Consider the following 57671-nt stretch of genomic DNA (forward strand, 5'->3'; position numbering starts at 1 on the left):
CTACCCCCCCACCTCCACACCCCCATACCCTCACATCCCCCTTCCAGCGGGCCGAGGAGATTATTCAAACCGCCCGCAAGGCCGGTCGAACCCTCCTCACCGAACCCGAATCCAAGCAACTCCTCGCCGCCTACGGCATCCCGACGGTGGAGACCCGGATCGCCACCCATGAAACCGAGGCGGTCAGACTTGCAGAAGAAATCGGCTACCCGGTGGTCCTCAAGCTCTTTTCTGAAACCATTACCCACAAAACCGATGTAGGAGGTGTTCAGTTAAACCTGACCAACGCCGAAGCCGTCATACAGGCTTATCGTACCATCGAATCTTCTGTGCGTGAACGGCAGGAAGCCAAACATTTCTTAGGAGTGACCGTCCAGCCCATGATCAAATGGGAAGGCTACGAAATCATCCTCGGCAGTAGTCTTGATCCTCAGTTCGGTCCGGTATTGCTTTTCGGCGCTGGAGGTCAATGGGTGGAAGTATTTAAAGACCGCGCCCTGGCACTCCCACCCCTTAATACCGTCCTGGCACGACGAATGATGGAGCAGACCCGTATCTATACTGCCCTCAAAGGTATCCGCGGACGCAAATCGGTGGATCTGGCCGCCCTTGAACAACTCCTGGTCCGATTTAGCCAGTTGGTTGTTGAACAACGCTGGATCAAGGAGATTGACGTTAACCCTTTACTGGTCTCCCCTGAGCGATTAATTGCGCTGGATGCGCGGGTGATTTTGCACGAACCCGATACCCCGGAAGATAAACTACCCCGGCTGGCCATTCGCCCCTATCCCACTCAATACGTGTCATCCTGGACCCTGAAGGATGGTACCCCCATTGTTATCCGCCCAATCCGCCCCGAGGATGAACCCTTGATGATCAACTTCCATAAAACCCTCTCCGAACGTAGCGTGTATTTCCGCTACTTCTATCCCATGCAACTGAGTCAGCGTATTGCCCATGAACGGTTGACACATATGTGCTTCATCGACTATGACCGCGAAATGGCCCTCGTCGCAGACTATACGGATCCTAACACCGGTACCCACGAGATTATAGCCGTTGGCCGTTTAAGAAAATTGCATGGTACCCCAGAAGCCGAGTTTGCCCTCCTCGTCAGCGATCGATACCAACGTCAGGGATTGGGTACCGAGTTGTTGCGCAGACTCCTGCAGATCGGTCGTGACGAAAAACTGCAGCGCATCGTCGCCGATATTCTCCCCGAAAATCGAGATATGCAACGGGTCTGTGAGAAACTGGGTTTCCGCCTCCGCTGGGTAGCCACTGAAGGGATAGTAAAGGCAGAAATCGATCTCTGAAACAGAAGGGGATGGGGGTATACTGTTTACTTAAGTTTGGCCTCATAGGGCTGCTTTCACTCCCTAACTTCTCTTTCCGCCCCAACCCCTTCCCTCCCTGTGGACGGGGTGGGAGAAGAGGGAGAGGGGCCGGGGGTGAGGGCCACTGAAAAGTCAAGCAAAACTAAAGTAACAAGGTAGTAGGAGTATAAGATAAAAAGATCTTGACTACCAACATCATAATCTGAGTATACTTTGACAAAGCTAAAAAAGAGAGTAAATTCTTTTGGAAGAACCTTTGTAAATGAAATCGTCGAATTTAAAGGTTGCACGAAGTACTTCATTTAATCTTCAACCAGGAAATCAAACATGGCTATTTTAAGCTTTGCCTGGACCAAAGATGAATTTCTCAGGGGCAAAAAAACCATTAGTCGAGTAACCGTTTAATTCCTATGTACCTGTTGGAACTCATATTTTATTTCTGGATGTTATCATCTGCCAACATCAGTTCTATCGAGCCAGATCTTTATAACCCCACCACTTTGGAACTGTGGGAATTTCAGACGCCTCAATCCTGGGTCCTGGAAAATGGAGTACTCGCATTGAAGCGCGCAGGGATTCCGAGTGGACCCATCCGAAAACCCGCCGAATGGGCAATTCTCAAAACAGAACCGTTTACCGACGTCCAGTTATGGCTTGAAGCTCGCTGCGATGCTCCCTTAGAACAAAAGGGCCGGGACATCATTCTTATTTTTGGTTATCAGTCCCCAACACGTTTCTATTATGCCCATTTATCCAATCAAACCGACCGGGTTCATAACGGAATTTTCCTTGTCAATGATGCAGATCGGCAACGAATTGATGATGGTAAGGGGATCGCCCGGCTGATGGATAATAGCTGGTACACTATTCATCTCCTACGAAAGGTTCAGACAGGTGCTATTCAGGTTTATGTCTCCGATATGCAAACGCCCGCGCTTTCCGCCAACGACACAACCTTACGATGGGGTCGTGTGGGTATTGGATCCTTTGACGATACAGGAGCATTTAAAAACCTTCGCATAGTCGGTGAGTTGATGTCTTCAGAATAAAGACAGGAGATGAGAGGAGCCCCCCTTCCCCCGGCGAGCGGGGGGGGGGGTAGGAGTAGGTTTTTTCTCACTTACTAACCTTCTTCCCGCATCGGGAAGGAGGAACTCGGGGATTGCCTGGATTCCAACTCCCCCATGAAGGAAGGAGAGCTGGAAGGATTATAAGATCCAAAAAACTTACCCTTAAAAGCCCTCTTACTCTCCCTGTGGACGGGGAGGGTGGAGAGGTACATCTATCGAACCGATACAGACTCAAATTCCAATAATAGGGTTGACACTTTAGATTTCCGGATATAAAGTCAGATCATATTTTAAAAATCCCAAAGTAGGATCTGTTTGGGAAAAATCGGAATTCTGAGCAGGTTTATACCGATAATTACGTTCAGGCAATTTAAATCCTCATAATCATAAGGAGGTGAAGAAATCATGGGACAGAGCCAGATACGGGAGTACACAGTACAAGCTCGCTCCACCGATACGTTCGGGAGAGTGTTATGCAGTTGTCGTCAGCACCATTTTATAGTTGATGGACCGATTCAAAATGGCTGCCCAGGTGAGGCCATAACCCCGGCTGAACTATTCTTGTCCGGAGTTGCTTCGTGCGGGGTTGAGCTGCTCCAGGTGGTTGCCAGGGAGCAGAATGTACCCCTGGAAGGGGTTAAGGTCAATATTTGGGGAATCATCGATCGGGACCATCCCGTTCGTTCCGATGTTACTTTGTTCAATAAGGTCCGATTGAGTTTTCAACTTAAAGGGGTTAACGAAGGAGAAGGGGCCAAACTCATTGAGACCTTCAAAGGCAGATGACCGCTCTATGGAACGGTCGCAGTTGCGACTCCCGAGGTCCAGGTAGAGTTTCGTATAGAGCACTAGCGGATAAATTTCTTGTTTCAGAGGTGGTTTTCAAAGATTTATAACATACAATTTTAACGGCTCATTCAGCCAGCAAACCTATTTTCTTCAACAACGCTGTGTATCTGAGGTTTGTATTCAGATTATCTTGGTATCCTGGAGCAGGGAGGTAGATCAGGTAGCCAGAGAGCTCCTTATAAGCCTTTTGTAGCCTCGAAGAGGGCAAACCTGCTTAACGACATCGCTCAACTGCCTGGCCTGCACTGAGGAGCTATGGACTCCAGGAAACGAGCATCGTGGGCCGGGTCAGCTGCAGAGGGTGGCCAGGCGGGATGAATAGTGTTGTTTGCTGATCTAATCCTTATCCCCTGTTCTCTTGGGCCTTTGCCGTCGCTCAAGCGCGATGTATATAACCGCGTCCCACGCGTTATGGATTCCTACGAATAATAGGAAAACTGCGGTTGCACCGATCACAAACAGAGCCTGCACAGGATATCGCCAGAGTATGTTCGCAGCAGTCAGAAGTACCGCATAAGCAATGAACGGAAGCGCACAATGCCAGAGCCAGTCCTCGAGTACCGGTACGTAGTCAGTCTGCCGTCGCACACGCCTGGCAACTAACACCGTGTATGTTAGTCCCGCTAGCCCGCACGCATCGAGGCAGAGCCCAGCACTCGAGATAGTCGGCCATGGTGCACTGATAATCACCGAGATGAAGAGTACGGCGCAGAAGTGCACGATCGTCGGAGTACCGAATGCGCGGATCGTCGGGGTACTAAGCACGTCCACTTCGGCACCCAGGGTAATCACTACGAATTGCAGACCGGTCAAGGCACTGGCTGAAGAGCCGAGGATGACGTAAAAGTTTCCCCAGGAAATGAGCAATGACAGTATGGCTTGTTCCATGATTGATCTCCAGCGCGAAGTTGTTAGGAACATGGTTACCTTTATTAAATATATATTAAATATAAATATTAAATATAAAACTGTATTCTCTAAATTAAGACAAGTTTTTCATCCACAAAGGGTGGCTTCCCATCTATTAAGTTTATTAGATTCTTTTCAGGAGTTGTAGAAAATAACTGCACTATGATGCATTTTAAGACCATAAGTGAGTTGCATCGGGTAGAGGGTCTTCCGCCTCCGAAAAATCCATTGTTCTGCCTGAAACAGCTTGAAGAAGTGCCCTATGCTTTAAAAAACAAGGAGATCACCTGCGATTTCTATTTGATTTGTTTCAAAAAACTGAAAACAGGTGGGATATGGTATGGCAAACCTAAGTATGACCATGATAGGGGTTTCATGTATTTTATGAAACCAAGACAAAGACTTACTGTTCATGATGTTCAATTGAAAGAAAAAGGATTCTCTATTCTATTTCACGAAGACTATCTGATGGGACATCCTTTTTACAATCAATCTCATCTTGGTACTCCGAAAACCTGGAGCAAATGACTGTTCGCTGAGCGACTGTTAGGGCAAGCAAGAGTTAAGATTATGAGCAACAACATTGAAGGAAAAGTCGTCGTTATTACGGGGGCCAGTAGTGGCTTGGGCGAGGTGGCGGTCCGGTTTCTCTCCACGCAAGGTACAATCCTCATGACGGTGATTTCACCCGGCGCAGTTGCTATGGAACTGCCCAAGGGCATGACTGAGCCCGATGTAGCCAAGAAAGTCCGTAAAGCCTATGAGATCGCGATTCCTGCCGAGTCGTTCACGCGGGCAGTCGCCTTCGCGATCAGCCAGCCGGAGGACATGGGCGTGAACGAGATCCTGTTCTGGTCCACGCAGCAGGAGCTATAAGCTTCCCTGTTTGCTGTGGGAAGGCTCCGATTATTATTTACTGAATCGAAAGGATGAGAAGGAAAAGGATGCAAATGAAACTGCTTGCCATGATGGTCATGTTGTTTTTTCTTCTGGAGAAGCGCTTCAGCGTAACCCGAATTCACACCCTTGTGAAAGGAGGCAGAAAATGAAAATTTTTACTGAGGCAGTTGTGTGGCTTTCCTTAGTGGTCTCCGCCTGCACCCAGGCGGACAAGACAGCAGCTACACCAAGATCGAATACTGTTCTACCAGGGCTGACACCTGAGGATATTCGGATGGTCTCACCGGCACTCGAGCGATACATGCAAGGCACTCTTCTGGGTGATCTATGGAAGCGTCCGGATCTATCCCCGCGAGACCGCAGCATTGTTACCATAGCGGTCCTGATTGCGCGTAATCAGGCGATCGAGATGCCATACCATTTCAACCTGGCGCTGGATAACGGCGTCAAACCAGGTGAGATTTCTGAGATTATCACGCATCTTGCGTTCTACTCTGGCTGGGTAAATGCTATGTCGGCGGTCGCAGTCGCGAAAGATGTTTTCAGTAAGCGTGGAATCGGATCGGATCAGCTTCCACCGGCCTCGGGTGAACTTCTTCCCCTCGACGAGACTGCCGAGGCGCAACGCGCGGCTCGTGTTGAGCAGGATGTCGGTCCAGTAGCACCGGGCCTTGTGCAGTATACCAGTGACGTGCTTTTCCGTGACCTCTGGCTACGTCCGGCCTTGGTACCTCGGGACCGGAGCCTGGTGACTGTCAGCGCCCTCATCGCCTCAGGTCAGGTCGCGCAAATCCCGTATCACCTCAATAGGGCAATGGATAATGGCCTAACGAAGGCCCAAGTCTCTGAGGTGCTCACACACCTGGCCTTTTATGCGGGGTGGCCTAACGTTTTTTCCGCAATACCGGTTGTCAAGGGCGTCTTTGAGAAACGTCCCAACTAGTAGGATTGTCCAGATGGAATCATGTAGGGTTTTCAGTATGGGGTAGTAAACGTCCCTTTCTTCCACTCAGAGCCGAATAGTCTGTAAGCCACCCCGGGTGGCTTTGCTCTGATCGTGTGTTTCATCATCTAAGAGTTAACCATGTCCGATAACGCTTCCCGACAACCTACGGCGACGGATATTCCCATCATGGCGGTACTGCTGGCGATCATGGCTGCGGTCTTTGTAATGTACCTTGTCATCGGTTTTGCGCTGCCGGTAATTCCGCTTTATGTGCATCAGGGCCTTGGTCTCGGTACCTTCGTGGTCGGTCTCGTCGCCGGCGCGCAGTACGCCGCGACCTTGGTCTCACGGCTGTGGTCAGGCCACTATGCCGACAACCGGGGCGCGAAGTACTCAGTCGTCGCCAGTTTGCTGGTTGCCGCGGCGGCGGGTCTCCTCTACCTTCTATCGCTCCGTTTCGTCGGCACTCCGGTAACATCAGTCTCAATCTTGCTGGTGGGTCGGGCCGTGCTCGGCGTGGCGGAGAGCCTTATCACGGTGGGGGCATTCGTCTGGGGACTGGCGCTCGTAGGACCACAGAACACGGGCAAGGTCATGGCCTGGGTGGGAGTGGCAATGTACGTTGCCTATGCGGTCGGCGCGCCGACCGGCACTGCTTTGTACGCTGGCTACGGCTTTGCAGCCATTGCACTTGTGACGACACTGATCCCCCTCGTCACCCTGCTACTCGTCGCACCGCTCCGCCCCATTGCGCCAATGTCCCAGACCCGCCCTGGATTCACGAGAGTCGTCGGTGCCGTTTGGGTACCAGGTCTCGGCCTGGCGCTCGGCAGCATCGGCTTCGGCGCTACCACAACGTTTATCGTTCTACTCTTTGCCCAACAGGGGTGGGGCCTGGCCTGGCTTGCTCTTACCGCTTTCAGCATTGTCTTCGTCATCGGGCGCGTTGTATTTGGCCATCTACCGGATAGGATCGGCGGCGCCAGGGTTGCGCTGGTCTGCGTGCTGATCGAAGCGGCTGGCCAGGCGCTGATCTGGCTTGCACCTCGGCCCACGCTGGCGTTGTTCGGGGCGGTGCTCACCGGCCTCGGCTACTCGCTCGTTTACCCCGGCTTTGGCGTGGAAGCGGTACGCCGCGCGCCGCCGGAAAATCATGGCCTCGCCACAGGGGCTTACACGGCTTTTCTCGACCTGGCGTTGGGACTCGCTAACCCTGCACTGGGGCTGGTTGCGAGCGGAGCCGGCTTAAGGGCGGTGTTCCTCGTCAGCACGCTGATCGTGATGTGTTCCGCGGTTATCGCCGTGCGGCTCATCAATGCACCGATGACCACCCCATGACATCATGGGTACACTCTTTGCCCGTGTCGGGCATGAGGTGGTACCCGGTTATGCACACAGACGAAAGAAACTGGAGCGACCGGTACAGAATGTTAATGGGAACGCACGGGCGGACACACTGCAGAGGAAGTGGATGCCCTTCTGCTGACCATGCAGTAATCATGCGTTGATGATGTGTTGAATCAGACAGGCGATTTGTCCAACAGGATTATCGTGAGCTGCTCCTTACCCATGAATGCTGACAATACTAAGCTCGTGATCGTTCACACCTCCTGGAGTGCACAGGAACCCACAAGGAACTTACCGTAAGGTAACCTTAGGTTAGAAAGACGATTGTTTTTCTAACTGATCGATCCCTTGATCGACCCCTTGTCAACACGCCTCAAAATTCCCTTGATTTTTAGTAAAGAAACCCATTTAATAAAACTAAATTTAAAAACTCGTTTTATAGTTGACTTCCTTTACCTTAAAAGTCAAGATCTTGTTACACGAAAAGATGTTAATTGGTTATGTATGAGTTTTTACTAAAACCTTTAACAGCCGGTTAGAGGAATGCATAAAATTCACTAAACATCTCGTAAGACAAGGTAGCAGGCAGTTCATATACACACCCAGAACTTGAAAGGAGCAGCGATATGCAAAGAATCCTTCTGATCATTTTAATACTGGACCTGGCTTTATTTAAGGGGGTCATAGGTGTGCAGGCAGCCGAGCTACCCATCTTCGATGCGCATATTCATTATAGCCAGGATGCCTGGGAGGTGGTATCACCAAAAGAGGCGATTGCGCTCTTACGAAAGGCCGGCGTGATACGGGCGCTTGTGTCAAGTTCTAACGATGAGGGGACCCAGAAGCTCTATGCAGAAGCCCCTGATTTGATTATCCCGGAGCTAAGGCCTTACCGTAAGCGTGGAGAAATCTCCAGTTGGATCCACGATGAGTCGGTCCTTGCCTATCTGGAGGAACGGTTGAAAAAATATTCGTACGTTGCCATTGGAGAGTTCCATGTAAGTGGGGCAGATGCAGATCTGCCGGTGGTACGTCGCACGGTTCAGCTTGCGAAGCAACACGGTCTCCTATTACACGCACATTCCGATGCAGATGCGGTGGAGCGAATGTTCCGTCAGGATCCGGAGGCACGGATCTTATGGGCACATGCCGGATTTGAGCGACCTTCTCGCGTAGGTGAGATGATGCGCCGCTACAAGAATTTGTGGGCCGATCTGGCAGTTCGCCGTGATGTGGCTCCAAACGACCAGGTAACACCTGAGTGGCGGGAGATCTTTCTTGAATTTCCCGACCGTTTCATGATCGGTACGGATACCTACGTGCCCGATCGTTGGAATGTGGTTGTTTCAAATGCCAACTGGGCTCGCAGGTGGCTGGCCGGACTACCTTCGGAAGTTGCCGAGCGTATTGCTTACAAAAATGGTGAAACGTTGCTTACAGCCGCATTCTTGAAGCGGCGTTAAGGTTTTGAGGATTCCAGGTATTGCACACCCTGTAATTACTGCAAGCAACCTGCGAAGAGAAAAACTCCTGTTTATCAGGGAGCCGGGAGTATAAAAAAATATACCAGGAAAAGTGATGACTTTATGTACCCTGAAATTTCCCTTACTCAACGCTTAGAATTGCTTAAACCACCTCAACATAGAGTCTCCATGGTCCTCGATACCGATCCCTACAATGAAATGGATGATCAATTTGCCATCGTCTACTCACTGCTGGCGCCAGAACGCCTGAATGTAAAGGCCATTTATGCAGCTCCATTTGCCAATGCCCGATCGGGAAACGATGAAAAACGTGGCATGGAGAAAAGTTACGAAGTGGCAAAAGAAATATTGGGTAAGCTGCAAGGACCCCAATTACCTCATATCCCTCCGGTATTTCGAGGATCTGACCGATGGGTTTCCGAGGATAATGCAGGATTTAAGGGCACAGCCATTAGGAGTGAAGCAGCAGAGCATCTGATCCATCTGGTCGAAACCCAACCAGAAGGCGAACTCCTCTATGTGGTCGGTATTGCGGCCATCACGAATATTGCCTCGGCCATTCTGCTCAAGCCGGAAATTATCCGAAAAATGGTAGTAGTCTGGCTTGCCGGCCATCCCTATAACTATTACAACACCGACGAGTTCAATCTACGACAGGATATTTATGCTTCGCGGGTAGTTCTGGATTGCGGGGTCCCACTTGTACGGATACCCTGTCGTAATGTGGCTGAACATTTGCTTCTAACCGTGGAGGAGGTGGAGAATCGCCTTAAAGGACGAGGTGAAATCGGGAACTATCTTTATAAAGCGTACCATGAATATCTCGAAGAGAAGAAGTTCATTTCCAGGCCTATCTGGGACATGGCTCCTATTGCCTGGCTTGTTAATCCTACGTGGGTCGAGACGATAATTATTCCCAGTCCGCTCCTCACGGTCAGCCCGCTGCAAACCGAAGGCTACTTCACCCCCTTCCTGACCCAAAAACTAACGTTTGAGAAAAACAGAAAAGCTTATTGTACCTGGAACAACGATCCACGTCGTCATTTGATCCGAGAAGCTTACAGGTTGAATCGGGACGCTATCTTCCAGGACTTCTACCATCGATTGGATAAATACAGGGGGGTTGGAAAAGTTGAAAATTAAACCAGCAAAATGAAATGGTAAAACCTGTAATAGTTCTAGATACCAATGTCTTTGTCGCGGCAGGTTTTAACCCGGAAAGTTCATCGGCGCAGATCCTCGAACAGATAAGGGGTGGACAGATCCGAATGGTTTGGAATGAACAGATCCGGCAGGAAATTCAGCATATTCTTCGGAAGATCCCCCATCTCTCCTGGGAACAGGTATCCACTTTATTCAAAGAAGAAGATTACTACACGGGCGAAACCCATTTTGATAAATTTAACTTTATCACCGATCCGGACGATCGAAAGTTTGTAGCCCTTTCGGAAGCTACCGGAGCGGTCCTGATTACCATGGATCACGATCTTTTGAGTATTCGTAATGAGGTATCGATACCCATTCTGACACCTGGTGAGTTCTTGAGTCATTCAACTCAATTCATCAGGTAGAAATAAGTATGAACCCATTCAGTCATATCGATCTTCGTGTTAAAAGCCTTGAGAGAGCTTTACCGTTTTATTCGGTTGTTTTACCTGCCCTGGGATTCAAGCGAACATTTCACAGTGGAGAATGGAATGTGTTTGCCGGTGACGGGGACTTACCGAGTGCACCTTACTTCGCAATAACCGAAGATCCTGAGCATCATCCAAACAAGAATCGCATTGCGTTTTGGCTGCCCAGTCGTGAAGAAGTCGATCGACTCAGTATTCTAATCCGTGGGGCTGGTGGAAATATCACCGGTGGACCCAAGCTGTTTCCGGAAATCAGTTCCAGTTACTATGCACTTTATTTCGAAGACCCCAGTGGTAACCGGCTCGAGTTAGTTCATAGAATCGATTAGGACTATCTTGTCAGAACCACCTGGGGAAAGGAGCGAATCCTATGAAAATAGGTATTCTTGGAACAGGGGATGTAGGTCAGGTATTGGGATCTGGATTTGTGAAACTAGGCCACTGGATTAAAATGGGATCTCGAAATCCTGACCAGGAAAAAGTTAAGGCCTGGCTTGCCAAGACGGGGGCTAATGCTTCGGCGGGGACCTTTGCAGAGGCTGCAGCCTTTGGGGATCTTGTGGTACTGGCTACACTATGGACCGGAACGGAAAATGCAATTCGTCTGGCGGATCCTAAAAACCTGGCCGGGAAAGTTGTGATCGATGCAACCAATCCTCTGGATTTCTCCTCCATGCCTCCTAAACTGGCAGTAGGCCACACAGATTCCGGTGGGGAGCAGGTACAACGCTGGCTTCCAAACTCCCATGTAGTAAAAGCCTTCAACAGTGTGGGTAGCCCGCATATGGTTCATCCGGATTTTCCAGGAGGTCCACCTGATATGTTTATCTGTGGTAATGATAGCAAGGCCAAGGAAACCGTAACGGATTTGCTGAAGGCGTTTGGGTGGTCTGTGGTCGATATCGGTGGGATCGAAGGGTCCCGATATCTCGAACCCCTGGCCATGATCTGGATTCTCCAGTTCTTCAGGACCCGAAGTGGAAACCATGCCTTTAAGCTTCTGCGGAAATAATCTAATGAATAGATGAGGAATATGGTAATTCAGGAGGTAGGACAGCAATATTTGACCAGGATTCAACCAACAACGGAAGGTATTCGTACCTGGAGAACCTATCTCAAGGAGTATCAATTTAATAAAAACTATCCGGACGATGCCTATGTGTGGCTTACCTGTATTCTGGCGTTGGAGGCCGTTGGGGTCGGCAACTTTGGGGTTGGGTGTATTTTGGTTAACAATCAAGGTGACGTATTAGTTCAAGGACATAACAAAATATTCCATCCCTACTTTCGAAGTGATCGACATGCTGAAATGGTTGTCATGGATGACTTTGAGGATGCCCATCCAGAACCCACCGGGTTAGATGCTTACACTTTATATACCTCTCTGGAGCCCTGCCCCATGTGCCTGGTACGATTAAGTACCTCGAGGATAAACAAAATCCTATTTGCTGCCCCAGATGTGCCAGGGGGTATGGTTCATCGCATGAATAACTTACCACCTTTCTGGTTTGAATTGGCCCAAGGGAAAATATTTAGCCAGGCCCAGTGCTCGCCGGATTTGGTTCATGCGGCTACGCAGATCCTACTTCTTAATTTAGATGAACTAACGACTGAAGTCAAAGTCAGACAGCGTAAGCTGAGGTAAAACGATTCTATTTGGTATCGAAAACGGAGGTCATATAACTATGATAGAAAGAAAACCACGGCTGGCCGGGAAGGTTGCCATTGTCACAGGAGCCGGCTCCAGAGGACCAGGCATTGGTAATGGCAAGGCCACGGCCATTCTCTTTGCCCGAGAAGGAGCCAAAGTTCTGCTGGTAGATAAATTTGCCGATCGCGCTGAAGAAACCCATCGGATCATCCAGGAGGAAGGGGGAGAAAGTACCGTGTTTGAGGCCGATGTGACCCAGGAAAACCGGGCGCGAGATATGGTTGAATATACCGTAGAGCAATATGGAAGATTGGACATCTTACATAATAACGTTGGAGTAGGAATGCCCGGATCTGTTCTGGATGTGACCGAGGGGGATTGGGACCGAACCATGGCCATTAATCTAAAAAGCATGCTGTTTTGTAGCAAATATGCCATCCCCAAAATGATCCAGGGGGGTGGTGGCGCTATTATCAATATTTCTTCTGTGGCCGGAATGCGAGGCCACGGCCTTGTTGCTTACGCCGTCTCCAAAGGCGGTGTTATTGCCCTCACACGGACCATGGCAGTCCAACATGCCAGGGACAACATTCGGGTAAATTGTATTGCTCCAGGCCCTGTTTATACCCCCATGGTTGCCGAGAGTCTGACCGAAGAAGAGCGTAACCTCCGTAAGAACGCGGTACCCTTGGGCATCGAAGGTACGGCATGGGATGTTGCCTGGGCAGCTGTCTATCTGGCCAGCGATGAGGCACGATGGGTGACCGGTGTGGTATTACCGGTTGATGGGGGTTTAACAGCCACAACCCATCCTATTGTTACACGGATGACCTTCTCCGAACGGTAATCAAAACCTAAAGAAGGGCAAAAGCCTGCGGAGTGGATACTATCAATCAGGACCTTATAAGTTTCAAAAAAACCGTTGCTCCTACATCCAACTCGCTTTGAATTTCCATAATTCCTCCGTGGGCTTCTATAATTTTTTTGCATAAACTGAGTCTCAGACCGTAACCTCCGGTATCTTTGGACTGCACTGAGGATAAGCCTGAGAGATAAATAAATTATTTCCGAGTTGTATCAAATTGTAACGGAAACAGACGGAGTACTTTGTTTACTTGATTTTGGCCTCATAGGGCTGCTTTCACTTCCTAACTCCCCTCGTCCCCGCCTCTATCCCTTCCCTCCCCGTGGACGGGGAGGGAGCCGGGTTAAGCTGAAAAGCCCTGTCAGGGGCGAACGGTTGGTAGCCCCGACGAAAGTCTGGGGATTCAGAAATTCAGAATTTTTTCAAGCCCCCTGGCCGCATCCTGTTAAACAGGTTGCCCCGCTGGGGCTAACCTTCTTACCCCGGAGCCTGGATCCCTCGGCTCCTCTCCCATGCAGAATGGTTATTCAATTTAACTCTACAACATAGGGTTAAAATGTGAGGTAACAGTTTCATAAAACAGATGAAGAACTCCTCCTAAGGAATTATTTTATAGAGGGAATACAAGGGCAGACTTTAACGTAGAATTTAAGGGGAATTTCCAGGCAAAAGGAGGGTAAAGATGGTTCGATTCAAAAATCTTGTGGGGTTTATAGGTTTGATTTTAGCTGTTCAGTTTTTACTCCCTTATCAGGTTCAGAGTGGGGACAAGAAACTAAAAGTAGCCATGATTCTTCCCGGTCGAATCAACGATGTATCCTGGAATCAGGCAGCCTATGAGGGGCTTAAGCAGGCCGAGAAGGAGTTAGGGGTTGAAATAGCCTATACCGAGAATGTCAGTGTAGCCGATGTAGAAAGGGTTTTGAGAGAATATGCTACGGCGGGATACGATCTCATTTTAGCCCACAGTTTCAACTATGGAGATGCAGTATTTAAAGTCGCTCAAGATTTTCCGAAAATTAAATTTGGATGGGCTACCGGTTTTAAGTCGGCTCCCAATGTAGCCTTCTATGACTGGCCGGCCCATGAAGTAGGATACCTGGTAGGAATGCTGGCAGCTTCTATGAGCAAAACAGGGAAAGTCGGTGCTTTGGGGGGATTCGACGTGCCGGACGTTGTCCGGGCCTTAGAGGGTTTTAAATTGGGAGCCAAAGCAGCAAATCCTGAGATTAAGGTTTTCACCACGTATATTGGAGATTGGGAGGATGCTGCAAAAGCTAAAGAAGCTGCTCTGGCCCATATCGAAAACGGAGCAGATGTCGTTTATATTAATGGAGATGGAATCAGTTACGGAGTTATCGAAGCTGCCAGGGAAAAGGGAGTGTACGCCATCGGTGGCATTGCAGATCAGTATTCTCTCGCTCCGGAAACCGTTCTCAGCAGTACCGTGCTGAATGTGGGATTCACAATCAAAAAAATAATTGAGGACGTTCAGACCGGTAAATTTAAAGAAAGTTATCTGTATAGCTTAAAGGAAGGTGGAGTGGATATTGCCCCTTACCATGAACTGGAGAAAGTAATCCCTCAGGAAGTAAAAGATAAAATTGCCAAAGCTAAGAAGGATATTCTGGAGGGAAAACTCCAAGTACCGGATATTGTTAAACCAACGGAATAAGTAAGGGAGTGTAGGAGTATGGGAGTGGGGGAGTGTAGGAGTATGGGAGTATAGGGGTGAGGGAGTGGGGGGGATGAACGAGTCTCTACCCCCCTCACTTCCATACTTCCACACTCTCAACTTCCACACCCCCACACCTCCGCACCTCCATACCCCCATACCTCTCTATTTCCTTTCTCCTGTACTCCTACACTCTCATACTTTCATACTTTCATTCTTTTAAGGATAGATAAAATCACGAAGCGGTTCCCCGGGGTTCTTGCCAATGATCAAATTTCATTGGAAATCGAAGCTGGGGAGGTGCATGCGCTGTTAGGTCAGAATGGGGCCGGTAAGACTACGTTGATGAATATTCTCTACGGCCTTTATCAACCGGACTTCGGTCAAATCTATTTCAAAGATCAAAAGGTTAAAATAAGCTCTCCTCGAAAAGCTATTGAATTGGGAATTGGAATGGTTCATCAGCATTTCATGCTAATTCCCGACTTTACGGTTGTCGAAAATATCCTGATCGGCTTTAGGCAAAGGGGTCCCTTTTTAAATCTTAAAAAAGTAGAACAGGCTATCGCCGAACTTTCTCGCCGTTATAGACTTCAAGTGGATCCGACGGCCAGAGTTCAACACCTTTCGGTCGGAAGTCGACAACGGGTGGAGATTATCAAAGCCCTTTATCGCGGAGCCGAACTTTTGATTCTCGATGAACCTACCTCGGTTCTGACTCCCCAGGAAACCCAGGAACTTTTCCAGATCTTGCATACCCTCGCAACTCAAGGGAAGTCCGTTATTTTCATCACACACAAATTGAACGAGGTCATGCAGGTATGTGATCGGGCCACCGTATTAAGAAATGGAAGGAAAGTGGGGACGGTTAAAATTCAGCAGGGAGGGCCTGAAAAAGAAGTAACTAAAGAGAATCTGGCCCGGATGATGATCGGTAAAGAGGTTTCCCTGGGAACCGAAAGGATGGCACTTAAAAAGAAGCCTGTTCAGTTCGGTAAGGAGGTTTTAAAAGTCGAGGAACTGGAAACTATAAACGATCAAAATCGGCCTGTTTTAAAAAAAATTTCTTTTTCTGTCCGGGCGGGTGAAATTTTTGGGATTGCAGGGGTAGCCGGCAATGGTCAAAGCGAGTTGGTAGAAGTCCTGGCCGGTTTGCGTAAAGCCGTGGGTGGAAGGGTCTTCCTGAATGGTCAAGAAGTTCTGAATGAACCTCCGGGTAAGCTTTTGGAAAGAGGGATTGCCCACATTCCGGAGGATAGACTAAGGATGGGTCTTGTACTGGATTTACCCTTACCGGAAAACGCCATCCTGGGTTCTTTTCATAAAGCTCCTTTTTCCTTCAAAATAGGGAACGCTCTTCCTGGGCCTCGTTGGTTAAATTATACCGAGATTCGAAAGTTTACAGAACGCCTTATCCTTTCCTATGATATTAAAACCCCCCATCCAGAAGCTACCATGCGAATGCTTTCGGGGGGAAATCAGCAAAAATTTATAGTAGGTCGCGAACTTACCCGGTCTCCGAAAGTACTGCTGACCGTTCAGCCCACTATGGGTCTCGATATAGAAGCTACTGAGTTTGTTCATCAGAAACTCTTAGAACAACGAGAGAATCAGGTGGCCATTCTCTTAATTTCCACCGAACTGGATGAAATATTAGCCCTCAGTGATCGCGTGGCCGTCCTCTATGAAGGGCAAATTGTCGGACTCCTTCCTGCCGACCAGGCTGATAGAGAAATCCTGGGACGCTGGATGAGTGGATTATGAAAAAGCCGGTAGAGAAAAATGCAGGGAAAAACAGGAAAGTCCAGGAATGGAGAAGGGAGAGATCCCTCCTGTTCCTCTATTCCCCCCTTCTCTCATTTTTTCTTGGGATTCTACTGGCCTTCCTGCTGAGTAGTCTTCTCATAAGTTGGGTAGGTGCTAGCCCCCTGTTAGCCTTTAAAGCCCTTATTTTGGGGGCTTTTGGGAGTTTAAATGGCTTTACGGAAACCCTTGTTAAGGCGACTCCGTTGATGTTAACGGGACTTGGGTTATGTGTGGCCTTTCGAAGTAAAGTTTGGAATATAGGAGCCGAAGGTCAGATTCACCTGGGCGCTTTAGCAACCACTTTAATGGGAATTTACCTGCCCTGGTTTCCTTCTTTCATTTCCTTACCTCTTACGGGATTGGCTGGTTTCTTTGCCGGAGGCCTCTGGGCAGCCATACCCGGATGGCTCAAGATACGATGGGGAGTTAACGAGATTATTACCACCTTAATGATGAACTATATTGCCATTCTCGGGATTAACTATGCTGTTCATGTTCCCTTAAAAGAACCCGGTGGATTTTTACCCCAGTCGGCCTTGATTCAACCGTCTGTGGAACTTCCAATTTTAGTTGAACGAACCCGACTCCATGCCGGTATTCTTCTGGGAATTGCCGGAGCCGGAGCCCTCCACATCCTCTTAGCACGGACTACGTTGGGGTATCAAATTCAGGTTGTCGGTTTAAATCCAGATGCCGGTCGATATAGTGGAATTCCCGTAGGAAAAATTATCCTCATCGCCATGGTTCTCAGTGGAGGATTTGCCGGTTTAGCCGGTATGGGGGAAATTGCCGGAGTTCATCATCGCCTTCTGGAAAATTTCTCACCAGGATACGGATATACTGCCATTGTGGTTGCTTTACTTGCACATTTAAAACCTCTGGCTGTAATCTTAGTTAGTATGCTATTTGCGGCTCTCATTGTTGGAGCAGATACCATGCAACGGGTCGCAGGAGTTCCTAACTCTTTAGTATTGATTATTGAAAGCCTCATCGTTCTCTTTGTATTGGGAAGTCGTTCGTTGTTCCATGTTCGTTATCCGTTGCTTTTCGTAAAGGATAACGAACATAAAACAACGGATGGAAAGCTACGGATATCTTAACCCAAGCTTTTATTGTTGGAGTTCTAGCATCGGGAGTACGGCTGGCCGTTCCTATTCTACTGGCAGCTTTGGGAGAAATCTTTTCAGAAAGAGCCGGTATCCTTAATATCGGGATCGAAGGGGAGATGCTGGTAGGAGCTCTGGCCGGATTTCTTGGAACTTTTTATACCCATCATGTGGGATTAGGGTTCCTGATCGGAATGGGGGCAAGTGGAGTTTTTAGCCTGATTATGGGCTTTATAACTATTACCTTAAAAGAAGATCAGGTCATTACCGGAATTATCCTTAATATATTGGCCCTTGGATTAACGAGTTTTGTCTACAGGGCTTTATTCGGGACCTCCCGAACGCCTCCCAGCATAAAACCTTTAACTCCCCTTAAAATCCCGGCCTTAGGAGATATCCCTTACCTAGGAACCATCCTTTTTCATCAGAATCCCTTGGTTTACCTGGCTTTTTTATTGGTTCCTGTGAGTGCCTGGATTCTTTTTAAGACTCAATTTGGATTAAATTTAAGAGCCGTTGGTGAACATCCTCGGGCCGCAGATACGCTGGGAGTCCCGGTGGAGAGAATGAGATATATCGCAGTGATGCTGGGAGGGATCTTCTCCGGTCTGGGAGGTTGCTTTTTAACCCTGGCCCAGCTAAATCGATTTACCGACAATATAACTGCCGGACGTGGGTTTATTGCCATTGCAGCAGTTATTTTTGGAAAATGGAATCCTTACGGTGTTGCCGTTGCAACACTTCTTTTCGGAATCGCCGATGGACTTCAATTAAGACTTCAAGCCCTGGGTACCAGGCTTCCTTATCAGTTTCTCTTGATGCTCCCATATCTCTTAACCATTGTGGCCTTGATTGGAATCGTGGGAAAATCAAAACCCCCGGCGGCTCTGGCGGTTCCCTATCAAAAGGATAATTAACCATCAGCCATCAACAATTAACAATCAGCAATTAACAAATTTTTGTTTATTGCTCTTTGTTCATTGTTCCCTGAGTAAAGATGCGTCTTAATATCGTCATCTTTGTTTGTGGAGGCGTACTCATGGCTTTAGAGATCGTAGGAAGCCGGGTACTGTCGCCACATTTTGGAAGCTCTATCTATGTTTGGGGAAGCTTAATCTCCGTGTTTCTAGCAGCTTTGACGACCGGATACTTTTTAGGTGGAAAGGTAGCAGATCGGAGTCCACGCCTACAAAGTCTGGGACGGATCATCTTCCTGACCAGCTTTGTCATCTGGGCTATTCCCCTCTTTTCAGTTCAAATCATTACTTTTTTAATCAATATGGGATTGGGAGTTCGATTTGCCCCTTTGATGACCTGTCTTCTTCTCTTTTTTTTACCCAGTATGTTGTTGGGCATGGTTTCCCCTTATGGAATCCGGCTGGCAGCCGTAGAAGTTGCAACCATGGGAAATGTATCCGGAACTCTCTACGCCATCTCTACGGCGGGAAGTATTGCAGGAACACTGCTGACCACCTTCGTTTTAATTCCTCTGATACAGGTCCGAACCATTTTTTATAGCTTAGGAGCCGCTCTGATCCTCATTTCACTCCTTACCTTGAAACGAACTACCCCCATCCAGGCTACGGTACGCACAGCTATTCTGATCATAACCTGGTTTTTCTTCCAGGAGCTACCAGAACCCAGTATTATTTCACCGGATTTTGGCGAGGTTATTTATCAACGGGATACAGCCTATCATCGGGTTTTTGTAACTCAAAACGATCAATATCGCTTCCTGCGATTTGATCGCACCTGGCAAAGCAGTATGGATATCCGGGATCCTTACCGGTCAAAGTTTACCTACCCCGATTATTTTCAACTTGCCTGGATTTTTAAACCGGATATTCAAAAAGTTCTGATTATCGGTATGGGGGGTGGGGCTGCTTCCAAAAAATTTTATAAAGATTACCCTCACGTGAGGGTGGAAAATGTGGAAATCGATCCCGTGGTGGCAGAAGTTGGAAAGAAGTATTTTTATATCCCTGAAGACACCAGATCCCAAATCTTTATAGAAGATGGTCGGGTTTACGTGGTACGAAACCAGGGCCCCTACGATTTAATCATTCTGGACGCTTTCTTTGGTGAAACCATGCCTTTTCATCTGATGACCATCGAATTCTTTCAAATGGTCAAAGAGCGGTTGACCCCCCAGGGGGTTATCGCCGTTAACTTTCTGGGAGCATTAGGGGGTAAAAAAAGCCAGCTTTTTCGATCCTTTTTTAAAACCCTCAGTATGGTTTATCCCCAGGTTCTGGTCTTCCCGGAAGACTGGGAACCCGGAGACGATATGGAATTAGAGGGAAATTTGATTATTTTTGCTACCTTAAGGCCCGACCATCTCTCCAAAGATCAGATCGTCCAGACGGCAAAGAAGTTAAAATCTGGATTCGTTAAGGTACCCCGGCTAGATGAATTTGCCGAGAAGCTCTATACAGCAAGGATTGAAACGAAGGATGTTCCCATCCTGACAGATCAATACGCCCCGGTAGAAGCCCTTCGACAATTATAAGAAAAAAACTCTTAATAGATCTGAAAAAGATCCCCTCCGGGATAACTTAGTCTGGCATTCTTTTTGCTGTAATAAAAGAAGAAGATAGGACCCTAAGGAATCTAAAGAAATCCTGGTTAGGGATCATAGAGGTACTTAATACGCAAAGTTATTATCCTTTCTCATTCCTCAAGGCTTCTTATTCTTATATGTTTTCGTAAAAAATCTTTAGGAGGAGAAATCGTAGAGGGTGCCTTTATGATCAAAGGGTTACCAAGGGAGAGAAAAGGTATGAGAAGCTATGGAATCCTCTTATTAGGAATTCTTTTCCTTTCTTCTTTAGGAAGTGTCCCCTTTGTTGAAGCACGCACTTCGCAAGTTACCGTAGTGAAAGTTAAAAAGGCGCCCCGTTATTCAAGGGCGACCATTGCAAAGGCGCAGGCGCTTCTCAAGGCCCAGGGGTATTATACAGGACCCATCAATGGGATTATGACCCCTGCAACCCGAGCGGCCTTAAAGTCTTATCAGAGGCGGCACTATCTTACGGTAACCGGATATCTCAACAAAGAGACGATTCGATCCATGAAACTCGATCTGCGATCCTAGCCTTTGGCTTTCCAAAGGCGAAATACGGGAATGGGTAGGAAAAGATAGAGGATCTGATTTTCTACGGGAGATCCTATATTTTCTTCTGGACCATTTCCGGGAGATGAATAAAAAGTACAGGAGGTATCAAGTATGAAAAAAAGCGTTTTTATGTTGGCATTAACCCTCTTTCTTTCTTCCCTGGGGAGTAGTCTATGGGCTGCGGAACCATCTGGCCAAACGGTTCCCATGATGGGTGAAGAAAAGATGAATCTTTCCAGGGCAGATATCAGGAAGGTCCAAGAAATTTTGAAGTCTGAAGGATTCTACACCGGACCTGTGGATGGGATTGTGGGACCTTCCACCCGATCGGCGCTCCAAGAATATCAACGTCAACACAATCTTCTTATTACCGGACGTATCGATGAACAGACTATTCAGAGCATGAACCTCTCTATAACTCCCAAAGCCGGTACAGAGGCAAGGGAAGAGGGTCATAAAAAGGAAGGTGGGGCGGTTTCCACACTTAAAAACATTGGAACTACCATTAAAGAAGGAGCGGTAACAGGTGGAAAAGCCGTAGGAAAAGCAGCCAAGGGAGTAGGAGAGGAAATTTCCGATGCAACCATCACTTCGGCCATCAAGACCAAGTTTGCCAGCGATGACCAGATAAAAGCTCTGGATATCGATGTGGATACCGAAAACGGTGTTGTAACCCTCACCCCCCATGTTCCGGGAGTAAATATGGATAGAGCCGTAGAAATCGCAAGAAACACGCCAGGAGTTAAAGAAGTTCGAGTTAAACCCGTCGAAAGACGATAAGAATAACTCTGGAAAGGAGGTAAATCTCTACCTCTTCTACCCTTTCTACGTTGAACCTCACAGGTCTCCCCTCTTCCCCCGTTCCTAAAGCTTCGGGAGAGGAGGTTCACCGGAAGCTGGCCCCCTAAACCTTCTCGCTCCCCTCTCCCCCATCCCTTCCCTCCCCGTGGACGGAGAGGGAAGGGATGGGGGAAAGGAGCCGGGCGTGAGGGTAGAAAGGTACAAAGTATGACACTGAAAAAAAATCTTTACTTCTTAGTCCACAAGAAGTAAATCCTTTATAAGTTATAATACAGGTTAGAGGGCGGCCCTGAAGCCGCCTTTTTCTTTCCAGGGAGGATTTAGAAGCCTTTAGTAATTGTAACAATTTAGTAGATGGAAAAAGAAACACCCCCTGACCCCCCCCCCCTCTAATCCCCCCGTATACGGGGGGCTGGGGGACTGACGTGGGGTTGCTGCTGAAGTCCCCCTGGAAGGGAACACCTCCCCCAGTCCCCCCTCGAGGGGGGATTGGGGGGGGTTTAGACAGAAGAAAAAGTAACACCTACTAAATTGTTACAGGTACAAGCCTTTATTGTAGATTGTATTTGTAAATAGAGCTGCTATAATATAGTCAAAAGGGAATACTGTTTCCCTGTGGAACCACGGCATAAGCCGTGGAGATAGACCCTGCAGTTGCCTTGTTTAAGGGTAGTCCAGGAATTGCCCTCAGGGGTAACCCGGTAACATTTTCATAGTGAATAGATAGACAGGTCTCTTTTTATGGGTAAAGCCGATTTTCATTCGATTTGGAAATACAAACTGGGACCGGTATTAGGCTTCGCCCTTCTCAGTTGCGGGTTCTTTTGGTTTAAGGCGGGAGAGAAAAGTATTTGGGCCAAAGATATCGAAGGTATGCGGGCGGAGGTCGTGCGGGAAATGGTGACTTTGGGAGACTGGCTTATTCCCCATCTTAACGGAGAAATCCTGGTCACCAAACCCCCCTTTTATTTTTGGCTGGCCGGTTTTTGCTCTCTTCTCTCAGGAGAGGTCACCGAATATACCCTGAGTCTTCCTTCCGTCATCGGTGGATTTTTGGGTCTGGTATGGACTTTCCTCATTGGGCTCCAACTTTTTAATTATCGCATTGCCTGGTTATCCGCTCTTATATTGGCTACCAGCCCTTTGTATATCCTTATGTCACGCTCCATCAACCTGGATATGACCCTGGCCTGGTTAACAACGGCTACCCTAGGATGTTTTCTACTGGGATTTCAAAGCCAGGGAAAATCCGGTAGCCGATATTATCTTTGGGCCTTCGTGTTTATGGGATTAGCCACCATGACCAAAGGACCTGTCGGAGTCATGATTCCAGGGATTCCCATTCTGGGTTATTTAGGATGGAGGTTGATTTGGAAACAGGAGGTGGCAGAGAGTAAATCAGAGGAGGATGGCAAAAAGCAAAGGGTCGAGGAGAGTTTGTTGCGGAAACGACCCTTTACCCTTTGCCCCTGGCGGACTATTTTAATAGGAATCGGGATTTTCCTGCTTATAACCTTACCCTGGGCCATCCTGGTCTATTTCCGAGTACCTAACCTTGGAGAAATCCTTTATCTGGAAACCCTCTTTCGCTATGCACGTCCCAATTATCAGAATGCCAAACCTTTTTATTTTTATTTTATCGCCTTGCTGGAAGCCCTGGCTCCCTGGTCCTTATTTTTGCCGGCTGGGTTCCTGGCTATCGGGGAGAAATACAAAGCCAAATCCTACCCTTCTACCTCCTTACCTTCTGCCCTTGTTTTCCTTCTCCTTTGGATCTGGCCTAGTTTTTTTATATTTTCTATAACCAGCACAAAGCGAGACTACTACCTTCTTCCTCTCTGTCCGGCCCTGGCTTTATTGGTTGCATGGATCTGGGATAACTATCTGACCGGTCAGGCTTCTGAGAGACAACAAAAACTTTTCTCTTTCGCAATCCTCAGCATTGCAGGTATTTTTCTCTTAGGACCTATGGGGATCCTCATCTTTGTTTATCTCTTTTTCCCAGATCTGGTTAAGATAGCCCTTGTTCTATGCCTCATATATGCTGTTTTGAGTAGTTTCCTCCTTATTCTGTTCCTTAAATCAAAAAATTCAAAAACCCATTTTCTCCGATTTCGAGGGTCCCTTGTCTTCTCTGTAATTATACTGGCCCTTGCCGTTGGTTGGGGAACCTGGTTTACCGTAGGCCTTCCAAAAATGGATTCTTTGAGAACCCGTAAGGAGTTCTTTCGTGAGGTGGCCTCCCGGGTTGGTTCTCACCGTCTGGTCAATTACCGATACAATGGATACGATCTTCAGTTTTATGTCAAACGAATAGTTCCTATTATTCAAGAGCCTGCTCAACTTTATGAACTTCTAAAATCGTCCGATTCGGTTTACATTATTATGGAAGATACCCATTTTAATTCTCTTAAACTAGAAGGATTCAAAACGATTCTGATCCGTGACCGAAGGGATCCGATTAATCCTCAAAAGGTCAGACGAATGGTTTTAATATCCAATTAGCCCATGGTTTATTGTCCGTTGTTTGCTGTTTCAAAGTCGTAACCTTTGGACAGGCCTGATCTGGCTTTGATTGCTCCACGCAGGTTACGGCAGCCCCATGTACGGGCGGAAGGCCTTCCGCCCCTACGGACAATGGACAAAGGGAAATCCCTATGTATAAAATTCCCTGCGATATCGTGACCGGTTTTTTAGGAAGTGGAAAGACGACGCTTCTGAAATATGTACTGCAACACGGCCTCAACAACCGCCGGGTAGCCATTGTCATGAACGAATTGGGTGATCTGGGGGTGGATGGAAAAGTAATCAAAGATCTGGAAGCGGTTGAAAAGTTGGTAGAACTGGATAACGGCTGTATTTGCTGTTCCATTGGATTTCGCTTTGCCCTGGCCATACAGGAAATTGTTGAAACGACAAATCCAGAACTGATTATCATCGAAACCACCGGCGTCGCCGAACCCCAACCCCTCCTTCAAGAGTTGGGGGTTGCCGGTCTTACCCTGGATGCGGTGATCACGGTTGTAGATGCAGAAAATCTGTTGGGGATTCATTCTCAAAGCGTGGTTACGGAAAAACAGATTGAAGCAGCCGATTTTATCGTTCTGAACAAGATCGACCTGGTTGATGAAAAACACCTCCGTAAAGTTGAAAAGTATCTTCAAAAACTGAATGACCGGGCGCTTCTTCTACCTACTTCCTATGGTCAGGTTAAAACCGATCTTTTATTCGGTACGAGCGTACGGAATTATCGGGAAAAACTTCGTACCTCCCCATCGGGTCCCCATACAGAAGGCCACTCCCATCTGGAACAGGACGAAATCTCCGCTTTCATCTATAAGGGTGAGAACCTTCTGGAACGTAAAAAGTTCGAGCGTTTTCTCTCCGAGTTACCTTCCCATGTCTATCGGGCTAAGGGATTCATGAAATTCATCAACGAAAGCATGCCGTCCCTGTTTAACTACACCTGCGGACGGTTTGATTTTAATTGGTATACCTTGAAAGACGGGGATCAGATCAAACCTCAAGCTGTATTCATCGGGAAGAATATCCATCTCGTTAAGGAAAAAATACTTAAAAACCTGGAAAAATGTGAGATCCGAGCCTGAACTGCCTGGAAATTTTTTCTTCCCGGGGTTTAGATACTATCCTGAGCTTCATCTCTACAAAATATAACAGGGTCTTGTAGGGATTTGGTAACTGCGCCCCTACAACCCGTAGGGGCGGAAGGCCTTCCGCCCGTATATTGAATGTCTACATTATCTTAAAAAAGGAGTAGGATGCTGCATGGTCTGGCATGCAAACCCCAGCCTCCCCTACCCATATAAGAGTATAAACCCATCGGGTTTTATGGTTGATGAGGGTTGAATTGGAAAAACGAGAGTCTAAAAATTAGACGTTTCTTCCTAAAAGGTATTCTCTTCTTTTAAAAAAGAAACTTCCCTAAAAAGGAAAGTAAAAAATTGTCAGATTATAGGTCTGAAAGTTAGACCTTTTCTTTATCAGGCCCTCCGTTACGAACTATATTCTGGTTCTTCGCCTACCCTCTGGATGGTTCAAACTTTTGGCTCCCATTTTATAAGGTGGTACTTGAATTGCAAAAGGAAGTAGTTACATAACTCACAAGAGTTTAATTAGAGTACGGGCGGAAGGCCTTCCCCGCCCGTACAAGGTATCTGTTTCGGTGAAAATCTCAAATATTTTCTGTGTGAAATCCACGGTGTTGATAACATCTGACCCTATGATTAAAGAACAACAAAATTATAAAGAAATGAAGGCTGACTACAAGGATGTGAAGAAACCGTCCTCTGCTGGTTAAAAGCCGAGATATTTTGGTGGGAATTTGATAAGGAATATGCAGAATCGACCCAATTTCTTAATCAAGAAAGGAATAATCCATGAGAGTATTAGTCACAGGGCATAAAGGTTATATTGGAATGGTGATGGTTCCTATGCTTCTAAAGGCGGGGCATAGGGTAGTAGGATTAGATACGAATTTTTACGAGACATGCACGTTTGGAAGTGACGTTGACCTCGTTCCAGAAATAAGAAAGGATCTGCGGGATGTAGAAGCATCTGATCTGAAAGGTTTTGATGCAGTTATTCATTTAGCTGCGTTATCCAACGATCCGCTGGGAGATTTAAACCCGGACTTAACTTACGATATCAATCATAAAGCAACGGTTCGTTTGGCTGAGATAGCCAAACAAGTTGGGATTTCCCGCTTTCTTTTTTCCTCATCCTGTAGTAATTATGGGGCTGCTGGGGATGCTTTACTGAATGAAGAAGCCCCTTTTCATCCGGTTACCGCCTATGGAATTTCAAAAGTACGTGCCGAACAAGACCTGGTAAAGCTGGCCGACGATAATTTCTCCCCCATCCTTCTCCGTAGTGCAACGGCTTACGGGGTATCCCCTCGTTTACGCCTTGATGTGGTTCTCAACAATCTGACAGCTTCCGCTTTCATAACCGGTAAAATCTTTTTGAAAAGTGATGGGACTCCCTGGCGACCTATTGTTCATATTGAGGATATTTCTCGTGCCTTCCTGGCTGTACTCCAGGCCCCCCGTGAACTTGTACATAATCAAGCATTTAATGTCGGCAGACCAGAAGAAAATTATCGTATTCGTGAGATAGCAGAGATAGTTAAACAAACGATTCCCCATTGTTACATTGAATTTGCAAAGGATGCAGGCCCGGATAAACGATGTTACCGGGTAGATTCCGGTAAACTGATCCGTACCCTACCTGAATATAAACCCCAGTGGAATGCCAGACAGGGAGCCGAACAACTTTATAAAGCTTACCAACAAGTCGGACTGACGATCACAGACTTTGAAGGTCCAAAATACAAACGAATTGATCAGATTAAGAAACTGATCCATGAGGGCCGATTAGACGAGAACCTGCGCTGGCGTGATAAATAGGAGGAATTTTGTGATGATAAATATTCCGAGTTGTAGATTTTGTGGTTTTGGTTTACGTCACATCTTTGTGGATTTAGGAATGCTTCCTCTTTGTGAAAGTTATATAAGCGAGGATCAACTCAACCGGATGGAGCCGTTCTATCCCCTCCATCCCTACGTCTGCGAGCGTTGTTTTCTGGTTCAACTGGAGGTCTATGTAGCTCCTGAAGAAATATTTTCGGAATATGCCTATTTCTCATCCTATTCGGATAGCTGGGTCCAGCATGCCAAACAATATGTAGAAATGATTACGAAACGGCTTGGGCTGAATGACCGGAGTTTAGTCATAGAGCCGGCCAGTAACGATGGCTACCTGCTTCAACACTTTGTGGCTATGGGGATACCGGTTCTGGGAATCGAACCTGCAGCTAATGTTGCCAAAGCCGCCATAGCTAAAGGAGTTCCAACGCTAGTTAAGTTCTTCGGGGAGGAATTAGCCCGTGAATTGCTCGCCGAAGGTAAACAGGCCGATCTCTTAGTGGGTAATAATGTATTAGCTCAGGTACCCGATTTGAATGATTTCGTGAAGGGCCTGAAAGTACTCCTTAAACCCCAGGGCGTTATTACCCTGGAGTTCCCCCATCTCATGCGCCTGGTGGAGGAAAATCAATTCGATACGATTTACCACGAACATTTCTCCTATTTTTCCTGGTTTACCACCGAAAAGATATTTGCAAAACATGGATTGAAGCTTTTTGATGTGGAAGAACTCCCGACCCATGGTGGTTCGTTAAGAATCTATGCCTGTCACGCAGGGAACTCTGCTCAATCTGTAAGTGAGAGGGCCAGGGAACTTAAATCTAGAGAAGAAGCCGCCGGAATTACCCATCTGACCTATTATACTTCCTTTGCCGAAAAAGTGAAGGAAACCAAGCGTAAACTCTTAGAACTCCTGATCGGTATCAAACGATCGGGAAAATCTATTGTCGGATACGGCGCTCCGGGTAAAGGAAATATTTTATTGAACTACTGTGGTATCCGATCTGATTTTCTGGATTATACCGTGGATCGTAACCCTTATAAACAAGGTAAGTTTTTACCGGGAACCCATATTTCTATCTTTCCGCCGGATAAAATCAAGGAGACTCAACCGGATTACGTGATGATCCTACCCTGGAATTTCAAAGACGAAATTATGGAACAGATGGCGTACATACGGAATTGGGGAGGTCAATTCCTTGTACCTATCCCCGAGCCAAGGATTTATCCATGATTTTTAAGCCAACAAAACTCAAAGGTGCTTACCTTATCGAGCTGGAAAGACGAGAAGACGAGCGTGGCTTTTTTGCCCGTTCCTGGTGCCGGCGGGAGTTTGAAGCACATGGGCTCAATCCAAGATTGGTACAGTGTAACATCTCTTTTAACAAGAAAAAGGGTACCTTGCGGGGAATGCACTATCAAGCTCCCCCCTATCAGGAGGCTAAATTGATTCGATGTACTGCCGGAGCTATCTACGATGTGATTATCGATTTACGTCAGAACTCCGAAACCTATAAGGAATGGATTGCTGTGGAACTCACGGCAGAGAATCGCAAAATGTTATACGTACCGGAAGGTTTTGCCCATGGATTTCAGACTTTGATGGACAATACCGAAGTGTTTTATCAGATGTCCGAATTTTACATGCCCCTCTACAGCCGGGGGATACGTTGGAATGATCCCCAGTTTAAGATTATCTGGCCTGAAACCGAGGAACGCATCATCTCGTTAAAGGATCAAACTCATCCAGATTTTGAAGTGGGCAGATAAAATAAACCTATGGGGCTACGGGTAGAACAAATCATGGATTCGTCTCAGGTAAAACCTGGTCCACCGTAGGGCGTAGTAAGGGCGGAAGGCCTTCCGCCCGTACATGTAAGGCCTGGGAACCGAATCTGTTAGAAAAATGGATATAGCTCAACTTACTGCGATTTTAAAACCTGACGAAATCGGTCAAGAGATGTATCACCTCATCTCTGAGTTGTATCCTATCTGCCGGAGTATTACGGGAGATGGTTTCCGACAGACCCTGCAGATAATTAAAAATTACATTCCCTTAAACAGGTATGAAGTTCCAACCGGGACTCAGGTGTTCGACTGGACGGTTCCCAAAGAATGGAACATCCGTGATGCCTATGTAAAAAATTCAAAGGGTAAGAAGATTATAGATTTCAAGAAATCTAACCTGCACGTTGTAAATTATAGCATACCGATCAAGACCAAAGTATCCCTGGCCGAGTTACGGGAACATCTTTTCACACTACCAGAGTATCCGGATTGGATCCCCTATCGAACCTCCTACTACAAGGAAAACTGGGGTTTCTGTCTAAGTCACAAGCAATTATTGGAGTTAGAGGAAGATGAATATGAAGTGTGTATTGACGCTTCCCTGGAAAAAGGTCATTTAACCTATGGAGAATATTACCTTCCAGGAAAAAGTTCAGAGGAAATCCTCCTGACCTGTCATACCTGTCATCCCTCACTTTGCAATGATAATCTCTCGGGTATTTCCCTGGTAACCTTCCTGGCCAAACAACTAGGTTCCCTTTCACTCAGATACTCCTATCGATTTCTTTTCATTCCAGGAACCATCGGTTCTATTACCTGGCTCTGTTTAAATGAAACCCATGTGTCCAGGATCAGGCATGGACTGGTAGTAGCCAACGTAGGAGATTCGGGTAAGTCCACCTATAAGAAAAGTCGCCGGGGAGATGCAGAAATAGATAAAGCGGTCAGTCACATCTTAAAGCATTCCGGTCAAGATTATGAGATTTTAGACTTCTCCCCCTATGGTTATGACGAAAGGCAGTTTTGTTCGCCTGGATTTAATCTCCCTGTGGGATGTCTCATGAGAACCCCCCAGGGTCGTTTTCCGGAGTACCACACCTCAGCAGACAATCTGGATTTCGTTCGACCGGAGTATCTGGCAGATTCCTTTTCAAAATACCTGGCCGTTTTGAATGTTCTGGAGAATAACAAGAAATATTTGAACAAAAATCCCAAGTGCGAACCCCAGTTAGGTAAAAGGGGATTATACCGGGCAATGGGAGGGCAAAAAGATGTGGGAACTTTTGAGCTGGCCCTACTTTGGGTTCTGAATCTGTCCGACGGTAACCACACGCTGTTGGATATCGCAGACAGATCTGGTTTAAAGTTCGATTTAATTAAAAATGTGGCAGACGTTCTCATGGAGCATGATTTGCTGGAGGAACTTTCAGATTAAGTAGGGGCGGAAGGCCTTCCGCCCCTACAATTTATTGCAAATCATCAAGGCCAAAGGAGAGATTCAGATGAAAGTCGTTTTATTTTGTGGTGGTCTGGGAATGCGGTTAAAAGAATATTCTGAAACCATTCCCAAGCCCCTGGTACATATCGGATACCGACCCATACTGTGGTATGTAATGAAGTATTATGCCCATTATGGATATAAAGATTTTATCCTCTGCCTGGGTTATAAGGCGGATACCATCAAGAACTATTTCCTGGATTACAAGGAGTATCTTTCCAATGACTTTATTTTATCCAATGGAGGCAGAGAGCTCCAGCTCTTCAATCGAGATATTCAAGACTGGAAAATTACTTTTGTAGATACCGGTCTAAATTCAAACGTCGGTCAGAGGTTAAAAGCCGTTGAAAAATATTTAGAAGGAGAAGAAATATTCCTGGCCAATTACACCGATGGCCTCACCGATTTTTATCTTCCGAACTTGATAGATTATTTTCTTAAAAATGATAAGATAGCATGCTTTCTCTCTGTGAGACCGAATCATAGCTTTCATATTGTTTCAGCCCAAGAGGATGGAACAGTAACCGGCATACAAAGTTTAGCTGAGTCGGATATCTGGATAAACGGGGGATTTTTCGTCTTTAAAAGGGAAATTTTCGATTACATAAAGCCGGAAGAAGACTTGGTTCAAGAACCCTTTTTGCGGCTTATTGAGAAGAAAGAACTCATCACCTGGAAGTATGAGGGATTCTGGATGTGTATGGATACCTTTAAAGATAAGCAAATTTTAGATGAGATGTATGCCCGGGGAGATACCCCCTGGGAAGTGTGGAAACCTTCTAAGCTAAGAACAAAATCAATCCAAATCTCACTCTAAAGATTAAAAAAACGAAGGGCGGAGGGCCCTCCGCCCGTACAGGGGGCGGAAGGCCTTCCGCCCCTACGGTTAAATTTCCATAATTATAAGAGATGATTATAAATGGAAACTAAATCAGTCAGATCTCTTTATCAGCTTTCAGGCCAAAGGGTGTTCGTTACCGGTGCCAGTGGATTTATCGGATCCCATTTATGTTCCCGTCTGTGTAAGAGTGGTGCAGAAGTGCATGCTATTTCCAGAATAAAACGCTCCAGAGGGGAGAGCGGCCCTTTTTGGTGGCAAGGAGATTTAGCGGAAATAGAGCAGGTTCGGAATCTTCTAAGGAATATTAAGCCCGATTTAATCTTTCATCTGGCGAGCTATGTAGCCGGGTCTCGGGATGCGAGCTCTGTCATGACGACCTTTCGTAACAACCTGGTCAGTACTTTGAACCTTTTAATGGTAGTAAATGAAATCGGCTGTAAACGAATTATCCTGGCCGGTTCCCTGGAAGAACCAGAACAAGGGGATCTATCGGCCGTTCCCTGTTCACCCTATGCCGTGGCCAAGTGGGCGGGAAGTGCTTATGCCCGTATGTTTCACGCGCTTTATCAACTTCCTGTCGTTATTCTACGTATCTTCATGGTTTATGGACCCGCCCAACAGGATCTACAGAAGCTTATCCCGTATACGATACTTTCTTTACTCCGGGGAGAGGCTCCAAAGCTCACCAGTGGCCGAAGACCGGTTGACTGGATCTATGTTGAAGATGTGGTAGAGGGATTTCTTGCTGCAGCCCAGGCAGCCCATATAGAAGGCAGCACCGTGGATATAGGATCGGGAAATCTGGTTTCCATTCGTACCCTCGTAGAACACCTGGTTCGTTTGATCAATCCACAAATTCAACCTCTATTCGGGGCTTTAAGTGAAAGACCTCTTGAACAAATACGAGTCGCCGATACAGCAACATCATATGCCCTGATAGGATGGAAGGCTACAACTTCCTTAGAAGCAGGATTAAAACGAACGGTCGACTGGTATAGAAAGTACGGGCGGAAGGCCTTCCGCCCCTACTTTAGGGGGTCTCCATAAAGGAGAAATTATCTTATATGCAAATAAATGAATCTAAGAAAAAATATAGCTTGAATCTAAAGGCTGGAGAAATTGTGGAAGTACGAAGTCCAGACGAAATCCTTCGTACCCTCGATGAAAAGGGTAGATTAGAAGCTCTTCCCTTCATGCCGGAAATGCTCAAGTATTGTGGCAAAAGATTCAAAGTTTATAAAAGAGCCGATAAAACTTGTGATACCATCGAAAAAACTGGATGTAGACGAATGGTAAATACCGTACATCTGGAAGGATTAAGATGTGATGGAGAAGCTCATGGGGGCTGTGAAGCGGGATGTTTACTATTTTGGAAGGAGGCCTGGCTTAAAAGGGTAGAAGTACGGGCGGAAGGCCTTCCGCCCCTACGGGCTGAAGAACCCCTTTGTACCCTCGAGACGCTTTTTAAAGCAACCCGAAGTGAGGTCGTCCCCTGTACCTCAGATAGGGAGGGGGAAGTATTTTCTTGCCAGGCGACGGAATTACGAAGAGCCACATCGGACCTTTCCCGGTGGGATCTCCAGCATTACCTCAGGGACTTAAGATCCGGTAATCGGAGTATCCTGGAGGTTCTTCACACCCTATTTTTCGAGATTTTCAATGAAATTCTCCATGTAGGTATCGGTTATAGAGCCTTGTTATGGCTCTTTAATACCTTTCAAAAAATTCGAGGTAAGGATCCTTATCCCTATCTACAAGGAAAGCTTAAGAAAACCCCGTCGGCGGTATTAAATCTTAAACCCGGAGAACTTGTTCGGGTTAAAAGCCATAAAGAAATCTTAGAAACCCTGGATGTAAACAATAAAAATCGAGGTTTATCCTTTGATGTGGAGATGACCCTTTATTGCGGAGGGACCTATCGAGTCGCCAGGAGGGTCCAAAAGATCATCCATGAAAAAACAGGAAAAATGATAAAATTACCCAATGACTGCATTATCCTCGAAGACGTGATTTGTAAAGGGGTTTACCATCAGCTTTGTCCACGAAGTATCTTTCCATATTGGAGAGAAATATGGCTCGAGAAAGTCGAAGAACCTTCACAAAAGGAAACAAGAAATGCTTAAATTGAACTTTACTAAAGGGAGTAACTCAGATTACAGGATTTTGTGCCTGGGCTCCCATTGCGACGATATTGAAATCGGTTGTGGGGGCACTCTCCTCAGGCTATTAGAAAGTCTGGAAAAGAGTATAGTTTACTGGATCGTTTTTAGTTCCACCCCGCAAAGAGCCTCAGAAGCTTTAAAAAGTGCTGATCTCTTTTTAAAGCAAACGACCGAAAAGAATATTATCATCAAGGATTTTAGAGACGGTTTTTTTCCCTTTGTTGGTAAGGAAATCAAAGAATATTTTGAACGGCTAAAACAAGAATTTTCTCCCGACCTCATTTTTACCCATTACCGAAATGATTTACATCAAGACCATCGGTTCATTTCTGAACTCACCTGGAATACTTTTAGAAATCATTTTATCCTCGAGTATGAAATAATTAAATATGATGGCGATCTAGGATCTCCTAATTTCTTCGTACATTTAGATGAATCAACCTGCCATAGAAAGATTGAATATCTTCTCAACAGTTTTAAAACTCAGCAAGCCAAACATTGGTTTACAGCAGATACCTTTTTGTCCTTACTCCGGATCCGGGGCGTCGAATCCAACGCACCGTCTAAATATGCTGAGGCTTTTTATTGTAGAAAAGTAGTTCTTTAAGAATTTTAATCTCCATAACTTAACTATAGCTTGATTATAACTTATTTAAAGACTGGTACTTATAGATAAGTTACAATTTGGGCTAGGAGTTATTCCATGAATACTCGTAGACCCTCTATAAGTGTTGGGTTACCGGTATATAACGGTGAAAGGTTCCTAAGAGAAGCGCTGGATTCAATATTAGCTCAGACTTTTGAGGATTTTGAACTGATCATCTCAGATAACGCCTCAACAGATGGTACAGAACAAATTTGCAAAGACTATGCGGCTAAAGATCCGCGAATTCGGTATTTTCGGAACGATATAAATTTAGGTGCCTCCAAAAATTTTAATCGTGTTTTTGAGTTATCCTCAGGAGAATACTTCAAGTGGATGTCGGCAGATGATAAGTGTGCTCCTACCTTTCTGGAAAAGTGTAAAGAAGTTTTAGACAGGCACCCCGAGGTGGTTCTCTGTTATCCTAAAACAAATATTATTGATGAATTCGGACAGGTTGTCCGTCAATATGACGACTGCCTTGATCTACGATTTCCCCGAGCCAGAGACCGTTTTTACCAGTTATTTCTTAGATTAAGCCTGTCTAATGCCATGTTTGGACTCATACGTTCAGATCTATTAAGTAAAACTTCACTTCTTGGAAATTATATCGCCTCGGATATTGTTTTACTTGCAGAACTGACTTTATACGGTCAATTTTTTGAGCTACCCGAGTATTTATTTTTTCGACGAATTCATCCACAGGCTGCAAGTAGTGATCCTTCTGTAGAAAGGCAGCAGGCACATTATGATCCTAAGACCGTGGGAAATATTTCCTTAACCTCCTGGAGGCATCTGGTCGAGCATTTTCGCTCTATCAAGCGCGCTCCCCTTGATTTTGTTGAAAAGTTATACCTGATCCTTACCGTTTTAAAACTTACCCGGTGGGATGCAAAACAATTGATCCTGGAGTTAATACAGGCTCTCAAAATTCTCAGACAGAGGCTGTTCCACTCTTTAAAGAAGAACTTAATTTTAGGCTAAAGCCTTTTGAAGGCGTCAGCTATAAACCTGAGTTTGTTTCTTGAACCCGGCTTAATTCTTTGATATGATTGCAGATCTTAAAAACATTGCAAAACATACTTCCATTTATACCCTGGGTAATATCCTGACTAAAGTGGTCGGTTTTTTTATGATTCCCATTTATACCCACTATCTCAGTACATCAGATTACGGTATTTTAGAACTACTCACCCTTACCTCAACTATTTTAGCCATGATTTTAGGATTGAGACTCCCTTCTGCCTTGGTAAGATTCTATCCTGAATCCGAGAACATGAAGGATAAAAACAGACTGGTGAGTACCATCCTGATGACTGTTGTGGTTATTTCGGTGGGTGCTCTGTGTTTTCTTCTTCCAAGCAGAGAATTTATCTCTCGCTGGGTATTTGGAAGTGAAGCGTATAGCCGGCATTTTACGTTCATATTTGTGAGTTTAGCGTTTGAACTCTGTAACGCAGTTTCTTACACCTATTTAAGGATTTTAGAAAAATCTGGTTACTTTACTGTAGTCTCTCTTTTACAACTTGTTTTGGGGCTTTCTTTAAATATTTATTTTATTGTTGGATTAGGGTGGGGGGTATTGGGAATTCTCATGAGTATGGTTATTTCTAATGGTCTTATCTGCCTGCTTCTGGTTGGATATATGCTTTTGAAAGTAAAATTCCATCCTGATATCTCTCAGATACCTATGTTACTCAAGTACACCGCGCCTCTTATACTTAGCGGTTTTTTTATATTTATCCTGAATATGGGGGACCGTTTTCTTCTGAATCGGCTTGCAGACCTCAATGCAGTAGGTATCTATTCCTTAGGATATAAGTTCGGAATGATGCTAAATATCTTTGTGGGAGACCCTTTTCACTTAACCTGGGCTCCTAAAAGAGTTGAGATTTATAAGCGTTGGATAAACAGAAATGAAGTTTTCAGGCAAGTTACTACTTATTTAATTCTTATTCTGGCTTTTGTGGGGTTAATCATTTCTATACTTATCAAAGACGTACTCATTTTCATTGCTGCACCAGAATTTTTGCCTGCTTATCGCGTTGTACCCTGGGTCGTTTTAGGTTACGCATTTTACATCCTGTATTATGTTGTGGATATAGGAATTTTTATGAATAACAAAAATTTTTGGTATCTTACTATCAGCTTCCTGGCTGCAACCCTTAACCTAGGCTTAAACTTTTTACTCATTCCCCGGCTAGGTTTTATGGGTGCGGCCATCAGCACAACCGTATCTTTCGCCTTCTGTCCTGTTATGGCATTTTTCATTTCACAAAAGTACTATCCTGTTCCCTATGACTTTGTCCGAATTCTTAAAATAATTCTATCGGCCTTAGCCATTTATTGGATAAGTTCTCAGATATCGATTCCGTTGCCTCTTCTGGATATTTTAGTTAAACTGGTCATGATAATTTCTTATCCCATAACCCTTTATTTAATAGGATTCTTCGAACCGGAAGAGATCTTTTTTATTAAAGGTCGATTATTTCAAAGGTTGGGTCTGGTATCTTAAAAAGCAAATTCCCCTCCCAAAAGATTTTCTTCCCGTTCCAGCTACTCCTTATCAAAAAGGATATACCAGGTTCCATTACCTGGTCTCCAGACCGCTAATTCTGCCTTTCCATCTCCATTGTAGTCTGCAGGGATCGGTATATCATCAGGCAGGCCCCATAAGGTTACCCGGCTATCCCCACCTGAGAAATGGATATACCAGGTTCCCTCATCGGGTCGCCAAACGGCCAGATCTGCCCTCCCATCCCCATCATAATCGGCAGGTACCAGCTCATCACCGGGTAGGCCCCATTTTTCTATAAAGAAACCTCCTCCTGAGAAACTGATATACCAGGTTCCCTCATCGGGTCGCCAAACGGCCAGATCTGCCCTCCCATCCCCATCATAATCGGCAGGTACCGGAATATCGTTATTTTGCCCCCACCTTATCAGGATCAAAGACCCTCCATGGGAAGGTCTGATAATCCACGTACCTAGAGACGGTCGAAAGACCGCTATATCGGTTTTCCCATCCCCATCATAATCGGCAGGTACTGGAATATCTGAAGCTTTTCCAAACTTTTTTACAACAGGTCCTGTGAAAGAGTTCAGGATAAACCAGAGTCCGGTAGAGGGCTGAAAGACTGCTATATCTGCTTTATTGTCTCCATCAAAGTCACCCGGCACAACTTTATCTCCTACCTGTCCCCAGGGTTGGATAAGGCCGCTGGCGACAGTACTCAGCAAAATATACCAGCTTCCTTCCAGAGGCCGCCATACGGCTATGTCTGCCCAGCGATCTCCGTTATAATCCTGAGGTATGGGAGTATCTCCAGAAATCCCCCAACTTATAGGAAGGGAGAAGAAGTCCGGAATCAAATTGGAAGTAGGGGTTGGTGTAGCTGTAGAAATAGGTCTTGGGGTCTGGGTTGGAATTGGGGTCGGCGTTCTTGTTGGAATTAAAGTCGGCGTTGGGGTCCGAGTCGGAGTCGGGGTTGGAGTTGGAACCGGGGTCGGGGTCCGAGTCGGAGTCGGGGTCTGTATCTGTATAGGAGTAGGGGTTGAAGTTGGCGTTGGAATTGATGTAGGATCTGGTCCTGGGGTTGATGCCGGCATTGGGCTTGGAGTCGGGGTTGGTATTCCTGTTGGGATCAAAGTCGGAGTCGGAGTCGGAGTCGGAACTGGTGTTGGAGTTCGGGTCGGAGTCGGAGTTGGAGTCGGAGTCGGAGTCGGAACTGGCGTTGGAGTTCGGGTCGGAGTCGGAGTCGGGGTAGAAGCTGTATATAAACGAAGTACTACGTCGTAGCCCTGCCATGGTGCCGTAAAGTTACGTAATCCACCACCGGTGACGGTTCCTCCACTTTGAGCCACACCGTCGTGGGGTCGATACCATTCTACCTGAAAAGTGCCCGGGGCAGAAGTTAAATCGATCGTCATACTTGCCGTTATAGTTGGTTCTATCGTAGCAGATTGCCCTTCTGAACCGGCATTGGGATTGTAGACGATGAATTCAGAGGTACCCCTCTGCATCAATTTGGGACGCCAACTGTAGCCTGGTTTAATGGCAAAGGAGGTTACCAGATTGTCATTGGGTTGGAAAAGACTCAAATCAATGTTTCGATCCCTAAAATAGGACCAGATATAGGGAACAGAATCAAGACCATGAAGTTGATAACCCGTATAATTTACCCCACCGGCTCCTATCCATCGAAGATTGGGACTCCCGGTCTGAGTATAGGGATGAATGACACCCCATCGACCTCCATAGGTATACGATCCCCCGGACAGAATCCAGGACCAGAAGCTCCAGCGTATATAGAATCTTGGATCACTATATCCACTGGGTGGCCCCCCGTAGTCTTGTTCATAGTAGTCTTCACAGAATTGGACATGAAGTGGAACGGTATCAAACCTATAAGTTTTGAGTTGAGACGCTCCAGGACCTCCGGAATCCTGGAAACTGATATAACCGACCCAGTTAAGATCACCTGGAGTGGTAAATGGAAATCCTTGAAAACGGTTGGGGAGAGTAGACATTAAGTGTTTCCATGGCTCCATGGAAGCAAAGAAGTTACCTACCTCTCGATTAAAGGCTAATGTGGTACTGTTTGTGACATCTTGATCTTCACTGACCAACCACAAGAGGTTAGGAAATGCAGACCAGCGTGCGATCATGTATCGCATCGTATTGTTTCGTACCGACTGGGGTAGGCTGAACCACTGGGATTGCCATTCCATTCCAAAGAGTTGAGATTGGATGTACAACTCCGGATAATTATTAAATGTCCATATTAACCGATTCTCTGCATTTTGGAACTTGGTGAGATCATAACGGCTTGTATCTCCGGCTATCCACGGATCATTGCCGGTGTTATGACCGTTACCCCAGGAGTCTGGACCGGTAAAGGGGCTGCCTAAAGCACCCACCGGACCCAGGAGATTAATTCCCTTTGCCGCATCATCCTGGACATATTGTTGCCAGAGTGCTTCCTGATTGTGAAAAAGATACCATGCCGTATCTCCGATGGGGAAGAAGGGTCGCCCGTCATCGCTTCTCCAGGCCCGAGGATTTACAGGGTCTTTCCTGAGCAATCCGCGTAGATTCGAATTTACTGCAATGAAGGTCCCCGATTTATTATTTAATCCAGAATCCGTTGGAGAATTCGAGAACCACTGCCATGTACCGGTTTCTGTTACATAAACGCGAGCCCGCCAGGTATTACCACCATCATAGAAGGCAGATACGGTTACAGCATTTGCTGTACCGGATGGGGGAATAAATGTAACCGTTGCCGGGGTATCAAAAGGATTCATTACAGATCCATTACCAGTCAAGACAACCTCATAAGTTCCAAATTTTGCTGCAGTGGTGGAACCGCTGGTAAAGGGGGGAGGAGCGGTTTGGGCATATGCAATCCAGGAAGAAAGATTCAACCACAAAAAGAGGGTTACGAGAACTGAAAAAATAAAATCGATTCTATGGTTAAAGAAGAATTTAATAAAAAATATCTTATGTTTAACTGCTGTTTTAACTACCGACCCATACCTTTGTAAGGATTTCATCTATGAGTTTAACCAATGGTTAAAGGTTATCTATTATTTTTTTAAACACAAGATCTCATCACCTCCTTTTCAGGAGGGAATCTCATGCAGGTTTTTTATGATTAAAAATTTACACTCCTGTTTCTTTTTTGACTTCTTGTTTTTTCTTAAGGTTTATTATTTCTCATTAAAAACAGTTTTTCAATTTAATGATCCTTACCCCTGTTAAATATCTAAAGGGACCTGCTCCATTCCATTCCAGGCTTATCCTTTCACCTACCCGGATTGAAGACGGGGTATTAACCTACCTGCACGGTGAGTAATACCCATCCTTCAGAGGACCTTCCCCTCTCCCGAAGCTTCGGGAGAGGGGCTGGGAATGAGGGCAGAGAACGAAGCAAATTTAACTTTACTCCGTATTTAACCTTGCAGCCTCTTCGAGCTTTGAGCTCTCTTCCTCAATTCTCCACGTTTGATTTTACCCGTTACCGTCATAGGCAACTCCGTGACAAATTCTATCTCTCGGGGATATTCGTGGGCAGCCAATCGGGTTTTGACAAAATTTTGAATCTCCATTGCCAGGGTTGGAGAAGCGGTATATCCTTCCTTCAGGATAATGAATGCCTTTACCACGCTTCCTCGGATTTCATCCGGGACGCCGATGACGGCCGAGAGGGCTACGGCGGGATGTTTCAACAGACAATCTTCCACTTCAGCCGGACCGATCCGATAACCGGCACTGGTAATAACGTCGTCTTTGCGACCCCGGAACCAGAAATAACCGTCTTCATCGAAATGACCTATATCCCCTGTCAATAACCAGTCACCGATAAATTTCTCCCGGGTCGCCGATTCGTTTTGCCAATATCCCAGGAACATGACCGGATCGCCTTTCCTAACCGCGATTTCCCCAACTTCACCGGGTTGGAGGGGATTTCCCTTCTCGTCGACGACGGTCACCTTATGACCGGGAGTTGGTCGACCCATGGAACCGGGTTTGATGGGCATGATGACGGCACAGTTACCTACCAGCAAATTGGCTTCGGTTTGTCCATAAAATTCATTGATATCCAGACCCAGTTCAGCACGCCCCCATTCCAGCACTTCTTCTCCTAAAGGTTCTCCACCGCTAAGAACCGAGCGAAGACGTAAAGGATATTTGTTTTTGATCCCTGTGAGGGTACGTAGCATTTTTAAGGCCGTAGGTGGTAGAAAGGTATTTCGGACCTCATGTCGAACCATCAGGTCGAGGGCTTTCTCGGGATCGAATTTTTTTGCACGAAAGGCCACAACCGGAATACCGTAATGCAAACTGGGGAATAAAACATCGATCAAACCCCCAATCCAGGCCCAGTCTGCAGGAGTCCAGGAAAGATCACCCGGCTGCGGAAGGAAGTTGTTGGCCAGGTTAACACCGGGTAAATGTCCCAGTAAAACCCGATGGGCGTGTAGAGCTCCTTTAGGTGGACCTGTAGTCCCAGAAGTATAAATGATTAAAGCAGGATCCTCTGCGGTAGTTGCAAGGGGGGTAAAGCGATCCGAGGCTTTGGATAGCACCTGGGTGTAGTTGATAATTCCTTGGGGGGCCGGCTTATCCGGCCAGCCTACACAGATAATATACTCTAAATTTTCTAACCTGGGTTTTATCTCCAAAATCTTATCCAGATTCTCCACGTCAACGATAACTATTCGGGTCCGGCTATTTTGTAAACGATACTCCAGAGCATCTGGACCAAATAAGGTAAACAGGGGGATATTAATTAAACCCAGTTTGAAACCGGCCAGGTGTGCAATGACCGTCTCCGGCTGTTGGGATAACACGATCCCGAACCGATCCCCCCTGCTGATTCCCAAATGCGCCAACAGATTGGCCAGCCTGTTAGAGTAGCTTCTTAAATCTCCAAAGGTATATTTTTCTATCCGACCGGAGTTATCTTCATAAATTAAAGCCAGTTTTTTTTCATCAGAAGCCGCATGCCGGTCACAAATGTCTACGGCAATATTATAGTGCTCGGGAATGGACCATTGAAATTCACGATAAATTTTTTCATAACGGTCCTCCACGTCCATCACCTCCCTTCGAAGCATGGAGGTAGGGGAGTGTGGGAGTGTGGAGGTGAAAGTATGGAGGTATAGAAGTACAGGGGTAAATTCTCCTATACCCCCATACTTTCACCTCCACACTCCCACACTCCCCTACTTCTACAATCCCTCTAAAAGGGTCTCAGCGGCCCGGGCCTCTATAGTTCCCGGGTATCCTGTTACAAGCCGTTCCAAAGCTTCCTTGGAAAGTCGTCGATATTCTTTCACCTTTTCCGGGTCTTGAACATTCTTTAACAGGCGGTAGTAATCCACAGCCAGAAAGAACAGAACTTCTTTGATTTTTTCATATTGGGGGTATTCCCTCAGAAACCGTTCCTTTTCAGCCACGGCTTTCATAAGCCCTGCAACATCGGTTTTCACAATCTTCGAAGGATCGGTTCCCAGGGTTTCGTAGAAAGTTCGGGCGATCACCTGAAATCTGGCTTCAGCGGCTCGTTTCCCAGAAGGGGCCTGATTTAGATATTCCCGAAAAGCGGCCAGATCGTAAACATAACGCTGCTCCTGCTCAGAAAAGGTAATTTTGATTTCATAGGTTTCCAGTCTTTTGATAAGGAATTGAGCCAGAAGATCACTTCGACCGTGGGCCAAGAGATCCTGATTGAGAAGATCGGCAATACTCTGGCTTCTCTCACCCAGGCGATAAAGGGCCTCTGCTTTCGCTTCACTGGTCATCCCTTCTTTAGACTCCCGATAATCCTTGTCGATTTCGGCAAGGATTCCCTGAATAGCCTCGGGATCGATAATCACGTGGGCAGTAACCGGGAAGGGAGAGAGGTAGAAAACTATTACGAAAAGACAGAGCAAGAGAACGGGAGAGGGAGAGAGGAGTGGGAAAGCTGGAAATCTCACGGCCTTCAATGCATTTCCTCCTGTTCGGTTGGGAAGGGACGTCCTTCATAGAAGTCAAGAGTTCCAGGGTGAAAAGGAGGAATAAAGTTCATGGTCTGGAGGCTTGAATTATTTTTAGTGAAAAAGTTGGCAGACTCCGCCGAATCCAATCCTGGGGATTTCCATTTCTCCTCGTGTTCAGCCAAAGTTTTTACGATCTGATAGGCTTTTTGTTTTGAAAAATCCTCTCGACAGACGAGAAGGTAAGATCCAAAAACAAACAAGGTTCTTAAAGTTGGAAGAGGTCCTTCCTCCTGGAACTTTCCCTTTCCCTGGAAGGCGTCTTGAGCTTCATCAGCTTGAAGAAGGGCCACATCAAGTTGTTGACTTCCGATAAGTTTTACAATTTCCAGAGAATCTCTTGCCCTGGCTGCCATGGCCTGACTCTCGGGGAAGTAGATAGCCAGCACCTGGGCAACGGTTTGACCGAAGGGGAAAGCAGTTTCTTCTGCAGCGCTGGTCAAAATAAAGAGACGCTTTCTCCTGTAAACCACCCACTGTCGATACGGACTGTGACCCATCAGAAATCCGGCCATTCCTATTAGAGTAAGCCGAAAGAAGGTTCTTCGATCCATAATCAGAGGCTGGGGTTTGCCCTCACCTCCATCTCCTCTCCCCCGAAGCTTTGGGAGAGGGGAGATGGAGGTGAGGGCTTAACTTTAAACCCGGGATTCCTTCCTGTTCCTTGCCTCTTGATTTTAACTTTTTCTACTTAAACACCTCCAAGGGTAGGATAGCGGAGACGGCAAAGTTAGGAACGTCCACCAGATTTCCAATCCTGAGATCTACGGCTACACTACAAAGGGTGTAAGCTTGTTCCCGGGTCATATTTTTGTTTTTGACCAACCAATCAATCATCTGCAGGAGGGCGTCCCGTGCGGCTAAGGTAACATCTTCAGAAAGATTCATTAAGGGGCCAATCCGGGTACCATCCAGGTATTGATTGTAGGGGACTACTTTACCTTCAGGTTTAATAGGAAATCCCACCGTTGCATAAAATTGGTCTGGGGCCAATTGTTTCAATTGATCGCCTCCTTCAAAGTGGGGTTGACGGACGAAGGCACCCAGTCCCTTACGGACTTCTACCTTAACTGTTACCGTTGCATCCATTTCAATGGCCGTTCCGGAAACCTCGCCGTCCCCTTGGGCAAAATGAACATCTCCTATGGAGAGGAGACAGCCTTTTACAAAGCAGGGTAGGAGGAGGGTTGTACCTTTCTGCATCTGCTTAATATCCATGTTACCCCCATTTTCCCTGGGCGGAATTGTCCGTAGACAGCGATCCTTATGGGTTCCCGTCGGACCACAAACCTCCTTGGGTAGAGCATCTTTAGGCTCCGGTGGAAGCACGAAACCCCCCGCAGCCCTCAAAGCCTCTTCCCTTTTGTACATGATTTCGACTTCCTCAGGTCCAGGAGCAACTCCGATGGTTCCCATAAACCCATCGAAAGGAATTCTAACCCCCGGCATGTCAGGAGAAGTCGCTTCAAGTCGGTTCAGATCCCATCGTACGATATGGGGGTTAGGGAAAATATCCCTTAAGAATCCAAAACCCGGAACAATAACCGTGTAACCAAAAACGTCGGGCTCAATATCTATCAGAGTAACCGCGAGAACATCTCCTCGTTCGGCCCCGTTAATAAAAACAGGACCTGTCAGGGGATGAACGAGGTTCAGGTTTGCTGCTACGACATCGGCAGCTGTAGAGTTTCGAGTAAAAGCATGGTCAAAGGCATCTCGGGTTTCGTAGATGAGAATGTCGCCGGGTTCCGCCGTCTCTACAGGTTTAATAGCGGGATGCCAACGATTATGGCATTTTGGATCGTCTGCACAGCGGGCTCCAGTCTTCGCGATCTTAAGGGTCTTGGCCAAAGCCAGGTCGGTTACTCTAAAAGCCAAACAAACAGCCAAAATACATACTACCCAGAACCTCAACCTTAACATTTTATCCTCCTTCCTCAGGAGTGGCCGCTGCACCCATGCCACTCATTTTTTTGTAGAGGCAATTCCCTGGGACTCCTCTGCTTGCAGGATAACTGCTCACCAGGCAACCCCTTCGAATCGTCCCCACAAATTAACGGCAAAACAGGGTGCCCCCGATGGGTATATAAACCATCCATACTAAACCCCTGCGGTTCCATTAAAAACAGTGAAGGCTATTCAGGAGATTAATATGGATAGGGTAGAGGTCGGTTCTACCACCTTATTCCTATTGAATCTTTTCAGGGTTCTGGCGTCAAGGAAAAAAATAATAAACAAAAAATCAAATTGTCTCCCCTCGAGTTTTAAACTTTCAAATCCGGACTTTTGGCAGCCTGAGGGGACCGTATTTGTCCTGCTATTCACAGGTTGGCCCGGGTTTTTCTTGGGATCTATCCAGTACCTCCCGTACCTTGTTCAACAAGACATCCGGTGTGAAAGGTTTCTGGAGAAAGGCCGTACCTGCCGCTAATACCCCATGATAAACCACGGTATTGTCTGTGTAACCGGACATGTATAGGATCTTCATCTCCGGATGCGAGGGAGTTAGCCGTTCTGCAAGTTCACGACCACTCATTCCAGGCATCACTACGTCGGTCATCATGAGATGAATGGGGCCTGTACGCTGCTCGCATACTAAAAGGGCTTCACTCCCATGTTGGGCTTCTAAAACCGTGTAGCCGTTTCTTCTCAGAATCCGACAAATTAAATCCCTTACCATCTTTTCATCCTCCACCACCAGGATGGTTTCAAAGACCCGGGAAGGTTCTAAAGGGGTAACGTCTGGTTTGAGAGTTTTAACAACTTCTTCAACACGAGGGAGGTAAACCTTAAAGGTAGTTCCTTGTCCGGGCTCGCTATATACCCAGATATTCCCTCCACTTTGCTTCACGATCCCATATACGGTGGATAAGCCTAAACCTGTTCCTTTACCCTGTTCTTTGGTAGTAAAGAACGGCTCGAAGAGACGAGACTGGGTTTCCTTGTCTATCCCAGAACCGGTATCACTCACGGCCAGCATCACATAAGGACCGGCCTGGACCCCCATGTGCCCATGGGCATAAGTTTCATCCAATTCAACATTTGCTGTTTCGATGATAAGTCTACCACCCTGAGGCATGGCATCCCGAGCATTGACTGCAAGGTTCATGATAACCTGTTCGATTTGTCCGGGATCTGCTTTCACGGATCCCAGGGTTGGGTCGGGAATGATAATCAGGTCAATATCCTCCCCGATCAGACGTCGAAGCATTTTATTCATATCGGTCAGAATTACATTCAGATTTAGCACCTGAGGTTGAAGTATTTGCTTGCGACTGAAGGCCAGAAGTTGACGCGTCAGCGAGATAGCCCGCTCCCCAGCCTTTTTGATCTCTTCAAGGTCCTTACGAATTGGGTCTAGATGGCTGATCTGCCTCAGTAAGAGATCATTATAACCCATAATAATGGTTAACAGGTTATTGAAATCATGGGCCACGCCTCCTGCCAGTCTTCCAATGGCTTCCATCTTTTGGGACTGCCGGAACTGCTCTTCAAGCTTTTTTCGTTCGGTGATATCGGTGGAGATGCCACAAATCCCGTAGGGAACCCCCAGGGCATCGAAGAGGGGAAACTTGATGGAAATATAGGTATGGGGGCCATCATCCTGCAGACAAATTTCTTCAAACTCCAGGGAGGTTCTGGCCGTAAGTACTTTTTCATCATTGACCCGAAAGGCATCGGCTATCTCCTTGGGAAATAGTTCGTAGTCGGTCTTCCCTGCAATGTGTTCCCTCGAGAGGTGAGTAAGGGTTTCATACCTGCGGTTAACCAGAAGGTATCGGTATCGGGTATCTTTAACGTAGATGACAGCCGGGGAGTTATCCAAAATGGCCTGGAGCCGTTCTTCACTTTTCCGTAAAGCTTCCTCAGCCCGTTTGCGTTCGGCCAGTTCTTGTTGGACTGCCGTATACAACCGGGCATTATCCAGGGCAATCGAGGCTAATTCGGCAAACTGGCCCAGTAATGCGATCTCATCATCTCCGAAGGTCCGACCCTCTTCCAGATAGGCCAGCCCGATGACTCCTACAACTTCCGAACCGGATTTAAGGGGTATTCCAATCTGGGCACGGACGCTATCCAATTGGGGATCCGGCAATCGCTCTGGCCAGGTACTATAGTTATCCACCACCAAGGGCTGACCCGTTTGCCAGATCTTTCCGACCAACCCCTTACCGGGTCTTACCCCATAATCAATGCGCTGACTATAGATCCCTATCCCTACTATCATCTCCGTACCTTTAGATCCCAGCAGATGGACATAACCATGTTGGGTACCCAGGAGTTCCCCGGCCCGTGTGATAATAACTTCCAGTAAATCGTGTAACTCCAACCGGTTCATTAAAGCCAGAGTTGTTTCATGTAAAGCGGCCAGGTAGTCATTTTGCCGGCGTAGTTTCTCCGCTGCCTGCTTACGTAGGGAAAGTTCTTTTTCCCGTTGATGGTGGCGGGCACTTTTAACGGCAATTCCAATATGATGGGCTAGGATCGACAAAAATTCCACGTCGCGTCGGGTAAAATATCCTTTCTCCCGGCTTCCTATACTGATCACACCCCATACTTTATCCAGACTTAAGATGGGAACACCCAGGTAAGAAGAAATTTGAAGGGATTCAAAGATGTTTTTTACTTTATACCCCTCTACTTCCTTTGTAAGGTCCTCAACAATTACAGATTGTTTAGACCGGATGACCTGTTCCTCTAATCCTCTATAGAGAATGAGTCGATGCTCCTGGATCTCCCTGACCCTCTCAGAGGGAACGCCTTTTAGAACTTTCGGAATCAGCTTCTGATCTCCCGAGACCAGTAGAACGCCTGCAAAATCGGCCCCGGTGATTTCTATCGTCTTATCCAGGGAATAATTCAGTATTTTTTCCAGATCAAGGGACTGATTGATTTCGGCAGCAAGGGTATTAATTACCATCATCTGCCGATTTAGCTGATTTAAGGCCTCTTCTAGGGGGAGTTCATCTCTCATGGTATATCCTGGGGGTAAGCCGGCGTGTCTGTTGAGATGGGACAAACCTATCACCTCATCCCTATAGCCTATAGAAGATTTCTGAATAAGGCTGCAGACCTCTATATCTCTCAAGATTGCTGTACTATCTTACCCTCGCTTTCTCATGGGTTCGAGGGTTTTTCTGGTGAGCAAAAAGAGGTTTCCAACCTGCCTTCCCGGAACCCCTCTCTAATTAGTCGTTTCTAAAATACTACCTTAAAGTAATATTTCAATAAAAAAATAAAGGTTACTTTAAGGCTCCAGGGGAGAAAGGATGGACCTTAAAAAGATGACCGGTTCCCAATTTTTCAAATACTTCTAAAATTTGGTTGACACAAAAATAAGATATCCTACGATGAGTTCATAAATTTACCTACCTTCAACCTGGATTACAAAACCTGAAACGTAAAACCTAAAAAACATAAAAGGTAAATCGTCCTATGTTTACGCTTTACCTTTTAGGTTTTATTTTTTTTTATGAATAAGACTGTTATTAATCCTGAAACCGTTGCTAAGCCGATTAAACCTTATTATGCCAATGCCGTGAAAGTCGGTCCAGGAAATCTCTTATTCATTTCCGGGCAGGTCGCTTTGGATTCCAAAGGAAATCTGGTAGGAAAGGGAGATATCAAGGCCCAAACCCGGCAGGTTTTAGAGAATATTAAAGCCATTCTGGCTTCTGTAGGGGCCGGTATGGATAATATTGTAAAGGTAACGGTATTTCTCACAGATCTTCGAAATTTTGAAGCGGTTGCAGAGGTTCGTGCTGAATATTTCAGGGATAATCCTCCCGCCAGCACTTTAGTAGGGGTCACGGCATTGGTCTCACCTGATTTTCTTATCGAGATTGAAGCCATTGCCATGGTAGATTAGCCTGGTTAACTTCCTCTCAGATTAGGAGCAGATCTGGCTTTGATTTTTAGGTACGATGCCGGAGTAGCTGCCCCGGGCGCTCACCTGTGAATTGACCCCTGGCAATAACCGGACGACCGTTGACAAAAACATAAGGAATCCCTTCAGGGAATTGGCGTGGATTTTCATAAGTAGCCCGGTCGCGAATGGTTTGAGGGTTAAAAATGACAACATCCGCAGCCTTACCGGGTTTCAAGACCCCTCGATCCTTCAGTTGAAGGATTTCTGCAGGCAGGCCGGTCATCTTATAAATAGCTTCTTCCAAGGTAAGGATACCCAAGTCACGGGAGTAATGCCCCAGAATACGGGGGCAACTTCCGTAGACCCGGGGGTGGGGTTTACCACCCAGTAAACCATCGGTCCCCATAACCCGCCAGGGTGCACGGAGGATGGTTTGGATATCTTCTTCGCCGATGAGGAAGGTAATCATACCGACGGCAAAATTCTCTTCCAGTAAAAGCCGGACCACCGCATCAAAGGGCTCGACCTTCCAGGATTGGGCAATATCTGCCAGGGTACGCCCTTCCAGATCCTTGTTACGGTCAGAAGCCGTATAAGAGATCAGAATACGATCATACCCCGCTTCCAACACCATACTACGCTTGCCTGGAACTCCCTGCTCCATCTCGATTTTCATGCGCATCAGGGCTTCCGGGTCTTGTAGGCGACGACGGAGTTGTTCAACACCTCCCGTATAGGCCCAGGTTGGTAACAAGGCTCCGAGCATGGTACTACCTGCTTCATAAGGATATTGATCGGCCGTAATCTTTAACCCACTGGCCCGACCTTCTTCAATACGCTGGATCAAACGAGGGGCTTTGCCCCAGTTGTTGCGACCCGAGACTTTTAAATGAGAAATATGGAGATGAACGCCAGAAGCCCGGGAAACCTCGAAGACCTCATCCAGGGCCGACCAGATATAATCCCCCTCATTTCGCATATGGGTCACGAAAATTCCGCCATATCTGGCTACAATCCGATTGAGATATACCAATTCCCGCCTATCAGCATAAGCACAGGGAACATAGATCAGCCCGGTGGACATACCAAAAGCCCCTTCCTTCAGAGATTGCTCTACTAACTGACCCATCTGACGTAATTCTTCATCGGTTGCGATCCGATCATCCATACCCATGACACAGAGTCGAACGTTGCCATGACCGACCAGTGTTGCAATATTGAGAGCAGGACGGGGAAGCCGGTTGAGATATTGATCTGCATTCCTCCAATTCCAGGGGATGGGTGGATTACCGTCCAGTCCTGACAGGTGAGTCCGCCACAGGTCCGTAGCTTCAGGTATCATGGGAAAAGTACCCAGGCCGTCTTGACCGAAAAGCTCTGTAGTTATACCCTGCGCAACTTTCGCAGGAAGATCCGGCTCCGTGAAAAGCATCAATTGGGAGTGGGTATGCATATCGATAAAACCAGGACAAACGATCATCCCGGTAGCTTCAATAACCTCACCAACCGGGGGAAGATGGGGGGCAACTGCCTCAATTCTCCCATCACGTATCAATATATCGGCCGGAAAGCGCGGGGCTCCGGTACCGTCGATGATGGTGCCATGTTGAATGGTGTAGTCCATAAATATTCCTTCCTTAAGCGTCAGGCCATGGAATGACTTTCCATGAGTAGTTCCTTTTCTCTTTTTATCATAATCTGAGATGAGGGAGAGCCTTGAAGGAGGTGTTCCCAGACAAAGCCTCCAGGGTACTGAGCAAGATCCTTGAGTCAACAGCCTGAAAGCGGAGCCTGGAAAGAAGAAGACAGGGTCAGGGATCCACAGGCTCTGCTTACCCTTCGCCTGCTCCATTCATCCCACGTCGGTAAATTTCCTTGATCACACTTTCCAGTCTCGGCTCTTGTACATTTAAATCTGCAATATCCAGACTATTCAGAAGTCCCCCGATAAGTTCTGGAACATCCTGTTCCAGGGTATTAACTTCCAGAGATACAAACTTTTGCCTTTGCTCCAGAACCCGAGTTTTTTTGAGAATTTCCCTTAGGAGAGCCGGATTTTTAATCCCATGATATTCGAACTCAATCCGCTTCCATTGAACGTATTTTCTTTTGATTTCCGTCAGAGGTCCATCGTAGATAATCCTCCCTTCATCAATGATCAGAATCCGCTCACATAGGGCTTCAATATCATTCATATCATGGGTGGTGAGCATGATGGTTGTTTTATCCTCCTGATTGATCCGGGTCAGAAAATTCCGGATCTCCTCTTTTGCCAGCACATCCAATCCGATGGTCGGCTCGTCCAGGAAGACAACTTCAGGCTTATGGAGTAAAGATGCCGCTATCTCACATCGCATGCGCTCTCCCAAGGAGAGTTTACGGACTGGGATATGGAGAAACTGGTCGATTTTAAGAATTTCTGAGAAGAGGTCCAGCCGTTCTTGAAAGGTTTTAGGATTCAACTCATAGATGTCTCGATAAAGCCGAAAGGAATCGATGACCGGGATATCAAACTCCAGCAGGCTACGGTTTCCAAATACCACCCCGATGTGATAAGTATATTCATATCTTTGTTTGTAAGGAACAAATCCGGCTACCTGGACCTCCCCCTCGGTAGGAGTTAAGACACCCGTCAAAATCTTAATGGTGGTGCTTTTCCCGGCCCCATTAGGCCCCACATAACCGATAAACTCTCCCTTTTTAACCTCAAAGGAGATATGTTTTAAAACCCTTTTCGTTTCCCACTCCCGATAAAAGATACTCCAGATTTTTTTAGCCAGGCTCGGATTAACATCCTTTTTAGGAACTTTAAAGTCTTTAACAAGTTGATGTACTTTGATGATCGTATCCACTTTAACCCCCATAACTATTATACCATGCCAGTCCTTTCTGATAGAGAATCTTAGAGAAAATCATGAAGCATACTGTCCAGATGAGTTGAAGTCCGAGTTGATGGAGGGCTTCTGGGACCGGATATTTCTTTAAATACAGATAGACCGGATTAAACAACATGTATTTAAAGGGCAAAAGCGAAGCCACGGTAAGAAGGGTACCTGGAAACATCGTTAAGGGGATCAACTCTCCACTGAAAAACATGCGTATGCTGCGAACAGCTTGAGTAATCCCAAAGATTTCATCGGCCCAAAAGGACAAGAGCCCGATGCTGAAGTAGAAAAAGTAGTTGAGGCAAATAGCCAGAACAAAAGACGCGCCAAAAAGAAGCCAATAGACCAGGTCATCGAGTATATACCAGCCCATCACAAAACTCACTATAAGAAATAGCCCTATACTCAGCAGGCCATCGACCAGGGTATTAAAATTTAATTTAAAAAAGACATATTTCTGAAATGTGACTGGCCGGGTGATAATAGCCGTTAACTGCCCACTTTTGATAATTTCTTCAATTTCTTCAGAAGTCTCCGTAAAGGGGAAGCTAATAAATATAAACCGGGCCAGAACCATATAAACGAAAAATCGAGAAAACTCCATCCCCCCCAGTTCAGTCTTGCCTGAAAACCTGAAGATGAGTTTCCAAAGAAAGTAAACAATGATCAGGTACATGGGTATTTCCAAATACCGCATGAGGAAGTCGAATTTAAACTCGTTTACCCGTTTAAAGCTGATTCTAATAAGGGAGAGATACTTGGCTTCTATGATTCTCATAATTCTAACTTTTAACCTTTTAAACCCTGAAAAGGGAGTAACTCTCTAACCCCCGACGTTTTCATACCGTCGAATTCCTCGTCTCCAGACCTGATAAACCAGATAAGTCCAAAGACTTGCAATAAGTAACTCACCACTGAGAACCCCGAGACCTTGGATCACCGGAAACTCAACCAAAACAAGGGTTGGATAGGTAGCGATAAAAATAACCGGCAGGAAAACCGTAAAAAATGCGATGACGAGTTTTGGAAAGATCGTGATTGGGTACCGGTTGATCAGAAACCCGGCTTGAAGTAATTCGGTAAAAGCATTAGTACGTCCCAACCAGAAGGAAAGGGACTGCAAGAAGATGGTAACCATCATAATCAAATAGGTCCCTATAAATACTATTAACAGGGCCAGAACCATCTTGAATAAGGTCACACTGATATGGTATCGGATCAAAACGACCCCAATCATTACAAGACCTAGGGACGCTTCAAACAATCGATAGATCAAAAGGTTTTGACCGATGATGGCAAAAAGGACGCTGACAGGGCGGACCAGGAAGACATCCAGATCTCCTTTGACAATGCGTCGGTTAATCGTCCACATGGCCCAGAAAACGACCATTAAGGATTGATTAAAAAACACAAACCCGGTAAGAATGGTCAGGGTAGGAAATTCCCATTCCTGGAGCTGAGGAATGTGATTTAAGATAATACGCCAAAAATAGATATAAATAAAAAGAGTTACAATCTGTTGGGTATTATTTAAGAAAAAGTTAAACTTATATTCCGTGCTCCGCTTCCAGCTAATAACGGCAAACCGATAGAAGAGCCTCAGGTGTTTCAGGATATAGGCCAGCTTGCTGGTTCGGTCCCAGGGACTTTTTTCTGAAGTCTGCCTGACAGGCCTGGATATTCCTTCTACCCGCTGGTCGGATCCATTGAGATCAGACGTTAAGGTATTTTCCGCCACTTGATCTGTAAGAGGGGATTTTTCTGGATTAATTCCCATGATTTTTTCCGGCATTAGCCTTGATAAATTCGGTGATGATTTCTTCATCATAATCATTGAGCTTAGCCAGTTTTCCCCAGGCAGTCAGGGCAATTTTAGCGTCCATATCCGGATAGGGGGCCATAATCACATGCTCAGAGGATCTGGTATGCTTTTCCAACTTTGCAATCAGATCATCACAATTTTTACAGTTATACTGAATCAGGACCCCACCATGTTCCAGTTCGTGAACCTGAATTTCCTTTGGAATCGGTTGATTAGAGATCTTTTGTTCTACATGCCCCTCAAAATGAGGCCCGGAGGTAGGTGGATTTGTATTATAGGGCTCATGGGGCTGGGTCAGACTACTCAAATGCGGGGAATCCATAATAGGAACTGCATATTTGGTGATTTCGGTCATATAATCATATCCCAGATACCCTGAGACACCTAAGGCCATAACCAAAACGGCATAAGTAAGATACTTTTTACGTTTTTTTGCCGCTAAGATTCTCTCCCTTTCCAGCCTTTTTTGCTCTTTAAATTGTTTTTTACGATCTTTTTTAGTAAAATTTTGTTCATTAGGTTGTGGCATAAGTTTCCCTCACTTCCAATCCCCCTAAAAATCATTTCTTATTGACTTTTTCACTATTCGATTTTAGTCTCATGTTATAAATTTAATATAGGTATTGGCTCAAGGGCCATCCCAATTTTTATGATTTAATCTAAGAAGCATAGGACATGGCAAGGCAGACACTTCTCTATGAGATCCATAAATCGTTAGGAGCTACCTTTCGGGAATATGGGGAATGGGAGCTTCCGGAAACATTTACAGGGATATTCTCCGAATATCAAGCGGTTCGGAACCAGGTGGGTTTGATGGATCTATCTTTTCGAGGTAAAATTCGGCTGGCAGGACCTGAGCGAACCCCGTTTCTCCATGGAATGGTTACCCAGGATATCAAAGGGATTCAGGAAGGTTTCGGAGCCTATGCCCTCATGACCGATCCGAAAGCGCATATTCTGGCCGATATGAAAGTTTATAACCTGGGAGATTGGTTTCTCTTAGATGTGGAACCGGAACTTAAGAACAAAATTATTACTACGTTAGATAAATATCTCCTGGTGGAGGCTACCCTTACCGATATAAGTGATCAATATGGTCTGCTATCCCTGCAGGGACCCAAATCAGAAACCCTTCTCCGTACTCTCCTATCAGAGCCCATAATACCGACAGAAGAATATCAACACCTGCGAAGTAAGCTGGTGGGGGTGGAAATCCTTGTAATTCGAACCGGGTATACGGGAGAAATAGGGTTTGAGTTGTTAGTTCCTCAAGAGCAAATAAAAGAAGTTTGGGATGTGTTAACGCTTCAGGATTCTGTGACTCCTGTAGGAATGGCGGTGCTGGATATTCTGCGCCTGGAAGCAGGCATTCCCCGTTATGGGATCGATATGGATGAAAACAATCTTCCTCTGGAAGTAGGGGTTGAGAAACAAGCCATCAGCTATACCAAAGGGTGTTATATTGGACAGGAAGTTATTGCCAGAATGAAATACCGGGGTCATGCGAACCGGTTTTTGATGGGTCTTAAATTTCAAGGAGAAAAGGTCCCTCAAAAAAAGGACAAAATTCGAAAGGAAGATAAAGAAATCGGATGGGTGACCAGTGCTGTTTTCTCTCCCGGCTTTAAAAGCGTTCTTGGGATGGGATATATTCATCGGGAATATGCGCAACCCGGAATCTTTGTTAGTGTAGAAACTGCCCTAGGATCCCTGGAAGGAGAGATCGTTGCTTTACCTTTTTACAAAAAATAACCCCTAGAAGAGAAATTATGTATATTACCGAGGCCATTATTTTAATCGGTCATGGGGCTGTGGCATCTGATACACCTAAGGCCCTGGTTTCCGAGTTAAAGGCCTTAGAAGCCCAAAGACGGGCGCGGGGATTATCAGAAATGAGTGCCCGGGAAGCCGAGTTGGACAAGTTGATTCGAGAGTGGCCCAGAACCCCCCAGACAGATCCCTACAAATGGGGGCTCGAAACTCTCGCCGAGAAATTAAAGGCCCGGCTGAACGGTTGCCATCTCGTTACGGCCTATAATGAGTTTTGTGCTCCCAGTTTACAGGAAGCCATTAAGGGATTGGTAGAAGAAGGAATTCAACGGATTACCCTACTGACCACCATGTTTACTCCGGGTGGCGTGCACTCTGAGATAGAAATCCCACAAACTCTCCAGACCATCCGTCAGCGCTATCCTGATTTAATACTGGAATATGCCTGGCCCTTTGACTTAGAATATGTGGCAGATTTTTTGATAGGGCATCTGGAGAGAGTCACGCACGCTGTAAACAGGTAAGATAAGAGTCCGCGCGCCGTTAACTTAATGGATCATTCCGTAAATTGCTAATTGACGTTACAGGTAGGAAGAATCATTGATTCATCCTGGGTAAAATGGCATTTCGCCCTACAACCTTAAACCAGCCTCACTGAAGATGGGAGTGGGGGATAGGGCACGAGATTGACCATGCTGGCATTTTTATTAGATCTACTGATTGCCCTTCTAATAGTACTGATCATTACCCGTATTTTAAGTTACCTCTTTGAGGAGATTATCCGACAACGGGGGCAATTCAAGCGTGCGGTTGTTAAACTGGCGGCACAACCCGGAGGAATAACTCCGACCAAACTGGCCTTAGAACAAAATATATCCGTTAAACAGGCAACTAAAATCTTAAACAAATTGGTTAAGGAAGGTTATCTGGACACAACAGTCGATGAAAAAGGGATTCTGACTTATAAGCTGCTCGATACCACCATACGGCTGGAATAACAGATGCGCTTACCTGCCTGTCATAGGTTTAGAAACCCGGAGATGGAAAGATAAAAACCCATCTTCTACCCCTCCGGGTTAGACCTTCCCTTTTATTTCCATTCCGAAGTGTAACCGGCCTTAGGTTCTCCATCTTCTCCTATCGGGATAGCCTCATCAATGAGCATAATCGGTATATCGTCTTTAATAGGATAGATAACTTTACAGGTCGGGCAAATCAAGCCACTTCCTTTTGGGCGCTCTTTTAAAATGACCCCGGTTTTACATTTGGGGCAGGCTAAAATATCCAGTAATTCTTGACTAATGGGCATAGGGTCTGTTTTCCGTTGTTCATTGCCCCTTGCTTTTTATCCAGATCCAAGAACAACAAACAACGGATTAGAGTTTCAGCATCTCTTTCATCCATTGAATTTCCTCCCGTAGTCCTTCTTCTATACCGACTTTAGGAGAAAACCCTAACTCTCTCTTTGCCCGGGAGGTATCGGCGTAGGTATGGCCTACATCGCCTTTCTGAGTTGCCTGATAATGGACTTTTACAGATTTACCCAACAGGGTTTGGATTAGTTCGATAAGTTTATTCAGGAGGATACGGGAGCCACCGCCAATATTAAACACCTCTCCAGAACGAGGGTATTTCATAGCCAGGATATTGGCTTCTACGGCATCTGCAACAAAGGTGAAGTCCCGGGTTTGTTCTCCATTTCCATACACTTCGATGGGCTCTCCTAAAAGGACCGATTTAATAAATTTGTGAATGGCCATATCCGGACGTTGGCGGGGTCCATAGACCGTAAAGTATCTCAAGGAAATAGTAGGTATGCTAAAATTTTTCCAATACAAGTAACAAAGATGTTCGGCAGCCAGCTTGGTAACTCCATAGGGAGATACCGGATGTAGGGGAGAGTCTTCTTGCATGGGAAGAACCGACGTATCTCCATACACTGAAGAGGAAGAAGCATAGATAAATTTCTCAATCTGAGGTGCTGTTTTACAGGCTTCTAACAATTTTTGGGTTGCATCGATATTATTCTCTGTGTAGACGATAAAATTGGATCCCCAACTGGCTCTCACGCCGGCCTGGGCAGCTTGATGGAAAATATATTTAACCCGGGACAGGTAAGGTTGTAAGTCCAGATGCAATAAATTCCCCTCAATAAAAGAAAAGCGTGGGTGTTTTTTCAGCTTAGTAAGATTCTTTTCTTTTACAGCCCGGGGGTAATAATCCATGAAAGCGTCGATTCCGATAACCTCATAACCCAAATCGAGCAGTCGCTCTGAGAGGTGGGAACCTATAAATCCGGCAGCACCCGTCACCAGGCATGAAATCGAGGTTTCTTTCATTTCTCTACTCCTCTTCTCCATCCCCTTTGTCAGATACCGTCTCCGGGGTACCTGCGAGTTGGAATTTTTCTAATTTAGCTTCGATAGACCCTATTTTGATATTGCTTTTCATTTTAACGGGGATCTTTCGTTCATCATCGGTAAACCAGATGGTCATATTACCGGATTCCAGGATACCATGAAATTTTATTTCGGGCTCAACCACCACCGTATTGTAAGTCCCTGCAGGCACTGTAACCTGTTCCTTTCTCAAAACCTGGGCCTTAACACGCCAGTTTTTCTTAGAGGAGAAAACATCAATATAGATGAAATTACCAACCTGTAAATCCAGGGTCCTTGCATAATAAATCAAGGACAGCTCATCCTGAACCCCGGGTAAGGTATAATAAGCCTGCCCTTTATAAAATACTCGATTTTGCTCCTGATCAAAAATAAATTCTCGATTACTTTCAGAATTCCCTTCCCGTTCTATTTTTTGGTACCGTCGGGAAAATAAACCCTTGGTATCAAAAAAACTTTCTAATGTATCATGCATTTTATAGAAAACAGAAAAGAATTTATTGGTTTT

At 46.1% G+C, this 57671-nt stretch carries 51 protein-coding genes (1 of these 51 running past the window's edge); 37 read left to right on the forward strand and 14 right to left on the reverse strand.

Features of this window, described 5'->3' with window-relative positions; translation table 11 throughout:
- From VNM22_16410 to VNM22_16570, 33 genes are all read left to right on the forward strand, one after another.
- On the forward strand, positions 1-1316 hold a 1316-nt coding region (locus VNM22_16410; GenBank protein ID HWP48740.1), incomplete at its 5' end, for a GNAT family N-acetyltransferase.
- 431 nt (positions 1317-1747) lie between these two features.
- Entirely contained in the window at positions 1748-2386 is a 639-nt protein-coding gene (locus VNM22_16415) for a hypothetical protein (protein HWP48741.1), read from the forward strand.
- A gap of 426 nt (positions 2387-2812) precedes the next feature.
- Positions 2813-3193 carry an OsmC family protein gene (locus tag VNM22_16420; protein HWP48742.1) on the forward strand — a complete coding sequence of 127 codons (381 nt, stop codon included), beginning with the start codon at positions 2813-2815 and terminating at the stop codon, positions 3191-3193.
- A gap of 1134 nt (positions 3194-4327) precedes the next feature.
- Entirely contained in the window at positions 4328-4693 is a 366-nt protein-coding gene (locus tag VNM22_16425) for a hypothetical protein (GenBank protein HWP48743.1), read from the forward strand.
- A gap of 42 nt (positions 4694-4735) precedes the next feature.
- The gene (locus VNM22_16430) at positions 4736-5041 is read left to right on the forward strand and encodes a hypothetical protein (GenBank protein HWP48744.1); all 306 of its coding nucleotides are present in this window, start codon (positions 4736-4738) and stop codon (positions 5039-5041) included.
- A 169-nt stretch (positions 5042-5210) separates the two neighbouring features.
- On the forward strand, positions 5211-6008 hold the full coding sequence (locus tag VNM22_16435) for a carboxymuconolactone decarboxylase family protein (GenBank protein ID HWP48745.1): 798 nt from the start codon (positions 5211-5213) through the stop codon (positions 6006-6008).
- Positions 6009-6149: 141 nt separating this feature from the next.
- On the forward strand, positions 6150-7349 hold the full coding sequence (locus tag VNM22_16440) for an arabinose transporter (GenBank protein HWP48746.1): 1200 nt from the start codon (positions 6150-6152) through the stop codon (positions 7347-7349).
- Positions 7350-7984: 635 nt separating this feature from the next.
- A complete protein-coding gene (locus VNM22_16445; protein HWP48747.1) occupies positions 7985-8821 on the forward strand; it encodes an amidohydrolase family protein in 837 nt (278 codons plus the stop codon).
- Positions 8822-8944: 123 nt separating this feature from the next.
- Positions 8945-9985 carry a nucleoside hydrolase gene (locus tag VNM22_16450; GenBank protein ID HWP48748.1) on the forward strand — a complete coding sequence of 347 codons (1041 nt, stop codon included), beginning with the start codon at positions 8945-8947 and terminating at the stop codon, positions 9983-9985.
- Between the two features lie 14 nt (positions 9986-9999).
- Positions 10000-10413 (forward strand): putative toxin-antitoxin system toxin component, PIN family, encoded by a 414-nt coding sequence (locus tag VNM22_16455; protein ID HWP48749.1) that lies wholly within the window; start codon positions 10000-10002, stop codon positions 10411-10413.
- Positions 10414-10421: 8 nt separating this feature from the next.
- Positions 10422-10805, forward strand: a complete 384-nt coding sequence (locus VNM22_16460; GenBank protein HWP48750.1) for a VOC family protein — start codon at positions 10422-10424, stop codon at positions 10803-10805.
- A gap of 41 nt (positions 10806-10846) precedes the next feature.
- Positions 10847-11488 carry an NADPH-dependent F420 reductase gene (locus tag VNM22_16465; GenBank protein ID HWP48751.1) on the forward strand — a complete coding sequence of 214 codons (642 nt, stop codon included), beginning with the start codon at positions 10847-10849 and terminating at the stop codon, positions 11486-11488.
- A 21-nt stretch (positions 11489-11509) separates the two neighbouring features.
- Entirely contained in the window at positions 11510-12121 is a 612-nt protein-coding gene (locus VNM22_16470) for a nucleoside deaminase (GenBank protein ID HWP48752.1), read from the forward strand.
- A 40-nt stretch (positions 12122-12161) separates the two neighbouring features.
- Entirely contained in the window at positions 12162-12974 is an 813-nt protein-coding gene (locus VNM22_16475) for an SDR family oxidoreductase (GenBank protein HWP48753.1), read from the forward strand.
- Between the two features lie 700 nt (positions 12975-13674).
- Positions 13675-14667, forward strand: a complete 993-nt coding sequence (locus VNM22_16480; GenBank protein ID HWP48754.1) for a BMP family protein — start codon at positions 13675-13677, stop codon at positions 14665-14667.
- Between the two features lie 279 nt (positions 14668-14946).
- A complete protein-coding gene (locus VNM22_16485) occupies positions 14947-16431 on the forward strand; it encodes an ABC transporter ATP-binding protein (GenBank protein ID HWP48755.1) in 1485 nt (494 codons plus the stop codon).
- A complete protein-coding gene (locus tag VNM22_16490; protein ID HWP48756.1) occupies positions 16428-17573 on the forward strand; it encodes an ABC transporter permease in 1146 nt (381 codons plus the stop codon). Before VNM22_16485 ends, VNM22_16490 begins: the two co-directional genes overlap by 4 nt.
- Positions 17574-17584: 11 nt before the next feature.
- Complete coding sequence (locus VNM22_16495) at positions 17585-18496, forward strand: ABC transporter permease (protein ID HWP48757.1); 912 nt, start codon at positions 17585-17587, stop codon at positions 18494-18496.
- Positions 18497-18576: 80 nt separating this feature from the next.
- Positions 18577-20088 (forward strand): fused MFS/spermidine synthase, encoded by a 1512-nt coding sequence (locus VNM22_16500; protein HWP48758.1) that lies wholly within the window; start codon positions 18577-18579, stop codon positions 20086-20088.
- A 270-nt stretch (positions 20089-20358) separates the two neighbouring features.
- A complete protein-coding gene (locus VNM22_16505) occupies positions 20359-20673 on the forward strand; it encodes a peptidoglycan-binding domain-containing protein (GenBank protein HWP48759.1) in 315 nt (104 codons plus the stop codon).
- A 132-nt stretch (positions 20674-20805) separates the two neighbouring features.
- On the forward strand, positions 20806-21474 hold the full coding sequence (locus tag VNM22_16510) for a peptidoglycan-binding protein (GenBank protein HWP48760.1): 669 nt from the start codon (positions 20806-20808) through the stop codon (positions 21472-21474).
- 762 nt (positions 21475-22236) lie between these two features.
- Positions 22237-24000 carry a glycosyltransferase family 39 protein gene (locus VNM22_16515; protein HWP48761.1) on the forward strand — a complete coding sequence of 588 codons (1764 nt, stop codon included), beginning with the start codon at positions 22237-22239 and terminating at the stop codon, positions 23998-24000.
- 152 nt (positions 24001-24152) lie between these two features.
- Positions 24153-25103: a GTP-binding protein gene (locus VNM22_16520; protein HWP48762.1), complete on the forward strand. Its 951-nt coding sequence runs from the start codon at positions 24153-24155 to the stop codon at positions 25101-25103.
- Between the two features lie 789 nt (positions 25104-25892).
- Positions 25893-26921: an SDR family oxidoreductase gene (locus VNM22_16525; protein ID HWP48763.1), complete on the forward strand. Its 1029-nt coding sequence runs from the start codon at positions 25893-25895 to the stop codon at positions 26919-26921.
- Positions 26922-26934: 13 nt separating this feature from the next.
- Positions 26935-28173 (forward strand): class I SAM-dependent methyltransferase, encoded by a 1239-nt coding sequence (locus tag VNM22_16530; GenBank protein HWP48764.1) that lies wholly within the window; start codon positions 26935-26937, stop codon positions 28171-28173.
- Complete coding sequence (gene rfbC / locus VNM22_16535) at positions 28170-28709, forward strand: dTDP-4-dehydrorhamnose 3,5-epimerase (GenBank protein HWP48765.1); 540 nt, start codon at positions 28170-28172, stop codon at positions 28707-28709. The genes VNM22_16530 and rfbC overlap by 4 nt, the downstream gene beginning before the upstream one ends.
- Before the next feature lie 136 nt (positions 28710-28845).
- Complete coding sequence (locus VNM22_16540; GenBank protein ID HWP48766.1) at positions 28846-30162, forward strand: DUF4910 domain-containing protein; 1317 nt, start codon at positions 28846-28848, stop codon at positions 30160-30162.
- A 67-nt stretch (positions 30163-30229) separates the two neighbouring features.
- On the forward strand, positions 30230-31042 hold the full coding sequence (locus VNM22_16545; GenBank protein ID HWP48767.1) for a sugar phosphate nucleotidyltransferase: 813 nt from the start codon (positions 30230-30232) through the stop codon (positions 31040-31042).
- A 102-nt stretch (positions 31043-31144) separates the two neighbouring features.
- The gene (locus VNM22_16550; protein HWP48768.1) at positions 31145-32113 is read left to right on the forward strand and encodes an NAD-dependent epimerase/dehydratase family protein; all 969 of its coding nucleotides are present in this window, start codon (positions 31145-31147) and stop codon (positions 32111-32113) included.
- A 17-nt stretch (positions 32114-32130) separates the two neighbouring features.
- Positions 32131-33189: a hypothetical protein gene (locus VNM22_16555; protein ID HWP48769.1), complete on the forward strand. Its 1059-nt coding sequence runs from the start codon at positions 32131-32133 to the stop codon at positions 33187-33189.
- Positions 33182-33835: a PIG-L deacetylase family protein gene (locus tag VNM22_16560; protein ID HWP48770.1), complete on the forward strand. Its 654-nt coding sequence runs from the start codon at positions 33182-33184 to the stop codon at positions 33833-33835. Before VNM22_16555 ends, VNM22_16560 begins: the two co-directional genes overlap by 8 nt.
- 96 nt (positions 33836-33931) lie before the next feature.
- Positions 33932-34855 carry a glycosyltransferase family 2 protein gene (locus VNM22_16565; protein HWP48771.1) on the forward strand — a complete coding sequence of 308 codons (924 nt, stop codon included), beginning with the start codon at positions 33932-33934 and terminating at the stop codon, positions 34853-34855.
- A gap of 64 nt (positions 34856-34919) precedes the next feature.
- A complete protein-coding gene (locus tag VNM22_16570) occupies positions 34920-36386 on the forward strand; it encodes an oligosaccharide flippase family protein (GenBank protein HWP48772.1) in 1467 nt (488 codons plus the stop codon).
- A 41-nt stretch (positions 36387-36427) separates the two neighbouring features.
- On the opposite strand, the gene VNM22_16575 is transcribed toward VNM22_16570, so the two are convergent.
- The 6 genes from VNM22_16575 to VNM22_16600 form a co-directional block, all read right to left on the reverse strand.
- Positions 36428-39427, reverse strand: a complete 3000-nt coding sequence (locus VNM22_16575; protein ID HWP48773.1) for an FG-GAP-like repeat-containing protein — start codon at positions 39425-39427, stop codon at positions 36428-36430.
- 399 nt (positions 39428-39826) lie between these two features.
- On the reverse strand, positions 39827-41476 hold the full coding sequence (locus VNM22_16580) for an acyl-CoA synthetase (protein ID HWP48774.1): 1650 nt from the start codon (positions 41474-41476) through the stop codon (positions 39827-39829).
- Between the two features lie 132 nt (positions 41477-41608).
- The gene (gene bamD, locus VNM22_16585; GenBank protein ID HWP48775.1) at positions 41609-42358 is read right to left on the reverse strand and encodes an outer membrane protein assembly factor BamD; all 750 of its coding nucleotides are present in this window, start codon (positions 42356-42358) and stop codon (positions 41609-41611) included.
- 5 nt (positions 42359-42363) lie between these two features.
- Complete coding sequence (locus VNM22_16590; GenBank protein HWP48776.1) at positions 42364-42972, reverse strand: TAXI family TRAP transporter solute-binding subunit; 609 nt, start codon at positions 42970-42972, stop codon at positions 42364-42366.
- A gap of 133 nt (positions 42973-43105) precedes the next feature.
- Positions 43106-44341 carry an acetamidase/formamidase family protein gene (locus VNM22_16595; protein HWP48777.1) on the reverse strand — a complete coding sequence of 412 codons (1236 nt, stop codon included), beginning with the start codon at positions 44339-44341 and terminating at the stop codon, positions 43106-43108.
- Between the two features lie 394 nt (positions 44342-44735).
- Positions 44736-47393 carry a GAF domain-containing protein gene (locus tag VNM22_16600; protein ID HWP48778.1) on the reverse strand — a complete coding sequence of 886 codons (2658 nt, stop codon included), beginning with the start codon at positions 47391-47393 and terminating at the stop codon, positions 44736-44738.
- 498 nt (positions 47394-47891) lie between these two features.
- Here VNM22_16600 and VNM22_16605 point away from each other — a divergent pair, with 498 nt between their 5' ends.
- Positions 47892-48287, forward strand: coding sequence for a RidA family protein (locus VNM22_16605; protein HWP48779.1), 396 nt, complete (start codon positions 47892-47894; stop codon positions 48285-48287).
- Positions 48288-48333: 46 nt separating this feature from the next.
- On the opposite strand, the gene VNM22_16610 is transcribed toward VNM22_16605, so the two are convergent.
- The 5 genes from VNM22_16610 to VNM22_16630 all read right to left on the reverse strand — a co-directional run bounded on the left by VNM22_16610 (position 48334) and on the right by VNM22_16630 (position 53523).
- Positions 48334-49911, reverse strand: coding sequence for a D-aminoacylase (locus VNM22_16610; protein ID HWP48780.1), 1578 nt, complete (start codon positions 49909-49911; stop codon positions 48334-48336).
- Positions 49912-50119: 208 nt separating this feature from the next.
- Positions 50120-51139, reverse strand: a complete 1020-nt coding sequence (locus tag VNM22_16615) for an ATP-binding cassette domain-containing protein (protein HWP48781.1) — start codon at positions 51137-51139, stop codon at positions 50120-50122.
- A 1-nt stretch (position 51140) separates the two neighbouring features.
- Positions 51141-51950, reverse strand: a complete 810-nt coding sequence (locus VNM22_16620) for an ABC-2 family transporter protein (GenBank protein ID HWP48782.1) — start codon at positions 51948-51950, stop codon at positions 51141-51143.
- Between the two features lie 45 nt (positions 51951-51995).
- Positions 51996-52949 (reverse strand): ABC-2 family transporter protein, encoded by a 954-nt coding sequence (locus VNM22_16625; GenBank protein ID HWP48783.1) that lies wholly within the window; start codon positions 52947-52949, stop codon positions 51996-51998.
- Positions 52939-53523 (reverse strand): DUF3105 domain-containing protein, encoded by a 585-nt coding sequence (locus tag VNM22_16630; GenBank protein ID HWP48784.1) that lies wholly within the window; start codon positions 53521-53523, stop codon positions 52939-52941. Before VNM22_16630 ends, VNM22_16625 begins: the two co-directional genes overlap by 11 nt.
- A 146-nt stretch (positions 53524-53669) precedes the next feature.
- Here VNM22_16630 and VNM22_16635 point away from each other — a divergent pair, with 146 nt between their 5' ends.
- The 3 genes from VNM22_16635 (at position 53670) to VNM22_16645 (ending at position 55762) form a co-directional block, all read left to right on the forward strand.
- Positions 53670-54746: an aminomethyltransferase family protein gene (locus VNM22_16635; GenBank protein HWP48785.1), complete on the forward strand. Its 1077-nt coding sequence runs from the start codon at positions 53670-53672 to the stop codon at positions 54744-54746.
- Positions 54747-54763: 17 nt separating this feature from the next.
- Positions 54764-55288, forward strand: a complete 525-nt coding sequence (locus VNM22_16640; protein ID HWP48786.1) for a CbiX/SirB N-terminal domain-containing protein — start codon at positions 54764-54766, stop codon at positions 55286-55288.
- 168 nt (positions 55289-55456) lie between these two features.
- Positions 55457-55762, forward strand: coding sequence for a hypothetical protein (locus tag VNM22_16645; GenBank protein HWP48787.1), 306 nt, complete (start codon positions 55457-55459; stop codon positions 55760-55762).
- Between the two features lie 92 nt (positions 55763-55854).
- On the opposite strand, the gene VNM22_16650 is transcribed toward VNM22_16645, so the two are convergent.
- From VNM22_16650 to VNM22_16660, 3 genes are all read right to left on the reverse strand, one after another.
- Entirely contained in the window at positions 55855-56073 is a 219-nt protein-coding gene (locus VNM22_16650; protein HWP48788.1) for a Trm112 family protein, read from the reverse strand.
- 67 nt (positions 56074-56140) lie between these two features.
- Entirely contained in the window at positions 56141-57103 is a 963-nt protein-coding gene (locus tag VNM22_16655) for an NAD-dependent epimerase/dehydratase family protein (GenBank protein HWP48789.1), read from the reverse strand.
- 4 nt (positions 57104-57107) lie between these two features.
- A protein-coding gene (locus VNM22_16660) for a DUF3108 domain-containing protein (protein HWP48790.1) crosses the window boundary here: on the reverse strand, positions 57108-57671 show its 3' portion. Its footprint extends 324 nt past the window's final position; the window shows 564 of its 888 coding nt (coding positions 325-888); its start codon lies off the right edge, out of view; it ends in the stop codon at positions 57108-57110.

Source organism: Candidatus Limnocylindrales bacterium, assembly GCA_035559535.1.
GTDB lineage: Bacteria > Moduliflexota > Moduliflexia > Moduliflexales > JAUQPW01 > JAUQPW01.

Coding starts and splice junctions, on each gene's coding strand:
- VNM22_16415 (HWP48741.1), top strand. CDS start 1,748: ATGTACCTGTTGGAACTCATATTTTATTTCTGGATGTTATCATCTGCC.
- VNM22_16420 (HWP48742.1), top strand. CDS start 2,813: ATGGGACAGAGCCAGATACGGGAGTACACAGTACAAGCTCGCTCCACC.
- VNM22_16425 (HWP48743.1), top strand. CDS start 4,328: ATGATGCATTTTAAGACCATAAGTGAGTTGCATCGGGTAGAGGGTCTT.
- VNM22_16430 (HWP48744.1), top strand. CDS start 4,736: ATGAGCAACAACATTGAAGGAAAAGTCGTCGTTATTACGGGGGCCAGT.
- VNM22_16435 (HWP48745.1), top strand. CDS start 5,211: ATGAAAATTTTTACTGAGGCAGTTGTGTGGCTTTCCTTAGTGGTCTCC.
- VNM22_16440 (HWP48746.1), top strand. CDS start 6,150: ATGTCCGATAACGCTTCCCGACAACCTACGGCGACGGATATTCCCATC.
- VNM22_16445 (HWP48747.1), top strand. CDS start 7,985: ATGCAAAGAATCCTTCTGATCATTTTAATACTGGACCTGGCTTTATTT.
- VNM22_16450 (HWP48748.1), top strand. CDS start 8,945: ATGTACCCTGAAATTTCCCTTACTCAACGCTTAGAATTGCTTAAACCA.
- VNM22_16455 (HWP48749.1), top strand. CDS start 10,000: ATGGTAAAACCTGTAATAGTTCTAGATACCAATGTCTTTGTCGCGGCA.
- VNM22_16460 (HWP48750.1), top strand. CDS start 10,422: ATGAACCCATTCAGTCATATCGATCTTCGTGTTAAAAGCCTTGAGAGA.
- VNM22_16465 (HWP48751.1), top strand. CDS start 10,847: ATGAAAATAGGTATTCTTGGAACAGGGGATGTAGGTCAGGTATTGGGA.
- VNM22_16470 (HWP48752.1), top strand. CDS start 11,510: ATGGTAATTCAGGAGGTAGGACAGCAATATTTGACCAGGATTCAACCA.
- VNM22_16475 (HWP48753.1), top strand. CDS start 12,162: ATGATAGAAAGAAAACCACGGCTGGCCGGGAAGGTTGCCATTGTCACA.
- VNM22_16480 (HWP48754.1), top strand. CDS start 13,675: ATGGTTCGATTCAAAAATCTTGTGGGGTTTATAGGTTTGATTTTAGCT.
- VNM22_16490 (HWP48756.1), top strand. CDS start 16,428: ATGAAAAAGCCGGTAGAGAAAAATGCAGGGAAAAACAGGAAAGTCCAG.
- VNM22_16500 (HWP48758.1), top strand. CDS start 18,577: ATGCGTCTTAATATCGTCATCTTTGTTTGTGGAGGCGTACTCATGGCT.
- VNM22_16505 (HWP48759.1), top strand. CDS start 20,359: ATGAGAAGCTATGGAATCCTCTTATTAGGAATTCTTTTCCTTTCTTCT.
- VNM22_16510 (HWP48760.1), top strand. CDS start 20,806: ATGAAAAAAAGCGTTTTTATGTTGGCATTAACCCTCTTTCTTTCTTCC.
- VNM22_16515 (HWP48761.1), top strand. CDS start 22,237: ATGGGTAAAGCCGATTTTCATTCGATTTGGAAATACAAACTGGGACCG.
- VNM22_16520 (HWP48762.1), top strand. CDS start 24,153: ATGTATAAAATTCCCTGCGATATCGTGACCGGTTTTTTAGGAAGTGGA.
- VNM22_16525 (HWP48763.1), top strand. CDS start 25,893: ATGAGAGTATTAGTCACAGGGCATAAAGGTTATATTGGAATGGTGATG.
- VNM22_16530 (HWP48764.1), top strand. CDS start 26,935: ATGATAAATATTCCGAGTTGTAGATTTTGTGGTTTTGGTTTACGTCAC.
- rfbC (HWP48765.1), top strand. CDS start 28,170: ATGATTTTTAAGCCAACAAAACTCAAAGGTGCTTACCTTATCGAGCTG.
- VNM22_16540 (HWP48766.1), top strand. CDS start 28,846: ATGGATATAGCTCAACTTACTGCGATTTTAAAACCTGACGAAATCGGT.
- VNM22_16545 (HWP48767.1), top strand. CDS start 30,230: ATGAAAGTCGTTTTATTTTGTGGTGGTCTGGGAATGCGGTTAAAAGAA.
- VNM22_16550 (HWP48768.1), top strand. CDS start 31,145: ATGGAAACTAAATCAGTCAGATCTCTTTATCAGCTTTCAGGCCAAAGG.
- VNM22_16555 (HWP48769.1), top strand. CDS start 32,131: ATGCAAATAAATGAATCTAAGAAAAAATATAGCTTGAATCTAAAGGCT.
- VNM22_16560 (HWP48770.1), top strand. CDS start 33,182: ATGCTTAAATTGAACTTTACTAAAGGGAGTAACTCAGATTACAGGATT.
- VNM22_16565 (HWP48771.1), top strand. CDS start 33,932: ATGAATACTCGTAGACCCTCTATAAGTGTTGGGTTACCGGTATATAAC.
- VNM22_16570 (HWP48772.1), top strand. CDS start 34,920: ATGATTGCAGATCTTAAAAACATTGCAAAACATACTTCCATTTATACC.
- VNM22_16575 (HWP48773.1), bottom strand. CDS start 39,427: ATGAAATCCTTACAAAGGTATGGGTCGGTAGTTAAAACAGCAGTTAAA.
- VNM22_16580 (HWP48774.1), bottom strand. CDS start 41,476: ATGGACGTGGAGGACCGTTATGAAAAAATTTATCGTGAATTTCAATGG.
- VNM22_16590 (HWP48776.1), bottom strand. CDS start 42,972: ATGGATCGAAGAACCTTCTTTCGGCTTACTCTAATAGGAATGGCCGGA.
- VNM22_16595 (HWP48777.1), bottom strand. CDS start 44,341: ATGTTAAGGTTGAGGTTCTGGGTAGTATGTATTTTGGCTGTTTGTTTG.
- VNM22_16600 (HWP48778.1), bottom strand. CDS start 47,393: ATGAGAGATGAACTCCCCCTAGAAGAGGCCTTAAATCAGCTAAATCGG.
- VNM22_16605 (HWP48779.1), top strand. CDS start 47,892: ATGAATAAGACTGTTATTAATCCTGAAACCGTTGCTAAGCCGATTAAA.
- VNM22_16610 (HWP48780.1), bottom strand. CDS start 49,911: ATGGACTACACCATTCAACATGGCACCATCATCGACGGTACCGGAGCC.
- VNM22_16620 (HWP48782.1), bottom strand. CDS start 51,950: ATGAGAATCATAGAAGCCAAGTATCTCTCCCTTATTAGAATCAGCTTT.
- VNM22_16625 (HWP48783.1), bottom strand. CDS start 52,949: ATGGGAATTAATCCAGAAAAATCCCCTCTTACAGATCAAGTGGCGGAA.
- VNM22_16630 (HWP48784.1), bottom strand. CDS start 53,523: ATGCCACAACCTAATGAACAAAATTTTACTAAAAAAGATCGTAAAAAA.
- VNM22_16635 (HWP48785.1), top strand. CDS start 53,670: ATGGCAAGGCAGACACTTCTCTATGAGATCCATAAATCGTTAGGAGCT.
- VNM22_16640 (HWP48786.1), top strand. CDS start 54,764: ATGTATATTACCGAGGCCATTATTTTAATCGGTCATGGGGCTGTGGCA.
- VNM22_16645 (HWP48787.1), top strand. CDS start 55,457: ATGCTGGCATTTTTATTAGATCTACTGATTGCCCTTCTAATAGTACTG.
- VNM22_16650 (HWP48788.1), bottom strand. CDS start 56,073: ATGCCCATTAGTCAAGAATTACTGGATATTTTAGCCTGCCCCAAATGT.
- VNM22_16655 (HWP48789.1), bottom strand. CDS start 57,103: ATGAAAGAAACCTCGATTTCATGCCTGGTGACGGGTGCTGCCGGATTT.